The organism is Providencia sp. PROV130, assembly GCF_028482225.1.
Lineage (GTDB): Bacteria > Pseudomonadota > Gammaproteobacteria > Enterobacterales > Enterobacteriaceae > Providencia > Providencia rettgeri.
Genome location: NZ_JAMPQC010000018.1, coordinates 1 through 57,671, shown reverse-complemented (window position 1 = coordinate 57,671; position 57,671 = coordinate 1). Strand labels below are relative to the sequence as shown.

The 57,671-nt window shown below is 40.1% G+C and carries 51 protein-coding genes; 38 read left to right on the top strand and 13 right to left on the bottom strand.

Features of this window, described 5'->3' with window-relative positions; all coding sequences use genetic code 11:
- Nucleotides 1-8: 8 nt before the first annotated feature.
- Nucleotides 9-2,078, bottom strand: a complete 2,070-nt coding sequence (gene glyS, locus PSF28_RS12840) for a glycine--tRNA ligase subunit beta (RefSeq protein WP_210837215.1) — start codon at nt 2,076-2,078, stop codon at nt 9-11.
- 9 nt (nt 2,079-2,087) lie between these two features.
- Nucleotides 2,088-2,996 carry a glycine--tRNA ligase subunit alpha gene (gene glyQ / locus PSF28_RS12835; RefSeq protein WP_004262647.1) on the bottom strand — a complete coding sequence of 303 codons (909 nt, stop codon included), beginning with the start codon at nt 2,994-2,996 and terminating at the stop codon, nt 2,088-2,090.
- Nucleotides 2,997-3,198: 202 nt separating this feature from the next.
- Between glyQ and PSF28_RS12830 the strand changes: the two genes are divergently transcribed.
- Together PSF28_RS12830 and PSF28_RS12825 are read left to right on the top strand one after the other, a co-directional pair.
- On the top strand, nt 3,199-3,762 hold the full coding sequence (locus PSF28_RS12830) for a DNA-3-methyladenine glycosylase I (RefSeq protein ID WP_272685163.1): 564 nt from the start codon (nt 3,199-3,201) through the stop codon (nt 3,760-3,762).
- A gap of 205 nt (nt 3,763-3,967) precedes the next feature.
- Complete coding sequence (locus PSF28_RS12825) at nt 3,968-5,224, top strand: valine--pyruvate transaminase (protein WP_115166400.1); 1,257 nt, start codon at nt 3,968-3,970, stop codon at nt 5,222-5,224.
- A gap of 332 nt (nt 5,225-5,556) precedes the next feature.
- Here the strand turns inward: PSF28_RS12825 and PSF28_RS12820 are convergent, their stop codons facing one another.
- Nucleotides 5,557-7,215, bottom strand: a complete 1,659-nt coding sequence (locus PSF28_RS12820; RefSeq protein WP_210837211.1) for a putative transporter — start codon at nt 7,213-7,215, stop codon at nt 5,557-5,559.
- Nucleotides 7,216-7,605: 390 nt separating this feature from the next.
- On the opposite strand from PSF28_RS12820, the gene PSF28_RS12815 reads away from it, so the two are divergent.
- A complete protein-coding gene (locus PSF28_RS12815) occupies nt 7,606-7,920 on the top strand; it encodes a YceK/YidQ family lipoprotein (protein WP_210837960.1) in 315 nt (104 codons plus the stop codon).
- Nucleotides 7,921-8,213: 293 nt separating this feature from the next.
- Here the strand turns inward: PSF28_RS12815 and PSF28_RS12810 are convergent, their stop codons facing one another.
- Nucleotides 8,214-9,551: a DUF3748 domain-containing protein gene (locus PSF28_RS12810; protein WP_272685162.1), complete on the bottom strand. Its 1,338-nt coding sequence runs from the start codon at nt 9,549-9,551 to the stop codon at nt 8,214-8,216.
- 122 nt (nt 9,552-9,673) lie between these two features.
- Between PSF28_RS12810 and PSF28_RS12805 the strand changes: the two genes are divergently transcribed.
- Entirely contained in the window at nt 9,674-10,288 is a 615-nt protein-coding gene (locus PSF28_RS12805; protein ID WP_004266070.1) for a trimeric intracellular cation channel family protein, read from the top strand.
- A 17-nt stretch (nt 10,289-10,305) separates the two neighbouring features.
- Here PSF28_RS12805 and ligB read toward each other — a convergent pair whose 3' ends face one another.
- Nucleotides 10,306-12,030 (bottom strand): NAD-dependent DNA ligase LigB, encoded by a 1,725-nt coding sequence (gene ligB, locus PSF28_RS12800; RefSeq protein ID WP_272685161.1) that lies wholly within the window; start codon nt 12,028-12,030, stop codon nt 10,306-10,308.
- A 336-nt stretch (nt 12,031-12,366) separates the two neighbouring features.
- Here ligB and gmk point away from each other — a divergent pair, with 336 nt between their 5' ends.
- From gmk to recG, 5 genes are read left to right on the top strand one after another with little or no spacing between them, the layout of a single operon-like run.
- A complete protein-coding gene (gene gmk / locus PSF28_RS12795) occupies nt 12,367-12,990 on the top strand; it encodes a guanylate kinase (RefSeq protein WP_210837955.1) in 624 nt (207 codons plus the stop codon).
- A gap of 56 nt (nt 12,991-13,046) precedes the next feature.
- Nucleotides 13,047-13,322, top strand: coding sequence for a DNA-directed RNA polymerase subunit omega (rpoZ, locus tag PSF28_RS12790; RefSeq protein WP_004262665.1), 276 nt, complete (start codon nt 13,047-13,049; stop codon nt 13,320-13,322).
- Between the two features lie 19 nt (nt 13,323-13,341).
- Nucleotides 13,342-15,459 carry a bifunctional GTP diphosphokinase/guanosine-3',5'-bis pyrophosphate 3'-pyrophosphohydrolase gene (spoT, locus tag PSF28_RS12785; protein WP_210837953.1) on the top strand — a complete coding sequence of 706 codons (2,118 nt, stop codon included), beginning with the start codon at nt 13,342-13,344 and terminating at the stop codon, nt 15,457-15,459.
- Between the two features lie 22 nt (nt 15,460-15,481).
- Nucleotides 15,482-16,195: a tRNA (guanosine(18)-2'-O)-methyltransferase TrmH gene (gene trmH / locus PSF28_RS12780; protein WP_210837951.1), complete on the top strand. Its 714-nt coding sequence runs from the start codon at nt 15,482-15,484 to the stop codon at nt 16,193-16,195.
- A 15-nt stretch (nt 16,196-16,210) separates the two neighbouring features.
- Nucleotides 16,211-18,292: an ATP-dependent DNA helicase RecG gene (gene recG / locus PSF28_RS12775; protein ID WP_272685160.1), complete on the top strand. Its 2,082-nt coding sequence runs from the start codon at nt 16,211-16,213 to the stop codon at nt 18,290-18,292.
- 97 nt (nt 18,293-18,389) lie between these two features.
- Here the strand turns inward: recG and gltS are convergent, their stop codons facing one another.
- Complete coding sequence (gltS, locus tag PSF28_RS12770; RefSeq protein WP_210837946.1) at nt 18,390-19,604, bottom strand: sodium/glutamate symporter; 1,215 nt, start codon at nt 19,602-19,604, stop codon at nt 18,390-18,392.
- Between the two features lie 235 nt (nt 19,605-19,839).
- Here gltS and PSF28_RS12765 point away from each other — a divergent pair, with 235 nt between their 5' ends.
- A complete protein-coding gene (locus PSF28_RS12765) occupies nt 19,840-21,228 on the top strand; it encodes a uracil-xanthine permease family protein (RefSeq protein ID WP_004266089.1) in 1,389 nt (462 codons plus the stop codon).
- 126 nt (nt 21,229-21,354) lie between these two features.
- Nucleotides 21,355-23,109 carry an AsmA family protein gene (locus PSF28_RS12760; protein WP_210837944.1) on the top strand — a complete coding sequence of 585 codons (1,755 nt, stop codon included), beginning with the start codon at nt 21,355-21,357 and terminating at the stop codon, nt 23,107-23,109.
- A gap of 79 nt (nt 23,110-23,188) precedes the next feature.
- Here PSF28_RS12760 and fabY read toward each other — a convergent pair whose 3' ends face one another.
- The 4 genes from fabY to PSF28_RS12740 form a co-directional block, all read right to left on the bottom strand.
- Nucleotides 23,189-24,103: a fatty acid biosynthesis protein FabY gene (fabY, locus tag PSF28_RS12755; RefSeq protein ID WP_210837942.1), complete on the bottom strand. Its 915-nt coding sequence runs from the start codon at nt 24,101-24,103 to the stop codon at nt 23,189-23,191.
- A gap of 23 nt (nt 24,104-24,126) precedes the next feature.
- Nucleotides 24,127-24,564 carry a D-aminoacyl-tRNA deacylase gene (dtd, locus tag PSF28_RS12750; RefSeq protein WP_004266092.1) on the bottom strand — a complete coding sequence of 146 codons (438 nt, stop codon included), beginning with the start codon at nt 24,562-24,564 and terminating at the stop codon, nt 24,127-24,129.
- A gap of 61 nt (nt 24,565-24,625) precedes the next feature.
- The gene (gene yihX, locus PSF28_RS12745; protein ID WP_210837940.1) at nt 24,626-25,240 is read right to left on the bottom strand and encodes a glucose-1-phosphatase; all 615 of its coding nucleotides are present in this window, start codon (nt 25,238-25,240) and stop codon (nt 24,626-24,628) included.
- Between the two features lie 177 nt (nt 25,241-25,417).
- On the bottom strand, nt 25,418-26,332 hold the full coding sequence (locus PSF28_RS12740; RefSeq protein WP_210837939.1) for a LysR family transcriptional regulator: 915 nt from the start codon (nt 26,330-26,332) through the stop codon (nt 25,418-25,420).
- A 265-nt stretch (nt 26,333-26,597) separates the two neighbouring features.
- Here PSF28_RS12740 and PSF28_RS12735 point away from each other — a divergent pair, with 265 nt between their 5' ends.
- The 3 genes from PSF28_RS12735 to abgT all read left to right on the top strand — a co-directional run bounded on the left by PSF28_RS12735 (nt 26,598) and on the right by abgT (nt 30,966).
- On the top strand, nt 26,598-27,920 hold the full coding sequence (locus tag PSF28_RS12735) for a M20 family metallo-hydrolase (protein ID WP_210837937.1): 1,323 nt from the start codon (nt 26,598-26,600) through the stop codon (nt 27,918-27,920).
- Entirely contained in the window at nt 27,913-29,361 is a 1,449-nt protein-coding gene (locus PSF28_RS12730) for a M20 family metallopeptidase (protein WP_272685159.1), read from the top strand. The genes PSF28_RS12735 and PSF28_RS12730 overlap by 8 nt, the downstream gene beginning before the upstream one ends.
- A gap of 78 nt (nt 29,362-29,439) precedes the next feature.
- On the top strand, nt 29,440-30,966 hold the full coding sequence (gene abgT / locus PSF28_RS12725) for a p-aminobenzoyl-glutamate transporter (protein ID WP_272666045.1): 1,527 nt from the start codon (nt 29,440-29,442) through the stop codon (nt 30,964-30,966).
- A gap of 48 nt (nt 30,967-31,014) precedes the next feature.
- Here the strand turns inward: abgT and typA are convergent, their stop codons facing one another.
- Nucleotides 31,015-32,838: a ribosome-dependent GTPase TypA gene (gene typA / locus PSF28_RS12720; RefSeq protein ID WP_210837931.1), complete on the bottom strand. Its 1,824-nt coding sequence runs from the start codon at nt 32,836-32,838 to the stop codon at nt 31,015-31,017.
- Nucleotides 32,839-33,271: 433 nt separating this feature from the next.
- Between typA and PSF28_RS12715 the strand changes: the two genes are divergently transcribed.
- Both PSF28_RS12715 and PSF28_RS12710 read left to right on the top strand, forming a co-directional pair.
- Nucleotides 33,272-34,084 (top strand): PadR family transcriptional regulator, encoded by an 813-nt coding sequence (locus PSF28_RS12715; protein ID WP_247605373.1) that lies wholly within the window; start codon nt 33,272-33,274, stop codon nt 34,082-34,084.
- A gap of 146 nt (nt 34,085-34,230) precedes the next feature.
- Nucleotides 34,231-34,629 carry a hypothetical protein gene (locus tag PSF28_RS12710; RefSeq protein WP_272685158.1) on the top strand — a complete coding sequence of 133 codons (399 nt, stop codon included), beginning with the start codon at nt 34,231-34,233 and terminating at the stop codon, nt 34,627-34,629.
- 25 nt (nt 34,630-34,654) lie between these two features.
- Here the strand turns inward: PSF28_RS12710 and PSF28_RS12705 are convergent, their stop codons facing one another.
- Nucleotides 34,655-34,936 (bottom strand): colicin Z C-terminal domain-related protein, encoded by a 282-nt coding sequence (locus PSF28_RS12705; protein WP_210839999.1) that lies wholly within the window; start codon nt 34,934-34,936, stop codon nt 34,655-34,657.
- 441 nt (nt 34,937-35,377) lie between these two features.
- On the opposite strand from PSF28_RS12705, the gene glnA reads away from it, so the two are divergent.
- The 21 genes from glnA to PSF28_RS12600 all read left to right on the top strand — a co-directional run bounded on the left by glnA (nt 35,378) and on the right by PSF28_RS12600 (nt 55,337).
- Nucleotides 35,378-36,787: a glutamate--ammonia ligase gene (gene glnA, locus PSF28_RS12700; RefSeq protein ID WP_210839998.1), complete on the top strand. Its 1,410-nt coding sequence runs from the start codon at nt 35,378-35,380 to the stop codon at nt 36,785-36,787.
- A gap of 156 nt (nt 36,788-36,943) precedes the next feature.
- Nucleotides 36,944-37,993 (top strand): nitrogen regulation protein NR(II), encoded by a 1,050-nt coding sequence (gene glnL, locus PSF28_RS12695; RefSeq protein WP_115166389.1) that lies wholly within the window; start codon nt 36,944-36,946, stop codon nt 37,991-37,993.
- Between the two features lie 9 nt (nt 37,994-38,002).
- On the top strand, nt 38,003-39,475 hold the full coding sequence (gene glnG, locus PSF28_RS12690; protein ID WP_210839997.1) for a nitrogen regulation protein NR(I): 1,473 nt from the start codon (nt 38,003-38,005) through the stop codon (nt 39,473-39,475).
- Between the two features lie 552 nt (nt 39,476-40,027).
- Nucleotides 40,028-40,558: a fimbrial protein gene (locus PSF28_RS12685; RefSeq protein WP_210839996.1), complete on the top strand. Its 531-nt coding sequence runs from the start codon at nt 40,028-40,030 to the stop codon at nt 40,556-40,558.
- Nucleotides 40,559-40,615: 57 nt separating this feature from the next.
- Complete coding sequence (locus PSF28_RS12680) at nt 40,616-41,284, top strand: fimbrial biogenesis chaperone (RefSeq protein WP_210839995.1); 669 nt, start codon at nt 40,616-40,618, stop codon at nt 41,282-41,284.
- A 25-nt stretch (nt 41,285-41,309) separates the two neighbouring features.
- A complete protein-coding gene (locus PSF28_RS12675; protein WP_272685157.1) occupies nt 41,310-43,832 on the top strand; it encodes a fimbria/pilus outer membrane usher protein in 2,523 nt (840 codons plus the stop codon).
- 14 nt (nt 43,833-43,846) lie between these two features.
- The gene (locus tag PSF28_RS12670) at nt 43,847-44,833 is read left to right on the top strand and encodes a fimbrial protein (RefSeq protein ID WP_272685156.1); all 987 of its coding nucleotides are present in this window, start codon (nt 43,847-43,849) and stop codon (nt 44,831-44,833) included.
- A gap of 9 nt (nt 44,834-44,842) precedes the next feature.
- Nucleotides 44,843-45,358 carry a fimbrial protein gene (locus PSF28_RS12665; protein WP_272685155.1) on the top strand — a complete coding sequence of 172 codons (516 nt, stop codon included), beginning with the start codon at nt 44,843-44,845 and terminating at the stop codon, nt 45,356-45,358.
- Between the two features lie 15 nt (nt 45,359-45,373).
- On the top strand, nt 45,374-45,871 hold the full coding sequence (locus PSF28_RS12660; protein WP_272685154.1) for a fimbrial protein: 498 nt from the start codon (nt 45,374-45,376) through the stop codon (nt 45,869-45,871).
- A gap of 224 nt (nt 45,872-46,095) precedes the next feature.
- Nucleotides 46,096-46,374 carry a helix-turn-helix domain-containing protein gene (locus tag PSF28_RS12655; RefSeq protein ID WP_272666063.1) on the top strand — a complete coding sequence of 93 codons (279 nt, stop codon included), beginning with the start codon at nt 46,096-46,098 and terminating at the stop codon, nt 46,372-46,374.
- 31 nt (nt 46,375-46,405) lie between these two features.
- Nucleotides 46,406-46,726 carry a helix-turn-helix domain-containing protein gene (locus PSF28_RS12650; RefSeq protein WP_272685153.1) on the top strand — a complete coding sequence of 107 codons (321 nt, stop codon included), beginning with the start codon at nt 46,406-46,408 and terminating at the stop codon, nt 46,724-46,726.
- Nucleotides 46,727-47,408: 682 nt separating this feature from the next.
- Nucleotides 47,409-47,933 carry a fimbrial protein gene (locus PSF28_RS12645; protein WP_109912401.1) on the top strand — a complete coding sequence of 175 codons (525 nt, stop codon included), beginning with the start codon at nt 47,409-47,411 and terminating at the stop codon, nt 47,931-47,933.
- A 59-nt stretch (nt 47,934-47,992) separates the two neighbouring features.
- Nucleotides 47,993-48,661, top strand: a complete 669-nt coding sequence (locus PSF28_RS12640; RefSeq protein WP_272666068.1) for a fimbrial biogenesis chaperone — start codon at nt 47,993-47,995, stop codon at nt 48,659-48,661.
- A gap of 26 nt (nt 48,662-48,687) precedes the next feature.
- On the top strand, nt 48,688-51,198 hold the full coding sequence (locus PSF28_RS12635) for a fimbria/pilus outer membrane usher protein (protein WP_272685152.1): 2,511 nt from the start codon (nt 48,688-48,690) through the stop codon (nt 51,196-51,198).
- A gap of 13 nt (nt 51,199-51,211) precedes the next feature.
- Nucleotides 51,212-52,183, top strand: coding sequence for a fimbrial protein (locus tag PSF28_RS12630; protein ID WP_272685151.1), 972 nt, complete (start codon nt 51,212-51,214; stop codon nt 52,181-52,183).
- A gap of 9 nt (nt 52,184-52,192) precedes the next feature.
- A complete protein-coding gene (locus PSF28_RS12625; RefSeq protein WP_210840378.1) occupies nt 52,193-52,708 on the top strand; it encodes a fimbrial protein in 516 nt (171 codons plus the stop codon).
- Nucleotides 52,709-52,721: 13 nt separating this feature from the next.
- Complete coding sequence (locus tag PSF28_RS12620) at nt 52,722-53,219, top strand: fimbrial protein (protein ID WP_272685150.1); 498 nt, start codon at nt 52,722-52,724, stop codon at nt 53,217-53,219.
- Between the two features lie 44 nt (nt 53,220-53,263).
- The gene (locus tag PSF28_RS12615) at nt 53,264-53,542 is read left to right on the top strand and encodes a helix-turn-helix domain-containing protein (protein ID WP_272685149.1); all 279 of its coding nucleotides are present in this window, start codon (nt 53,264-53,266) and stop codon (nt 53,540-53,542) included.
- 19 nt (nt 53,543-53,561) lie between these two features.
- Entirely contained in the window at nt 53,562-54,539 is a 978-nt protein-coding gene (locus tag PSF28_RS12610) for a fimbrial protein (protein WP_272685148.1), read from the top strand.
- 190 nt (nt 54,540-54,729) lie between these two features.
- Nucleotides 54,730-54,951, top strand: coding sequence for a helix-turn-helix domain-containing protein (locus PSF28_RS12605; protein ID WP_272684102.1), 222 nt, complete (start codon nt 54,730-54,732; stop codon nt 54,949-54,951).
- A 98-nt stretch (nt 54,952-55,049) separates the two neighbouring features.
- Entirely contained in the window at nt 55,050-55,337 is a 288-nt protein-coding gene (locus PSF28_RS12600; protein ID WP_272666080.1) for a helix-turn-helix domain-containing protein, read from the top strand.
- Between the two features lie 75 nt (nt 55,338-55,412).
- Here PSF28_RS12600 and PSF28_RS12595 read toward each other — a convergent pair whose 3' ends face one another.
- Nucleotides 55,413-56,297, bottom strand: a complete 885-nt coding sequence (locus tag PSF28_RS12595) for a LysR family transcriptional regulator (protein WP_210840457.1) — start codon at nt 56,295-56,297, stop codon at nt 55,413-55,415.
- 183 nt (nt 56,298-56,480) lie between these two features.
- On the opposite strand from PSF28_RS12595, the gene ampC reads away from it, so the two are divergent.
- Nucleotides 56,481-57,623, top strand: coding sequence for a class C beta-lactamase (gene ampC / locus PSF28_RS12590; RefSeq protein WP_272685147.1), 1,143 nt, complete (start codon nt 56,481-56,483; stop codon nt 57,621-57,623).
- Nucleotides 57,624-57,671: the final 48 nt, after the last annotated feature.

The window sequence follows — 57,671 nt, the reverse complement described above, 5'->3', positions numbered from 1 at the left end:
TTTCAAGCCTATTGCAGCAAAGAAATATCCGCTACTTTCAAAAACAACTCACGTAACTGGCTTAATAGCGTCAAACGGTTAATACGCACCGCTTGGTCTTCATCCATTACCATAACATTTGCAAAGAATTCATCCACGATATCGCGTAAAGAAGCTAATTCAACTAAAGCCTCTTGATAATTCCTTTCTGCAAACATTGGCGCAAGCTTATCTTGTAGTACCACAACATGAGTCGCTAATTTGACTTCTTCAGGTGTTTTTAAAACAGATGCTAAAACGTTGTCAGCCAGTTTTTCTTCTGATTTACTCAGAATATTGGAAACACGTTTATTTGCCGCTGCAAGTGCCTGTGCTTCTTCTAATGAACGGAAGTGAGTAACTGCTTTCACTCGTGCATCAAAGTCAGCAGGTTGTGTTGGACGACGAGCTAATACCGCTTGAATAGTATCAATGCTATAGCCTAATTCTTGATACCAAGAACGGAAACGACCAAGCATAAACTCTACAACGTCATTAACTACATTTTCATTGGTTAATTTATTGCCATATAAACGAGCAGCTTCTGCTGTCATTTCAACGAGATCAAGCTGGTAGCCTTTTTCAACGATGATGCGTAGGACACCTAATGCAGCACGACGCAGAGCGAATGGATCTTTATCACCTTTAGGATGTTGGCCGATACCAAAAATACCAGCAAGTGTATCCATTTTTTCAGCCAATGCTAATGCAGCTGACACGTCTGTTGATGGAAGTGCATCTCCTGAAAAACGTGGCTGATACTGCTCTTTTAAAGCTAATGCAACGTCTTCTGACTCACCGTCATGGCGTGCATAGTGCATTCCCATAACACCTTGAGTGTCTGTAAACTCAAACACCATGTTAGTCATTAAGTCACATTTGGCTAATAAGCCAGCTCGTGTTGCATGGTTGACATCTGCACCAATTTTGCTCGCAATCCAGCCCGCTAGCGCTTCTAAACGATCCGTTTTATCACGCAGCGTACCTAATTGTTTTTGGAACAATACAGTTTCTAAACGTGGTAAGTTATCTTCCAAACGTTGTTTACGGTCAGTTTTAAAGAAAAATTCGGCATCAGCTAAACGCGGACGTACAACTTTTTCGTTACCTGAAATGATTTGCTGAGGATCAGAAGACTCAATATTTGCCACAAAGATAAAGTTAGGCATTAACTTGCCAGCCTTATCATAAACTGGGAAATATTTTTGGTCCCCTTTCATAGTATAAACGAGCGCTTCTGAAGGGACATCTAAGAATTTCTCTTCAAATTTAGCCGTTAAAACGACTGGCCATTCAACCAATGAAGTCACTTCTTCAAGTAAGCTATCCGTTAAGTCAGCTTGGCCACCAAGAGCCTGAGCCGCTTTTTCCGCATCCGCTTTAATAACCGCTTTACGTTCTGCGTAATCCGCCATGACTTTACCGCGTTCACGTAAAATGGCTGGATATTGTTCAGCGTTATCAATAGTAAATTCAGCTTCACCCATAAAGCGGTGGCCACGAATTGTGCGCCCGCTCTTAATACCTAAAATTTCACCCTCGATAACATCACTACCTAACAGTAATGTGACCGTATGAACAGGGCGAACGAATTGAGTGTCTTTATCTGCCCAACGCATTAATTTAGGGATTGGTAGTTTTGCTAGCGCACGGCTAGTCATATCAACCAATAATTCGCTGACAGCCTGTCCTTTCATTTGAGCACGATACAGTAACCATTCGCCTTTATCTGTGGCCAAACGTTCAGCTTGGTCAACGGTAATACCACAACCACGAGCCCAGCCTTCAGCCGCTTTAGTTGGTTTACCATCCGGACCAAATGCTTGAGAGATAGCAGGACCGCGTTTTTCAACTTCACGGTCTGGCTGTGAAGCTGCTAAATCAGCTACTTTAAGTGCTAAACGACGAGGGGCAGCAAACCACGTTACTGCACCATGGGTAATATCAGCGCCATCAAGTTCAGCCGTAAAATTTGCAGCAAATGATTCAGCTAATGAACGAAGAGCCTTCGGCGGTAACTCTTCGGTGCCGATTTCCACAAGGAAAGTCTGTTGAGTCATGACAGCCTCTTAGTTCTTATGACACATAGGGAATCCAAGCGCTTCACGAGAAGCATAATACGCTTCTGCAACCCCTTTAGTTAGGGTACGAATACGTAAAATATAGCGTTGGCGTTCAGTAACAGAAATGGCTTTACGTGCATCTAGTAGGTTGAAAGTGTGAGCCGCTTTCAAGATACGTTCGTATGCAGGTAGTGGAAGTGGTGTTTCCAAAGCCAGCAAGTGTTGAGCTTCTTTTTCATACTCTTCAAAACATTTGAAAAGAAAATCAACATTTGCGTATTCGAAGTTATAGGTTGACTGCTCTACTTCGTTTTGATGATAAATATCACCATAAGTGGTTTTACCCAGTGGGCCATCACACCAGACAAGGTCATACACGCTGTCCACGCCTTGAATATACATCGCTAAGCGTTCTAGGCCGTATGTAATTTCACCTGTCACAGGTTTACATTCAAGACCACCAACCTGCTGGAAGTAAGTAAACTGAGTCACTTCCATCCCGTTAAGCCACACTTCCCAGCCTAATCCCCAAGCGCCCAATGTTGGGTTTTCCCAGTTATCTTCAACAAAACGAATGTCGTGAACGGTTGGGTCAACACCTAATTCTTTTAAAGAACCCAGGTATAATTCTTGGATGTTGTCTGGTGATGGTTTGATGATCACCTGAAACTGATAATAATGTTGTAGACGGTTTGGGTTCTCACCATAGCGACCATCAGTTGGCCGACGAGATGGTTGAACATAAGCCGCAGCAATAGGCTCAGGGCCTAATGCACGCAAACACGTCATTGGGTGAGAAGTTCCTGCGCCGACTTCCATGTCCAATGGTTGAACAATGGTACAGCCTTGACGCGCCCAGTAGTCCTGTAATGTCAGGATAAGACCTTGGAAGGTTTTGGTATCAAACTTTTGCATGTTAGATCCGCACGCGATACGTAAAATTTAATGAAAGTACGCCAGTATACCCTTTGACCGCAAGATATACAGCATTGAATATGTCTGTATTTATTCTAAAAATAAAAAAAAATACTTTCATCCCTTTTAAACTGGTTATTTATACAGTATAAATGGTTTGTTTTTTGAAACAAGGTTATCGAGACTGTAAAAAGGATGAAAAATGGATACTCCTCTGACACGCTGCCATTGGGTCAATCAAGATCCTGAATATATCGCTTATCACGACCATGAATGGGGTAAACCCACTTATGACAACTTAGCATTATTTGAAATGATCTGTCTTGAAGGCCAACAAGCCGGGCTCTCTTGGTACACTATTTTAAAAAAACGCCAAGGATATCGTTATTTATTTCATCATTTCGATCCCGAAAAAATTGCATTAATGGATGAAGACGATATTGAGCGACTTATGCAAGATACTCGGATCATCCGTAACCGATTAAAAATTAATGGGATTATTGCGAATGCAAAAGCCTATTTAACCATGAAAGAAAATGGTGAAGATTTTTCCAGTTTTATTTGGCAATTTGTAAATGGTCGACCCATTGTCAATGGTTGGGAAAAACCATCGCAAGTCCCTGCGGAAACTGAAATTTCTAAGCTTCTTTCCAAGGCGCTCAAAAAACGTGGGTTTAAATTTGTCGGTTCGATCACTTGTTATGCCTTTATGCAGGCAACTGGCATGATAAATGACCATTTAGTGAATTGTTGCCAATTTAAATAAATTAGTTTTTATCGGTGTAACTCATCGAGTAAAAAGAAAAATAAACTACCAAAGCATTAACATTACGATATTTTAGACCATTAAATAGATTTAATTTGATATTTTAACTTAAAAAAAGATAGAAATGAGTGGTTGAACTCTGAGATGCAGCGGAGTATGTTTTAAATTCCATTAACAATCTAATAAACATATGTGAATAAATGCGATGATATTTTCTAAATTTGGTAATAAATTTGCTCAAAATTCAGGTATTTCATTATTAATGAAAGACTTGAATGAAGGCATAAGAACCCCTGGCTCCATTATGTTAGGGGGAGGAAATCCTGCTCATATCCCTGAAATGGATAAGTATTTTCAAGATCTATTAGCTGAGATGTGTGCTAATGGCCAATTGACGGACACTTTATGTAATTATGATGGCCCTCAAGGTAAAGATGCCATGTTGAAAGCGCTTGCAGCAACGCTAAAAGCAAAACTAGGTTGGAATATTAGCGCGAAAAATATTGCCCTATCTAACGGCAGCCAGAGTGCTTTTTTCTATCTATTTAACTTGCTAGCCGGTCGCTTTGAAGATGGTATCACCCGTAAAGTGCTATTTCCTCTTGCCCCTGAATATGTCGGTTATGCAGACTCAGGTCTTGATGATGGCTTATTCGTTGCTAATAAGCCACAAATTGAATTTTTACCTAATGGTCAATTTAAATACCGAGTCGACTTCAACACATTAGAGGTTACTGATGATATTGGTGTGATTTGTGTGTCTCGCCCAACAAATCCGACTGGTAATGTCATTACTGATGAAGAAGTTGAGCATTTAGACCAACTCGCTAAACAACATAATATCCCACTACTAATAGATAATGCTTATGGTGTTCCTTTCCCTGGCATTATCTTCAGCGAAGCTACGCCATTTTGGAACGAAAATGTTATTCTTTGTATGAGTTTATCTAAACTTGGTTTACCTGGAACTCGATGCGGCATTATCATCGCTAATGAAGAAATCATTGAAGCTGTTAGTAATATGAATGGCATCATCAGCCTTGCTCCTGGTGGTATAGGCCCTGCGCTTGCCTTAGAAATGCTTAAAAAAGATGACCTTATCTCGTTATCTAAAAATGTAATTGGTCCTTTTTATAAGCAGCGTGTAGAAGAAGCCATCGAAATTATTCGCCGCTATATCCCAGAAGATAAGTGTTTAATTCATAAGCCAGAAGGTGCCATTTTCCTCTGGTTATGGTTTAAAGACCTACCAATTAATTGCTTAGAATTATACCAACGCTTAAAAAAACGTGGTGTATTGATGGTTCCCGGCCATTACTTCTTCCCTGGTATTGAACAAGATTGGCCACATGCGCATCAATGTATGCGTATGAACTATGTCCCAGAACCAGAAAAAATCGAACAAGGGATCAAAATATTAGCTGAGGAGCTTGAAAAAGCTTATCAAGAAGTAACCTGTTAGGTTGTGAAACAACAAAGGGCTTTTTAGCCCTGCTATTGCAACATTTAGGTAAAAAAAAGCCCTTTCATGTAGAAAGGGCTAAAAATTAGCGAGAACTCCGTAATTGAAATCAAATTAACTTTTCAATACGAATATCATTCAAAACTATTAGAACATCTTTTCTATTTGGTCATAGCTTGAACAAAAGCACTTTTTGCCCCTATATATCGTGATACCTTTCATTGCTCGCTTATACCTCAATTATCAAAAATCACCTATCACATTGAAATATTTATATTTTTTAATGCCATGACAAAATTTTAGTTATTCATCAGATGAGCTGTCATCTTTAACTAAACAGCCCAAAATAAAATAGCCAGCAATTGAGGTGAAATAATTCTTAAAAACATCGCTAATGGATAAACTGTTGCATAAGATAATGCAGGAGCACCGCTGGTCGCATGTATATTATTTGCGAATGCTAACGCAGGAGGGTCTGTCATGGAACCCGCAAGCACCCCACAAAGGCTCAAATAGTTCATTTTGCCAAAAATTCGAGCTACCACACCTGTAATAAACAACGGAATAAATGTAATCAATAACCCATAGCCAATCCACGTCAACCCATCGCCTTTAATTAAAGTATCAATGAAGCCACCACCCGAATTGAGCCCTACCACTGCGAGGAACATGACAATTCCTAGCTCCCTTAACGCAAGGTTAGCGCTCGGCGGCATAAACCAATATAAGCGCCCAATAGTCCCTATACGACCTAGAATTAATGCAACAACTAGCGGGCCTCCTGCTAGTCCAAGTTTTAACGCTGCTGGGAAACCAGGAACAAAAACTGGTATTGAGCCCAGCACAACCCCTAGCCCGATTCCAAGGAACACAGGTAACATTTGAACTTGCTGTAATTTTTGTTTTGCATTACCTAGTAAAGCGGTAACTGCTTCAATTGATTCGGGGCGACCAACAATATTTAAAATATCACCAAATTGTAAAACTGAATTGTTATTAGCGACTAGATCAATACCCGTACGGTTTAATCGTGTCACAACAACGTCATATTTTTGTTTTAAATTTAAGTCCTTAAGCCTTTTACTTAGTACGGCATCATTCGTCACGACCACACGAACGGAATGTAAAATAGAGCTTGATGTAGACAGAGATGCATCAACTTCTTCGCCTAATATTAAGCGAACTTTATTTAAATCATCTTTTAAGCCAACAACGTGCAATAAGTCACCTAAATGAATTTCTGTTGTGGGTTGAGGAACAACGAGCATATCTCCGCGTTTTAATCTTGAACAAACAATTGCTTCGCTACCAAGCAGTGGGATATCTTGCATCATTAAACCATCAAGATTGGCGTTACGAATGGCAATATTCATCGTCTGCAGGGAGTCGCGCTGTTGAAAAGAGGAACTATTAAATGCAGAAGCTTCTTTCTCTACTGAAATTCTAAAGATGATGCGTACTAACCACATCACCAGTAAGATGCCACAAATCCCCATAGGGTAAGCCATGGCGTAGCCCATTCCCATTTGGCCTATTAGATTAGGGTCAGAACCTAGGTCAGTTAAAATTTGCTGACCGGCACCTAAAGATGGCGTATTCGTTACCGCCCCTGAAAAAATACCTAGGATAATTGGTAATGGAATATTCGCGACTTTATATATGATTGCTGTTACCACCGCACCTAAGACAACAACCATCAACGCAAAGCCATTTAGTTTGAGACCAGAAACACGAAGAGAAGAGAAAAAACCAGGCCCAACCTGAATACCAATCGTGTATACAAATAGTATCAAGCCAAACTCTTGAATAAAATGCAGCATGTCTTTATTCAGTTGTAAGCCGTAACTTTGGGCAAAATGCCCAACGATGATCCCCCCAAATAGGACACCACCAATCCCCAGCCCAACACTACGGATCTTCCAATTACCAATCCATAGCCCTAAAGCAGCAGCTAACGCCAACAAACTTACAGTAAGAGCTAATTCACTCATAGACCGCATCCTTTTGACGACAAGTTACCCATTAAACACACCCAAATAGGTGATAAAACATACTACTGAATCGATTATGCCAAATAGCATAAGGGTAATATGTGTCATAGAGCACAGTTCAGAATGAATAAATGATCTATTTTTTTAGAATTTTCAAACTGATAACAAATATAAAATAGTATGTCTTTATTTCTTAACGTTATTTATCATTCATCGAATAGAAACAGAAGACAAATATTTTTAGTTAATAGCTACAAGTAAACTATTAACTAAAAAAATACATACGGTTAAATAAAATAATAATATGACGCCATTATTGTGAATTTTTTGTTTTTCGTTATTATAAGTCAATATTAGGAATAACAAGCTAAATACAGGTTAACAACGTCTATGCCGAGTTTAATTTCAATACGATTATGTTTCCTTATCGCACCGCTTATTTTGAGTGGTTGCTCAAGTATTATGACTCATGCAGGCCCATCAGAAGGTTATTACCCTGGTTCGAAAAATAGTATTAAAATGATTAAAGATGATGAAACCGGCTGGGTTGTTAAGCCTTTGCTTGCTATTGATTTACCCTTTTCTGTTGTTATGGATACTCTTTTAATTCCTTTAGATTACGCGAAATCGGGTAATGATGATAAAGCTGATTCACCAAAGAAACGTATAGAAGAACTTGAAAAGAAAGATAAAGCCAAAAATTAATTTAGGTTAAATCAAACGTTTGTAATTAAAATTTTACTGTGTAATAAATGTATTTACCAATACATTATTTCCAATCTAAGATCTAAGTAATCATTTATATAATACTTCTTTAATTATTATCTTATTTTGATAAGAACTATTTTTAGCTAAATGTTTTATTTATAAGTGTCTTTGTACTCAACATATGAATAATTAGCAATTAAGTGTTCTAAACACCAATTAGAGTAAAATAAAAACAATTACAAATAAAAAAGTTAATCAGGACTTGTTTATTCGTAATTGTAGTAATCTAACTATTTCATTTGCTGATTTAAACCAGTTTCTACTGTATAAATTTGCCTAAATCCATCAATATCACGCATAAATGCGATCAACTCATCATTAGGTGAAAATACAACTGCATCAGCAACAGGAGCAAGTTCAGTCCGTTGTGTTAATTTTTGTATGGCTCCGGTCACGGCATGGCAATACATGACACTATTGTCACGAATAAAGCAGATGTGCTGACCTTTACTATCCCAGCTAAAAGCAGACTGAACCGGTGAAGAACCATGCGTTATTTGCCTTTGTATTCCAGTTAGCGTATCAACTAACCATAACTGAGCATTACCGCCATCATCATTCATCAAACAAGCGATCGATTTACCATCTGGCGAAGTTCTAAGCCAATGCCTAGGGGTTTTTGATAAACCCGGAAATTTTCTATTGTGCGTATAGGTTAAGCGCCTTTGCTTTATACCTTTTGGTGGGGAAGGCATACTCGACTCTGTTCCTTGGATAGGAAATTCCCCCGCAACCATGAAATCCTCCGGCTGTGAAGGCAGATCGACAATGTAGATCTCAGGAATAATTTCTCCATCTGTAGAATGAGTATCGCCAATAAACACCAGCGCTCTTTCCTGCCACTTTCCATTCTCTTTTTGATAGCCTTTTTGACCTACCCAACCCTCTTCATATGCACGGCTAATTTCATCGCTGCTTGGTTTAGGTTGTTGCGTTGTTCGCGTCACAACACAACAAAAGTAATCGCCATTATATTCTCGAAAATGTTTTTTAGGGTTCACATTAACGGGCCCAATAGGTACTGCAATTGCGACATTTCGTTGGTCTAATTGCACATCTAATTCATGCATTACGTGGTCGTTATAGGTAAAACTCAGCCACTTTCCGTCTGGACTATAAACATGGACATGAGTGCCTCCACGTAATGCACCCACTAAATAAGGAGGGGTAATACACATTGCATCAATTGGGTGAGCTATATTTAATTGCTCTTCTTTAACATACACCCCTCTTCGATGGTGAAAGTCATATTGCCACTGTTCATCTGGGTGCTCAGGACCATGGATAAAAGCATATTGAATTGGTAGTTGAGGACTTACCGTTACCACTCCAACGTGAGCTCCATGGCTTGCGTGATAAATTTCAACGGTCTGTAATGTTTTTACATGAATTTTTTCTATAGATAAACCGGTAAAAGAGCTACCGCTTGGTCGTATATCATAAGCTAACCACTGGCTATCTGGAGTCCAAATATTAATGTTCGTTAGTTGATGGCTTCGCTCATCGTATGTTAAACGTGTTTCTTTATAGGGCAATTTATTATTCAATCTGTTATCCTTTGACATCATTTAATATCGCTATCGGATTACTTTAACTAATCTAGTTTAGTCAATACTAGAAAATCTCAGTCGAGAAGTTTCACAAGTAATATTACCCTTTAGCAATAACCTTAGTCTTGAACAAAACTACCATGTTATTAAGTGTACTTTATATTATTGGTATCACCGCAGAAGCCATGACTGGAGCACTTGCAGCAGGCAGGCGAAAAATGGATGTCTTTGGCGTCATCATTATTGCGTCTGCAACGGCAATTGGTGGTGGTTCCGTCCGTGATATTTTACTTGGCCATTACCCTTTAGGCTGGGTGGAACACCCTGAGTATATCCTGACTGTTGCAGGCGCCGCTATTGTGACAATTTGGATAGCGCCTATGATGAAACATTTACGCCGGTTATTCCTCATATTAGATGCTATCGGGCTCATTGTATTTTCTATACTCGGCGCCCAAATTGCCCTCGATATGAACTATAGCCCGATCATCGCTGCCATCGCAGCAGTAATTACGGGTGTTTTTGGTGGCGTGTTAAGAGACATGCTGTGCAACACAATCCCTTTAGTTTTCCAAAAAGAGGTCTATGCAGGCGTCTCTTTCGCTGCCGCTTGGATCTACATTGGCCTATTACAAACCCCTCTACCTAAAGATATCGTGGTAATTATCACACTGGTTGTTGGCTTAAGTGCAAGGCTAATAGCCATTCGTTATCGTCTTGGTTTACCTATCTTTAATTACGAAAATCAAGATTAGCTTAACTGTCTCAGCCATCAATAGTTTACTATTGATGGCTGAGTAGCTTGCATATCGGACAAGATACGTAAAATAGATTGAATTTCCGGTTCCGCTAACCATTTAGCTAATTTTTTCTTTTGTAGCTCAGTCAAATTTATACTGTTAACCCATGAAGAATCATACAACATATCTATGTCACTCACTTTCTTTACATGCAATTTAGGTAGTGGAATTGCTAGGCCTTTTAACCAAAGCGAAATAGGTTGAGCCTTTGCCATTTTCAGTTGCTTTACTAACATTTGATGCTTTTTGCCTTTAGGTAAATCACTTTGCCATTGTTCTGACAACCAAGTTGTTAGTTGAGTAAGATTATGGCCCTCAGCCCACTGGCGCCATGTTGCTTGATTTATACCTCGAATACTGAGTTGTTTACCTAGCCATGTTAACCTTGCGACAAATTGCTGCGAGCAAACTTTCGTATAAGTCAGGCAACTGAGTGCATGAAATTGCTTGAATGTTGATACATTTGGATATTCGCGCTTCTCTCGCCGCCAAACAACTTCTTCAATCTTTGGGCTTCCAAGCCCTGAAAGAGAGACAAGTATTTTATCTCCAACCAGTAAATCTCGTTTTTCCCATGATGATAATGAGCCAGCATTTACCTTTGAAATAGTTTTCGAATCAATATTGATGGGGATTATCTCGGTAACGACACTAACTTTTCCTGTTCTGCCTATATTGAATTTGAGTTTAGTAACCTCTGATAACACACTACGTAATGGATACTTCCAAGCAATTGCCCAACTATTTTGTTTTGATTGCCAAGCTGATGCCGCTGGCGCTGGAAAATTTTTAAGTACTACGCCATCAGTTGCAAATGGCAATTGGCCTTGATAATAGTATTCCCTCAGTTGTTTAGCTTGGGTTTCATTCTCAATTTTATGGCTATATTGCTCAGCTAGCGGAAAACCTATCTCAGAAAGTAATGTTAACTGTGTTTTTGGATTAGCATCTCCCGCTGGCCATGCCCAAATAAAAATACCAATATTTTCTTCGGGAGCGGTTGGGGTATTTTTGCGCATTAACCACCCCGCAATCTTATTACGAGCATTTACTCCCCCACTTTTAGCTTGAATATGCCCATTCATACGCCAAAATAGTTCACCTTGAAGGACTAACATACTTGAATATTTAATTTGTTTAGGTATAGCAGGAATAAAGTCTGCTTTTGCTCGCCACTCTATTCCTTCAATACTATTTCCTCTACTAATCATAGAGATAAGCTTGCCATTTTTATAAACCAATGTTACCGCTACACCATCAACTTTAGGTTGCAACCAAATATTTTTACGTGTTGCTACCCAACTATAAACCTCTGACTCATTGAGCTTCTTCAACCCTGTATGAGGAATAGGATGCATAGTCAATTTGGATTTTTCAGGTAGTTGTACATCTGGTAATACTTCAGGGAGTTGCTGACATCGCTGTAAAGAACGCCACAAATTAAAGAGCTGATCATAAGCTTCGTCACTAATCGAACTGCTACCAGCCAAACGGTAAGTTTGGTTCCACTGCTGTAATTGTGTACCTAGCCGATAACTCTCCTGCCTTATTATTTTACTATTTTGTCCTTCACACTGTTCATTAATAGCACCTTGCTGCGATGCTTGGGCAATATTAATACACGCCATTACCCCAATAATTAACCCACCTAACCTATAAGCTGATGCTAACCAATAACCATACAAAATATAAATCATAACTATTCCTTGTTATAACTATTCCCAGTTATTACTAATCCATTGGGATGCCATTCCTTTAAAGTATTTTGCCCTCATTCACTAAGCATGGAACAACTTCCCTCACTCTGCCTCTGTAAAAAGAATTATTTGTAAAAAGCTTCGCAAAACAAATGTTGCTTTCATCAGTAATAAGTTAATTTCTCGAGCCTGTTCACAATTTAGTTACTCATCAAATTCATTTAATTAAAATTCATGATTTATTGATATCGCTGCATGTTGATGCAAGTCCGTGTATACTATGTCGGGTTTATCTCCATCTTTTATGTTTAATCCTCGACTATTCAAGAAATCATCATGATACAAGGCACGTTATATATTGTTTCTGCCCCTAGTGGTGCAGGGAAATCAAGTCTGATTCAGGCTTTATTAAAAACACAACCACTGTATGACACTCAAGTTTCCGTTTCTCATACAACTCGAGCTGCACGTCCAGGGGAAGTTCACGGCGAGCACTATTTTTTTGTATCTGAAACTGATTTTTTACAAATGGTCGACAAAGGTGAATTCCTAGAACATGCATGCGTTTTTGGGAATTATTATGGGACGTCCAAACCCATCATTAAAGATGTATTAAACAGCGGTGTGGATGTTTTTCTTGATATCGATTGGCAGGGAGCGCAGCAAATTAGGGCTACAATGCCTGAAGCACGCAGCATTTTTATTCTCCCACCATCAAAAGATGAACTTTATCGTCGCCTAAGAGGGCGCGGACAAGACAGCGATGACGTTATTGAAAAACGGATGTCACAAGCAGTAGGTGAAATTGAACATTTCAACGAGTATGATTACCTTATTGTTAATGATGATTTCAATACCGCGCTGAGCGATTTACAATCTATCATCCGTACTGAGCGTTTAAAGTTAGAGCGTCAAGTTCAGCGACATGATGCTTTAATCAGCAAATTACTAGCAGACTGAGCATAGTTTCAGTATCATATCAGGTCATTTTTTTATTTCTTTGGAGTAGCACACTTATGGCACGCGTAACTGTTCAAGACGCAGTAGAGAAAATTGGTAACCGTTTTGACCTCGTATTGGTTGCGGCACGTAGAGCTCGTCAGTTACAAACGGGTGGAAAAGACCCTTTAGTTCCTGAAGAAAATGATAAATATACTGTTATCGCATTACGTGAAGTAGAAGAAGGTTTAATCAACGGTCACATTTTAGATGTGCGTGAACGCCAAGAACAGCAAGAGCAAGAAGCGGCTGAAATGCAAGCAGTTTCTGCAATCGCTGAAGGTCGTCGCTAATCACTAAGGTGGGTCTGCCTTGTATCTGTTTGAAAGCCTTAATTTAGTCATTCAAAAGTATCTTCCTAAAGAACAAGTTGAATTACTAAGAAAAGCCTATGTTGTTGCACGGGATGCCCATGAAGGACAGACCCGTTCGAGTGGTGAGCCCTATATTACTCACCCAGTTGCTGTTGCTTGTATTCTTGCTGAGATGCGCTTGGACCATGAAACACTAATGGCAGCGCTACTTCATGATGTGATTGAAGATACTCCAGCGACATTTCAAGACATAGAAGAATTGTTTGGTACCACCGTCGCCGGTCTCGTTGAAGGTGTATCCAAACTAGACAAGCTCAACTTTCGCGACAAAAAAGAAGCTCAAGCAGAAAACTTCCGCAAAATGATCATGGCAATGGTAAAAGATATCCGTGTCATTTTGATAAAACTGGCAGACCGCACTCACAACATGCGCACGTTAGGGTCACTTAGGCCCGATAAGCGTCGACGCATTGCACGTGAAACCCTTGAAATATATAGCCCGTTAGCCCACAGGCTAGGTATACACCACATTAAAACAGAGCTTGAAGAGCTTGGTTTTGAAGCGTTATATCCCAACCGTTATCGTGTTATTAAGGAAGTCGTCAAGGCTGCTCGCGGTAACCGAAAAGAGATGATCCAAAAAATTCTCTCAGAAATTGACGGTAGGCTAACTGAGGCTGGTGTTCCTTGTCGCGTGAGTGGCAGAGAAAAACATCTTTATTCCATCTATCGCAAAATGCACCAAAAAGAGCAACGTTTCCATTCTATTATGGATATCTATGCTTTTAGGGTAATTGTGAAAGATGTAGATACTTGCTACCGCGTTTTAGGTCAGATGCATAGTTTGTATAAACCGCGCCCGGGGCGTATCAAAGACTATATTGCCATCCCTAAAGCCAACGGCTATCAATCATTACATACCTCCCTGATAGGGCCGCATGGTGTTCCTGTCGAAGTGCAAATTCGTACAGAAGACATGGACCAAATGGCTGAGATGGGGGTTGCTGCACATTGGGCCTATAAAGAGCAAGGTGAACAAGGTACTACTGCACAAGTTAGGGCTCAACGTTGGATGCAAAGCCTACTTGAATTACAACAAAGTGCAGGTAGCTCATTTGAATTTATTGAAAGCGTTAAATCGGATCTATTTCCAGATGAAATCTACGTTTTCACCCCTGAAGGCCGCATTGTGGAGTTACCTACTGGTGCCACACCTGTTGACTTTGCCTACGCGGTGCACACAGATATTGGTCATGCTTGCGTGGGCGCACGCGTTGATCGCCAGCCTTACCCGCTTTCGCAATCCCTGACTAGCGGCCAAACTGTCGAAATTATTACCGCACCTGGCGCACGTCCAAATGCGGCATGGCTCAATTTTGTTGTCAGCTCAAAAGCACGAGCTAAAATTCGCCAGTTATTGAAAAACTTAAAACGTGAAGACTCTATTAATTTAGGTCGTCGTTTACTCAACCATGCCCTAGGGGCAGGAAATAAACTCACTGATATCCCTCAAGCCAATATTGATGCAGAATTAGCCCGTATGAAGCTGCATTCTATCGATGATTTGCTTGCTGAAATTGGGTTGGGTAATGCCATGAGTGTGGTTGTTGCACGTAATTTACAAAACAACCCACAAAATACACCGGAAGAACAGGCCGTTGTCGAAAGCCGCAATAAACTATCCATTAAAGGAGCTGATGGCGTTCTTATTACTTTCGCAAAATGTTGCCGTCCGATTCCTGGTGACCCAATTGTTGCGCATATTAGTCCTGGAAAAGGTCTGGTTATCCATCATGAGTCTTGCCGCAACATCCGTGGTTATCAAAAAGAACCCGACAAATTTATGGCTGTTGAATGGGATAACGACACCGATGCCGACTTTATCGCTGAAATTAAAGTCGATATGATTAACCATCAAGGCGCTTTAGCGAATTTAACTGCCGCTATTAATGACGCTAATTCAAGTATTCAAAGTATGAATACAGAAGAGAAAGATGGCCGTGTATATTGTGCCTTTATCCGCCTTACGACTAAAAACCGGATTCAATTGGCAAATGTAATGCGGAAAATCCGTATTATGCCTGACGTTCTACGTGTCAGCCGAAACCGTAATTAATGACCATACCTAATTAATAACTATGAATGAACGCCGCTATCGCCGCATTTGCCAAATGATGGCGATGCGGCAGCCCGACCTAACTCTCTGTCTCGAAGAAATCCATAAACCGCATAATGTTTCTGCCATTGTACGCAGTGCCGATGCCGTAGGGATCCATCAAATTCATGCTATTTGGCCTGACCAACAGGTCAAACTGTCCGTTTCTTCTGCTGCGGGGAGTAATAGCTGGGTTAAAATTATTTCACACACATCCACCGAAGAAGCAATTTCCCAAATAAAATCACAAAACATGCAGGTTTTAGCAACTAACTTGTCGGAACATGCCGTTGATTTTCGTGAAATTGATTATACTTTGCCAACTTGTATTATGATGGGACAAGAGAAAACCGGGATTTCACAACAAGCCCTCGCATTGGCTGATAAACACATTATCATTCCAATGGCTGGCATGGTGCAATCTTTGAATGTTTCCGTCGCTTCTGCATTGATTTTATATGAAGCACAACGGCAACGGCAGCAAGCGGGTATGTACGAGCGCGAACATTGCCTACTCTCTCCAGATGAACAGCAAACTTGGTTATTTGAAGGCGGTTATCCTGTACTGGCTGAAGTTGCTAAACGTAAGGGACTTCCTCGCCCATTTATCAATACCCAAGGGCAAATTGAAGCTGATGACACATGGTGGGCGCAAATGCAATTAACCGAAAAAATGAAAAGACGGCAGTTTGGTTAAATAAAAGGAAATACTATGAATAATGGGTTACTTGATACCATTTCACTGACTTCATTGCACGGAATTGGAGCAAGCCAGTCAGAAAAAATGCGTAAAATCGGTTTGAACACCGTTCAAGACCTTCTTCTCCATTTTCCTTTGCGCTATGAAGACCACACCCGTCTATATCAAATAAAAGATCTCCTACCCGGCACGACTGCAACGATTACTGGTGAAATACTGCAAACTAAAGTCGTATTTGGCCGCAAAAGAATGATGACCTGCTTAATTTCCGATGGCACAGGCAACCTCACTTTACGTTTTTTTAATTTTTCAGCGGCAATGAAAAATAACTTAGCGGAAGGAAAACAGGTCACTGCCTATGGGGAGGTTCGCAGAGGAAATACAGGGCCAGAAATCATTCACCCTGAATATAAAGTTTCGCAAGATACTAGCAATATCAGCTTGCAAGAGAACTTAACACCCGTTTATCCAACCACTGAAGGTGTTCGCCAAGTGACTTTACGTAAAGTCATGGAGCAAGCGCTAGGATTACTCGATAGCGGGAACATAAAGGAGTTATTACCGGAAGAACTTAGCCGGGGCATGATAAACTTACCAGATGCCATTCGCTTATTACACAACCCTCCCCCGAATGTTGCTTTGAGTGAACTTGAAAAAGGACACCACCCAGCTCAAAAACGGTTAATCCTCGAAGAGCTACTCGCTCACCATCTCAGCATGCTAGCCATCCGTGCAGGCAACGAACGCCTATATGCTGAACCTTTAGTGACAAGTGGTCAGTTAAAATCTCAGTTACTCGCGCAATTACCGTTTTCACCAACAAATGCACAAAACCGTGTTGTTGGCGAAATTGAAGCAGACCTCGCTAAAGATGCCCCTATGATGCGCTTGATTCAAGGGGATGTGGGGTCAGGGAAAACTCTCGTTGCAGCCTTAGCAGCCGTTTGTGCTATCGAGAATGGCAAACAAGTGGCTTTGATGGCCCCTACCGAAATTCTTGCAGAGCAACATGCCAATACGTTCAAACAATGGTTAGAACCTTTAGGTATTAAAGTCGGTTGGCTCGCAGGTAAACAAAAGGGTAAGGCACGTCAGGCACAGCAAGATGCTATCGCAAATGGAGACGTTGCGATGATAGTGGGAACACACGCTATTTTCCAAGAGCAAGTGAGCTTTAAAGCTCTGGGGCTCGTTATCATTGATGAGCAACATCGCTTTGGCGTTCATCAGCGGCTCGCTCTGCGTGAAAAAGGTGAACAACAAGGGTATCACCCTCATCAATTGATTATGACCGCTACACCAATCCCACGTACATTGGCGATGACAGCTTATGCAGACTTAGATACCTCAGTCATCGATGAACTTCCTCCAGGTCGAACACCTGTCACCACTGTCGCCATTCCGGACACTCGCCGTAACGATATTATTGAACGCGTTCGCCAAGCCTGTATTGAAGAAGGCCGCCAAGCCTATTGGGTCTGTACACTCATTGAAGACTCTGAATTATTAGAAGCACAAGCAGCTCAAGTGACCAGCGAAGAACTCGCACTGGCATTACCTGAATTAAAAGTTGGCCTAGTCCATGGGCGAATGAAACCTGCTGAAAAGCAAAGTATTATGGCTGCATTCAAGAATAATGAAATTCAGCTACTGGTTGCAACGACAGTCATTGAAGTCGGCGTTGATGTGCCTAATGCAAGTTTAATGATTATAGATAACCCTGAGCGCCTTGGTTTAGCTCAGTTGCACCAACTAAGAGGGCGAGTCGGCCGTGGAGCTATCGCATCTCACTGCGTATTACTGTACAAAACCCCGCTAACCCATACTGCAAAACAAAGACTACAAGTGTTGCGAGACAGCAATGACGGCTTTGTTATCGCACAAAAAGATCTCGAAATTCGTGGACCTGGGGAATTATTGGGTACGAGGCAAACAGGAAATGCAGAATTTAAAGTTGCTGATTTATTACGTGACCAATATATGTTGCCAGAAGTGCAACGCCTTGCACGTCATATTCAACAAAATTATCCTGAGAATGCACAACAACTTATTGAGCGCTGGTTACCTGAGCGAGAACAATACAGCCACGCTTAAATCTTATATCTTCTTTTTATTTATTCCTTAAAACGAAAATTGCCGTGAATATTTTCACGGCAATACCTGCTTTACTTGATTTATTATTGAATAAAAACTACCCAGCAATCGTTGGGAATACTGGCAACATTAAATACAATTTAATGACTATCGCATTAACAATATCAATGAAGAATGCCCCAACCATTGGTACCACGAGGAACGCAAGGTGAGATGGACCCAACCTATCCGTTACTGCTTGCATATTCGCAATCGCTGTTGGTGTAGCTCCAAGACCAAAGCCACAATGACCTGCGGCTAAAATAGCAGCATCATAGTTTTTGCCCATCACACGGAAAGTGACAAAAATAGCGTATCCCGCCATCACACAGGCTTGTACTGCAAGAATAACAATCATTGGGATTGCTAATGACGCCAATTCCCATAACTTCAAGCTCATCAAAGCCATCGCTAAGAATAACGATAGGCTGACGTTCCCCATCACAGAAACGGCACGGTCAAACACGCGATAGAAGCCAAGAATCGAAAGACTGTTACTTAAAATCACCCCAACAAATAATACACACACAAATTTAGGTAACGCGAACACCGTGTCAGCGAGCAGACCTGCAATAAAGCTGCCCACTAATAGGCAAATAGCGATCAGTGCAATAGTTTCAATTAAAACCATTGAAGTGATCATGCGCCCAGATTGCGGCTTTTCAAATGCAGTTGGAACGTCTTTATCATCTTCAGCCGTTCCAGGCGTTGGAATATTTCGCGTTAAGAAACGTGCAACAGGTCCACCGATTAAACCACCAAGAACTAGCCCAAATGTAGCACAAGCCATTGCAACTTCTGTTGCACTTTGGAAACCATAATTTTCAGTGAAAATTTTCCCCCATGCCGCGCCAGTCCCATGACCACCGGATAAGGTAATTGAGCCAGCTAACAGCCCCATAAGCGGGTCTAATCCCAATAATTCAGCAAGAGCAATCCCTACTGTATTTTGGACAAGTAATAAACCGACAACCACAAAAATGAAGATAAACAATGCCTTACCACCAGCCTTTAAGCTGGCAAGGTTGGCATTAAGACCAATTGTGGCAAAAAATGCCAGCATCATAGGTTCTTGCAGTGATAAGTCAAAAGAAAGGCTCCAGTCAAATAATTGTTTAAGCAATAAAAGACTAAAAGCAACTAACAACCCACCCGCAACGGGTTCAGGGATGGTATATTTTTCAAGAAAAGGGACTGATTTGACCAGTTTACGCCCAAGCAATAATACTAAGGTAGCTGCTACCAGTGTACCGTAGACATCGAGATGATACATTCACGTACCTCGTCTGTTGTTAAAATTATCAAAAACTAGTAAGACGTTAATTTCTTCCTTAAAACGCCAAAAGCAGGTTATAGGATTAGAAAAAAAAACTGTTATAAATACAAGTTAAAAGATATAAAAATGTGACAGCCTTATTTAACATTGATCAATATTTTTTACGCGCAAACGATTGCTTTTTAAAATCCTCGCATTACAATGCGTTTTTTGTTGGCGAGAAATGAAGGCAATGAATACTGCGACGTCTGAAAAACAAACTACTGAAGCGACCACACAAACGCAAAGCGAACTCATCTACAAATTAGAAGACCGCCCACCGCTGCCGCAAGCCTTGTTTGCTGCCGGGCAACATCTTCTAGCGATGTTTGTCGCAGTTATTACCCCTGCAATGCTTATTTGCCAAGCTTTAGGGCTACCAGCCCACGACACTCAGCGCATCATCAGTATGTCTTTATTTGCCTCCGGTATTGCCTCTTTAATTCAAATTCGCGCGTGGGGCCCTATTGGCTCAGGCCTGCTTTCGATTCAAGGAACCAGTTTTAACTTTGTTGCACCTTTAATTATGGGAGGCGTTGCACTCAAGCAAGGTGGCGCTGATATCCCATCCATGATGGCAGCTTTGTTTGGTACTTTACTCGTCGCCGCATTAACCGAAGTGATTCTTTCACGTTTTTTACATCTAGCCCGTCGTGTCATTACACCACTGGTTTCTGGTGTGGTCGTGATGATTATTGGATTGTCCTTAATTCAAGTGGGATTAACGTCCATTGGTGGTGGCTATGGTGCTATTAGTGACAATACTTTTGGTTCCCCTGATTACTTGATTTTAGCGGGGATTGTATTAGCCGTTATTATCCTCTTGAATCGCCAGAAAAACCCTTACTTGCGCGTTGCTTCTCTCGTCATCGCGATGGCGGTTGGCTACCTTGCCGCTTGGTGGATGGATATGTTGCCAAATGCGCAACCCGTGGAAGCCAATCAGCCAATTATTACTGTCCCTGAGCCTTTTTATTATGGCTTATCATTCGACTGGAACCTGTTGATCCCATTAATTCTTATTTTTATGGTGACTTCTTTAGAAACGATAGGTGATATTACCGCCACTTCTGACGTATCAGAACAACCTGTTCGTGGCCCTTTATACATGAAACGAATTAAAGGTGGCGTACTCGCCAATGGTTTGAATTCAATGGTTTCTGCGGTATTTAATACTTTCCCTAACTCTTGCTTTGGGCAGAACAACGGTGTTATCCAATTAACTGGGGTGGCAAGCCGCTATGTCGGCTACATTGTCGCTTTAATGTTGGTGTTATTAGGGTTGTTCCCTGCCGTTGCGGGCTTCGTTCAACAAATTCCCGAACCTGTGCTGGGCGGAGCAACCATTGTGATGTTTGGTACCATCGCCGCTTCAGGTGTAAGGATAGTCTCTCGCGAGCCACTCAATCGCCGTGCAATTATGATTATCGCCCTTTCTCTCGCAGTGGGTATGGGCGTTTCACAACAACCTTTGATTTTACAATTCGCACCTGACTGGCTAAAAACATTATTTTCTTCGGGGATTGCTGCGGGTGGTTTAACTGCAATTGTTCTGAATTTAGTCTTCCCTCTCGAAAAATAATCTTTCATTCTAGCCGCCAGTGTTGAACATTCTGGCGGTTTTTCTGTATGCTATCCTTAAATTGTCGCTATATTAGACGGTTTCTTTCTGTGTCTATTCGTCCACAAACCAAAGGAGCAGTAAACTGTGAAATGGTTAATCAAATTTACTACCTATGCACTTTTGTTACTGCTGCTATTGTTTATTTTTACTTATATCGGGCTACAAACCCGTTGGGGTGCATCCTACTCCAGTCAATTTTTAAGTAAATTTACCGGCTACGATATTGATGTAGGAATTATGGGACATGAGTTTTCTAACCCCGGTGAATTCATTTTCCAAGATGTTAAATTAACGTCTAAAAACAGCGATCTCTCTTTAGATTCACAACAAGTCGTAATTGATGTTAATTGGCAAAACCTATTTAGCGGTACGGCTATCAAACGTTTAGTTATCACTCAAGGAACATTATCGACAACCGTCTTACCAAATACGGTACTGTTCCCTATTTCTGCAAATATTTTGCAATTTGAAAATAGCCAAATTACGCTTAAAAAAGACAACGATACTGTGCAAGTCACTGGCTTCACGGGAGGAATTACCCCTTGGAAACCAGCCGAAAAATCCCCTTTTGGTTACGGTGATTTTCGATTTACCTCTAACCAATTAAAATTCAATGGCCTTTCCTTCAAGAATATTGCCATTACCGGTAAATTACAGCAGCAAGGAACAGAAGTAAGCCAAGCAAGTGCCTACTTAAATAATGGCTATATTGCGGGTGCTGGGAAGGTACTTAGCGATGGCTCTATCATGGTTGACTCCCTCACCATGAATAAAGTCGGCTGGGAAAATAATGTTGATTTCGATTCACTGTTTGATGCAATAACGAGTGAAAAATCACTGCAGATCAAACAGGTAGAATTAACTAACGTTGATATTCAAGGAAAGGATTGGGCACTTTCTGGCCTAAGTACCGAAATTGACCAACTCAACTTCGTGAGAGGAAGCTGGACTAGTCCCAAAAGCAATATTAGCTTTAATGTCGACCAATTCGTCGTGAAAGACCAGCAACTGAGCACCTTGATTGGTGAGCTGAATATTAACGGCGACAACCTTAATATCAATAAGTTATCAGGTTACTATAATAAAGGTGTCTTTAACCTCAGTGGGTCTTGGCAACGTAATGATCAAATACTGACCATTGACGAAGGTAAACTAGCCGGTATCTTATACACCTTGCCTGAAAATTGGTTATCCTTCTTCGCAAAACCAGCCCCAGCGTGGTTATCTGGTTTAAACATCAAAAAATTCTCTCTTTCTCAATCACTTTTGATGAATATCCAGCCACAGTTTCCATTCGAGTTGACCGCACTAAGCGGCAATATTGAAAATGTTGATTTGATTAAACAAAAACAGTGGGGGGTTTGGAGTGGCAAAGCAACATTCACTGCAGATAGCGGCACAATCAACCAAGTTCTCGTACGACGGCCATTTATTGAAGTGCGCCAAAGTGGTAAATCCTCAGCGGCGGCGAGCTTAACGGTCAGTACTGATAAAGGCATCAGTAAAATTGGCTTGCTGGTAAAACAAGAGCCGAAAAAAGTTCCATTCTTACTGAGAGCATCAGGTTCTAATATTGACCTCGTCAATTTAAATCAATGGGGTTGGGCAGGCTTCCCCGCTCAAGTCATCGGTGACTTTGATGCAACGTTACAAGGTGATTTACTCGCCCCATCAGTGGAAAAAAGTTTGAATGGGGAATTGATGGCCATACCATTGCAAGGTAAGCGCCTATTCCGTACTGTTGTGAACGGGGTTGTCACCTCTTCAGTCGAGTCCGAAACCGATTTACAGCCTACTGAGCCTTCTTTGGCAGAACCGCTCCCCGCACTTAGCAATTAATAAAAACGGTCAATTCATAGAAACACAAAAGGCAGATCAATCGAATCTGCCTTTCTTTTTTAATATTCAATGGGTAACTTTACTTGGCTGTTTCTACAGGTAACACCATATAAACACCGCTGAATACAGCACCTACTTTACCATCAGGGTTACTAACCTCGACGTTCAGTTTTACTCGCGCCTTGCTACCTCGCGCTAAGCGATCAAGGTCACCGCTCATATTGGCTAAGTCCGCGGTTGCTGTCGGCCTACCGCTTACTGGCTTACCATAACGAATACTGGCATCGACTAACACAATATCACCACCAAGCTGGTGTTCTTGCATTAATAACCAAATCAGCCCCCATCCTGTTAGGGTAGCTAATGAAAATTGGCTGCCCGCAAATATCGTTTCATGAGGGTTTTGGTTGCCCGCTTCTGGCATGGTGGTAATAAAACGAGTCCCTGTGTATTGGTCGATTCGAACCCCCATTTTCTCACTCAATGGAATATACTTATACCAGGCTTGTTGTAACTCACCACACCAGTCTGGACGATGCAGAATTTGGTCCAATGTCTCAATGGGTTTGATCATCAAGTAATGGCGCACTGGCGTTTTTAGCTGCCCTGCTACTTGCCCGCGAGTTTCAAACCCCATTTTATTGAAAAATGGAACTGCTTCTTCACGAACGCTTGATACAATGCGTTTTACCCCTTCTTGCCGCGCAACAGACTCCAGCGCCATGATAATCAATTTACCGAGCCCTTTCCCCTGCATTGCCGGGTTAACGGCTAAGAAACGAATAGCGCCTTCGTTGTCAGCATTAATATACAAACGACCAATGGCAAGAATACGGTTTTTATCATCCACAACCATTTGATGGTGTGCAGTTAAATCATAACCATCTTTTTCTGAACCTAGGGGTTGATTAAACGGTTTTCGCAACATTTCCCAGCGAAAATGGTAATAAGTTGCAAATTCAATATCGTCTTTCGGTGTACGTAAATGGTACATCGCTTCCCCCTTTAAAAATGGGCTCACACTTGTAGCCAGAAGGTGACAGGGCCATCATTGGTTAAATTCACTTGCATGTCAGCGGCAAATTCACCCGTTTGTGTTTCAACCCCTTGTTGGCGACTTTGTTCAACAAAGTATTGATACAAGGTATCTGCTCTTTCAGGCTCTGCTCCCCCTGAAAAACTAGGCCGCATACCTTTTTTGGTATCAGCTGCTAAAGTAAATTGAGAGACCACCAGCAAGCTACCACCCGCTTGTTGAACATTGAGGTTCATTTTCCCTTGTTCATCACTAAAAATACGGTAGCCTAATACTTTTTCACACAAACGTTTAGCTTTCTGCTCATCATCATCTTTTTCAACACCAAGCAAAACCAGCAGCCCAGCATTTATTTGCCCTACTATTTTCTGATCAACAACCACACTCGCATGAGTGACTCTCTGGATTAATGCAATCATGATGACTCTTTACAAAAAGATGGAGCAACGTTAGCCGTTGCCCCACTATAAAATCAGGATGTTATTCAACTTCTGCACTAAAATCGTAAGTGCGGAAATATTCAGGGATGGTATCTTTATTCACAACATGAATACTACGAATACCAAGGGCTTCTGCGGCTTTTACATTTTCTTCGACATCATCAAAGAAAATAGCATCTGCGGCATCAAACTCTTCGGATTGCAGTACATATTTGTAAATTTCAGGATCAGGCTTACGCATGCCTAAGTCTTGGGACAGATATAAGAAGTCGGAGGAAGCTGCAATTTCTGGGTAGTGTGCTGGCCAATAGTCGAGATGTAGACGATTAGTATTCGATAAAACGACCACTCGGTGCCCTTGTTCACGTAGGCGTTCCATAATATCAATGACTTCCGGTCGTAACGAAATAAAAATAGCGTGCCAGCCTTCAGCAAAGTCTTCAAAGCTCAGTGTAATGTCCATTTCTTCACAAAGCAGCTCAGCAAACTCGATGTCTGAAATTTTTCCACACTCATGTAATTGAAAGATATTACCAAAAGTAAAACGTGATTTGATTTCTTCACTTGGTGTACCACTGAGTTCAGACCATTTATCAAATACACGATTAAAGTCGATATCAATAATCACATTACCCATATCGAAGATATACAGCATAAATTTTCCTCATTGTTATTCACTAAATTTACTTTAATCATTATTCGGGCAACTGAACAGCCCTAATTAGTGATAATTCACGTTATTTTGTCAATTAATCGATTGAGCAAATGACAAAGGAAACAGCCATAATCAACAATTCCATGATAAAAGGTAATCATATTATGATTTATCATGCTAAATAGCATTCTCATTATTACGACAATAAATACGAAATAACCGAGCCAAATGTTCTCCTGCAGGTGTTAATGTCGCGTCTCTGCGTTGTACTAATGCAAACGTGGCATAAGGCAGTTTTTCTTTTAAATCCAATGCGATATATCGTTGTTCGAATAAAGGCTCATCAATCGTATCCACAGAAACTATGGTAAGAAAATCACTTTGGGCAACCAAACTTAAACAGCCAATTAGCGTCTCACAAGTTACGCTAAACACCATGGGCCGTTCCATCATCGAAAAAACATCAGCAAGTTGCTTATAGTAGGTTCCTCTCGGCGTTGGCATTGTCCAATCGCAATCAGCGAGTTCACTCAATGACTTGGCATGGCACAAAGGATGGTCTTTGCGCATAATGACCTTGTACTCTTTTTGCATTAATTGTTCAAAACTGAACTCTGCATCTAAGCTGCCTGGGTAATAAGTGTTGATCGTGAAGTCGAGTTCCCCTTGCCGCAACTGTGTCAACATGGTTAATAATTGACCTTCCATAATGCGTAATTTGATATTTGGGTAGTCACGATGAAACTGCGTTACGACTTTTGGCATCAATGAACGAGCTATGCTCCCCGCCACCCCAATACTTACTGTTCCGCCAATCAAACCAATGCGTTGTAAAATTTCTTCTTGCCCTGCACGGAGTTCTTCAAGAATTAAACTGGCTCGACGTAAAAAGCCTTCGCCACACTCTGTTAAATAAATCCCCTGATTGCTTCGAATAAATAATTTTGCCCCCAAAATACTTTCTAATTCGCGAATCGATTTAGTTAATGCAGGTTGTGATAACTGTAAAAAGCGGCTTGCAGCACGAATACTACCATGCCGGCTAACCTCAACAAATGCTCTGAGCTGATTCAATTTTATTGGTGGAGCCATGCCCATACCCCGATAACTTTTAGTTATATAGCTAAAGATAATCGTATCTTTTTTATCCTAATTTGATTGTGTAGAGTCAGATAACCAAGAAACAAATAATTAACATTTGGAACATTAAAAGAATTTTTAAATATAAAAATAAAATTAACGTTCAAATAAGGTTGTTTTGAAATATTAAACAAAATTTTATTTCAATAAACATAACTTTCTCATCATTCAAAATAACAGAATTTATTTTTCTTGCGATAACTAAAAGAGATAAAAAATGGATACTGATTTAGATAACACTATCAATGAGATGGCCAAACAGTTGCAGGCATGGCGACGTGATTTTCACCAATATGCGGAATCTGGCTGGTTTGAATTCCGTACCGCAACCTTGGTAGCAGAAGAACTCAGCCAGCTCGGTTATCAATTACAACTCGGGCAAGAAGTGATCAAGGCTGACGCTCGAATGGGTCTTCCTGCACAATCAAAATTAGCAGAACAGGAAGAGAGAGCAATTAAACAAGGAGCTCTTACTCAGTGGCTTCCTCATTTCTCTGGCGGGTTTACAGGTATCGTCGCTACGCTAGATACCGGTCGCCCGGGCCCAACGCTGGCATTCCGTGTCGATATGGACGCCCTTGATTTAAATGAAGAACATACGTGCCAACACCGCCCGCATAATGAAGGTTTTGCATCTTGTAACCAACACATGATGCACGCCTGTGGCCATGATGGTCATACCGCTATTGGGTTAGGTCTCGCACATGTTCTCAAACAATATGAATCACGTCTTTCTGGTCGTATCAAAGTGATTTTCCAACCTGCTGAAGAAGGCACCCGTGGAGCCAAATCTATGATGGAGGCAGGGGTTGTTGATGATGTTGATTTCTTTGTGGCTATTCATATTGGAACGGGGGTCCCTAAAGGTGAAGTTGTTTGTGGTAGTAAAAACTTTTTAGCCACCACTAAATTTGATGTGGTTTACCAAGGAGTTGCTGCACATTCGGGGGCAAAACCAGAAGATGGGAAGAATGCCTTACTTGCCGCGACACATGCTACTTTAGGTTTGTATGGAATACCTCGCCATAGCGAAGGTAGTTCTAGAGTCAATGTCGGGGTTTTAAAAGCCGGTATTGGTCGTAATGTTATCCCTGATCATGCGCTATTAAAGGTTGAGACCCGAGGCGAAACGAATGAGATCAATGAGTTTGTCTACAAGAAAGCGTTAGATATCGTTAAAGGTGCAGCTCAAATGCAAGACGTGTCTGTAGATATCCAATTAATGGGAGCTGCACAAAGTAGCCATCCCAGCCCGCAATGGGTTGATTTTATTTGTCACTTAGCAAAAGAGTACCTGCCTGAATTCACCTCAGTCGTCAAAGACCGTGCACAAGCCGCTGGTTCTGAGGATGCGACCTACTTTATGGAGCGAGTTAAAACGCTTGGCGGCCAAGCAACTTACATGATTTTTGGTACTGAACTCAGTGCCGGACACCATAATGAACGCTTTGATTTTAATGAAGATGTCATGACAACTGCGGTCAAAACACTGTCCACAATTGCCTTTCATTTACCTGAATTCGGAGAGCAAAATGGATAATCAGTTTACCGCCTTTATTAGTGATTATATTGAAAAGCACCGTCAACAATTCACCAAACTCAGTGATGATATTTGGGATCACCCAGAAACGCGATTTGAAGAAACCTATTCCGCCAACCTACTCGCTGATTCCTTAGAGCAAGAAGGTTTTCACGTCGAAAGAGGTGTTGGCAATATTGAAACTGCTTTTATTGCCAGCTACGGTTCCGGCTCTCCAGTGATTGCGTTACTTGGTGAATTTGATGCCCTTGCCGGGTTAAGCCAGCATTCGGCTTGTTGTGAGCCTAACCCACTTATTGAAAATGGAAATGGCCACGGATGTGGGCATAACTTATTAGGTACGGCCGCGTTATCGGCAGCCTTTGCGGTTAAAGCATGGTTAGAAAGCAATAAATTATCAGGAACTGTACGTTTCTATGGCTGCCCTGGGGAAGAAGGGGGTTCTGGTAAGACATTTATGGTTAGGGAAGGTTTATTCGATGATATTGATGCAGCGATAACATGGCACCCTGAATCTTTCAGTGGTGTATTCAATGTACAATCCCTCGCCAATATTCAAACCGCATTTCGCTTCAAAGGGATTGCATCGCACGCGGCTAATTCACCTCACTTAGGGCGTAGTGCTTTAGATGCGGTTACATTAATGAATGTCGGTGTGCAGTTTTTACGAGAGCATATTATTCAAGAGGCCCGAGTTCACTACGCAGTGACCAACACAGGTGGCGCTTCGCCCAATGTCGTCCAAGCAGATGCTGAAGCACTTTACCTTGTGCGAGCACCACAACTCGACCAAGCGCAAGACATCTACCAACGCGTCATTAAGATAGCAGAAGGCGCAGCGCTTATGACAGGAACGCAACTAGAAATCCGTCTCGATAAAGCCTGCTCAAATTATGTCCCAAATCGGACATTAGAACATGCCATGTTCAACCATATTACGACATTTGGTATTCCTGAATATTCCAAGGAAGAGCGCGAATTTGCTCAGCAAATCCATAACACGCTAACCAAAGACGATATCCGCAATGCAAAACTGAATGCAGCACGTAGCGGCGGTGAAGAAGGAGAACGCTGGAGCGAGAGACAAGGTAATAAATCCCTCACCGATGAAGTTCTACCCTACGTTGAGTCGAAAGAATTGATGTATGGATCGACAGACGTAGGTGATGTCAGCTGGGTTGCCCCTACTGTTCAATGTTTTAGCCCATGCTTTGCCTTTGGAACCGCACTGCATACTTGGCAATTAGTCGCACAGGGGCGTACTTCAATTGCGCACAAAGGGATGTTACTTGCAGGCAAAATCATGGCCTCTAGTGCCCTTGAGTTGTTCTTGAAGCCCGATTTATTAGCACAAGCAAAAGCTGAGTTTACACAGCAAAGACAAATTACCCCTTATCAGTGTCCTATTCCCAAAGATATTAAGCCTTCAAAATTAAAATAAGTAGTTACTTAATACTGGCGGGGGTTACCCGCCCATAAGTCATAACAATAACAATGAAGATAGACACAAGGATATCCTATGAGCGACTCAACAACTGTGCACAAAAGCCCCGGGGCAATTTTTCGCTGGATAGAACGCGTGGGAAACAAAATCCCAAATCCATTTATTTTATTTGTTTATTTAATCGCCGTTCTGATGATTGCGACGGCAGTATTATCTTGGTTTGATTTATCCGTTAAAAACCCCGCCAATGATGAGATGGTCAGCGTCAAAAACTTATTAAGCGTGGAAGGATTGCAATGGATTTTACCTAATATCGTTAGAAATTTTAGTAGCTTTGCCCCACTTGGTGCCATTCTTGCGTTAGTTATCGGTGCAGGTTTAGCCGAAAAAGTCGGTTTACTCCAAGCCTTAATGTACAAAATGGCCTCAGGAATAAATAAGCGTTACGCCAGCTATATGGTGCTGTTTATCGCATTTTTCAGCCATATTTCTTCAGATGCTGCACTGGTTGTTATGCCACCATTAGGTGCTCTGATTTTTATTGCTGTAGGCCGCCATCCTGTTGCTGGCCTACTCGCGGCAATCGCAGGGGTCGCATCTGGTTTCACCGCCAATTTATTGATTGTTACTACTGATGTGCTGTTATCGGGGATCAGTACAGAAGCCGCCGCAATGATTGACCCAAATCTACATGTCAGCGTTATCGATAACTGGTACTTTATGGCAACATCCGTGATCGTGTTGACCATTGCAGGTGCGCTACTGACAGACAAATTTATAGAACCCCGCTTACCCGTATGGGAAGGCACGTCACATGACCGACTCGAAGAATTGACACCAATTCAAAACCGTGGGTTATTGATGAGTGGCTTGTCTGCATTAATCTTTATCGGTTTAGTTGCGCTCATGGTTGCCCCAGAAGGTGCACCACTGCGTGATCCGGTGACGGATACCGTAATCCCTTCGCCGTTTATCAAGGGTATCGTTCCTGTCATTATTATTTTCTTTTTCGTCGTTTCCATTACCTATGGTGTATCAACCAAACAAATCAAAAAGCCAAATGATATCCCAGACTTATTAGTTGACCCAATGAAGAGCATGGCAGGCTTCATTGTGATGGTTTTCCCATTGTCTCAGTTTGTGGCGTTCTTTAACTGGAGTAACATGGGAAAATTTATGGCAATTGGCTTAACCGATTTGCTTGAAAACCTTGGAATGACAGGAGTTCCTGCCTTTATCGGTTTAATGTTCTTATCGGCATTTTTGTGTATGTTTATCGCCAGTGGCTCGGCAATTTGGTCGATTCTTGCCCCCATATTTGTACCGATGTTTGTGTTACTGGGTTTTCACCCTGCCTTTGCACAAATCGTCTTTCGTATCGCAGACTCGGCCGTATTACCCTTAGCGCCTATGTCTCCTTTCCTACCTCTATTCTTAGGCTTTTTACAGCGCTATTACAAAAATGCTCAACTAGGAACTTATTACACCCTAATATTGCCATATCCCATTGTATTTTTTATTGTTTGGATGCTATTGCTTGTTGGTTGGTACTTTGCTGGGCTGCCGATTGGTCCAGGGGTTTACCCACAACTTAACCCATAAAAAAAGGCGCCTTATAGGCGCCTTTTCACTGTCTAATTTATCTAAAAATTAGTCTTCTTTAGAACGGCTTGCACGGCGGCGATCGTTCTCAGTCAGGTGACGTTTACGCAGACGGATAGACTGCGGAGTCACTTCAACTAACTCGTCATCATCAATGAACTCAAGTGCTTGTTCCAGAGTCATTTTAATTGGTGGTGACAGAGTTGTCGCTTCATCAGTACCTGACGCACGCATGTTAGTCAGTTTTTTACCTGTTAAGCAGTTAACTGTTAAGTCATTAGAACGTGAGTGAATACCGATAATTTGGCCTTCATACACTTCAGCACCGTGACCCAAGAACAGCTTACCACGGTCTTGCAGGCTGTACAGTGCGTAAGCAACCGCTTTACCTTGTCCGTTAGAGATCAGAACACCGTTTTGACGGCCACCGATTTCGCCTGGGCGAACATCATCGTAATGGCTAAACGTTGAGTACAGTAAACCCGTACCTGATGTCATTGTCATGAACTCAGTACGGAAGCCAATCAGACCACGGCTTGGAATGACGTAATCAAGACGTACACGGCCTTTACCGTCTGGCATCATGTCACGCAGATCACCTTTACGCTCACCTAACGCTTTCATGATGTCGCCTTGGTGCTGTTCTTCAACGTCTAACGTCACTTGCTCGAATGGCTCTTGTTTACGACCATCGATTTCACGAATGATAACTTTTGGACGAGATACCGCTAATTCGAAACCTTCACGACGCATGTTTTCAATCAGAACAGATAAGTGAAGCTCACCACGACCAGAAACGCGGAATGCGTCTGGATCTTGAGTTTCTTCAACACGCAGTGCAACGTTGTGGACCAGTTCTTTATTCAAGCGGTCAAGGATTTGACGTGAAGTGACGAATTTACCTTCTTTACCGCAGAATGGTGAGGTGTTAACACAGTAGAACATGCTAACAGTTGGCTCATCAACGGCTAACGCAGGCAGTGCTTCAACGCTACCGACTTGGCAAATGGTGTCAGAGATATTCAGTTCACCCAAACCGGTCAGAGCAACAATGTCCCCCGCTTCCGCTTGTTGTGAGTCAATACGCTCTAAACCTAAGTGAGTCAGAACCTTACCAATTTTACCGTTACGAGTTTTACCTTCGCTATCGATAACCGTTACTTGTTGGTTAGGCTTAACAACACCGCGCTTGATACGACCGATACCGATAACACCTAAATAGCTGTTGTAATCCAATTGCGAAACTTGCATTTGGAATGGACCGTCAACGTCAACGGCTGGAGGCGCAACGTGTTCCACGATAGCTTCGTACAGTGGAGTCATGTCTTCAGCCATATTTTCGTGGTCAAGACCAGCAATACCGTTTAATGCAGATGCATAAACGATAGGGAAATCGAGTTGCTCATCCGTTGCACCTAAGTTCACGAATAAGTCGAATACTTGGTCAACAACCCAATCAGGACGTGCGCCTGGGCGGTCAACTTTATTGATAACAACAATAGGGCGTAAACCGTGGTCGAACGCTTTTTGCGTTACGAAGCGAGTTTGTGGCATTGGGCCATCCATCGCATCAACAACCAGCAGTACACAGTCAACCATAGACATAACGCGCTCAACCTCACCACCGAAATCGGCGTGACCTGGGGTGTCTACGATATTGATATGATAACCATTCCATTGGATAGCGGTATTTTTAGCAAGGATAGTAATACCACGCTCTTTCTCCAAGTCATTGGAGTCCATAACACGCTCATCAACAGTTTCACGTTCACCGAACGTGCCTGATTGCTGCAATAATTTACCAACCAGTGTGGTCTTGCCATGGTCAACGTGAGCGATGATGGCGATGTTTCTTAAATTTTGAATTGACAAGGATTTTTACCGTTTAATTGACAGGAAAGGAATATGCTTACTGAGCTGTTATTCACACCCAAAGCATACTTTCTACGTTAATTTGCTGTTATTTTACACGTTTTTCCGCACAAGTGGAATAAATGTGAAACCCATCACTGTATAAAAAGTTTTTAGCGAAAAAACATTCAGTTGCGTAACAGTGCCAGATTCCCTCACAAAATAATGAGCATCATCTCTGCGAAACCACGAAGTGACAGAATAATACGCTAAAAACTTAATATTAGCAGCCCAAAAAAAGAACAAAAAATAGACTTTCTTTCTTAACTGCCAGTTTAAATATCTTTTTACGTTATTTAGATATATCTAAATTGACTAATTAGATATATCTAAATATAGTAAAACCAGAAAACAAATTCGATATATCTAAAGTTACAAACTAAGGAGTAACTATATGCTAATTAAATCTTGTCGTCATGTATATTATGCACGCCATGATGAAAATCAACATGGCCATCGCGGTGGATGTTGCCACAATGAAGGCCGTCATAGTCACGAACATTGCAGCCACGGAGATGACTACTATGGTGATGACCGCCATGGGTACAGTGAACACTGCCACGGTGAAGGCCGTCATGGTCGTGGGCACGGTGAACGCTGCCACGGTGAAGGCCGTCATGGACATGGACACGGTGAACGCTGCCACGGCGAAGGCCGTCATGGCCGTGGACATGGTGATGACCGCCAAAGAGGCCGTGGAAGAGGCAAAGGCCTACGTCGTTTATTTGATCATGGCGATCTTCATATTATGGTACTTTCGTTAGTCGCTAAAAAACCAAGCTATGGCTACGAAATTATCAAAGATATTCAAGAAGCCTCAAATGGCTTGTATGTGCCTAGCCCAGGTGTTATTTATCCCACTCTAACACTGTTAGAAGAACAAGGCTTCTTAGAGTCTCAGATTGTTGAGCGCAATCGCAAAAGTTTTACGATTACGTCTGAAGGCTCTGCCCATCTAGCTCAAAATAAAGAAATTGAAGCAGTTATTGCTCGCAAACTGGCAAAAGCGCGTGATATGCAACAAGGCAGTAATTTAGCCGAAGACATTGAAATGGCAGTCAGTCGTTTTAAAGCTTTATTACGTCACAAAATGGTTTTAAAACAACTAAACGAAGAGCAGACGCGCCAAATTGCCTCCATCATCAATGATGCAGTGAAACAAATAGAAGAAGTGAATACATTACTCACCAATAGTGATGATGAATAATGTAAGAGGCCCATATTCTTTGTTATATGGGCCTTCTTTATATATACGAATCCTACTCCTCTCGCACATTAGAATAAACAACATGAAATTTTCTGTTTATGATATATACTATAAAAAATTTAGCCTTTGAAATGATAATAACATTTATGAACAATTCAAAAAAAATTTTTTTTGTTTCATCTATCGCAATTATAACGGGACTATCGCTCATTAGTTGCAAAATTAAAAGCGATAACATTTTATCTTACTCTACAAATAATTCATCTTTTCAATTAGATAAAGAGTGTATCGAATCATATCAGGATGAATCAAAAAATAATGAACATACTGTTTTTATAACGCTTAGTAATACAAATAATTGCCGACCTAAATTATATGATTTTCTAACAAAAAATAAAAATGAAAAAATGAATGTTTATTTTAACAACGTTCTTATTCAAAAAGACATTCATTTAGGAAACATCCATTCATTAGATGATGGTTTTTATCAAAATCTAAATAATCAATCTAATTTAGATTTATTTAAATCTTTAATGAATAATTAAAGTTAGCATGAAGCAACTTTTATATTTAGTACCTGACCTCTATCGTCAGCCCGACTGAATGGCTCTTAAACCTAATTCGGTCTTGTCCTGCCCCATTATTTCCATTAATTTTATATGAGCCAGGCCCCATAGTGTGAATGGTTCTATCACCTGAATTGGTTACATATTGTATTTCAGCATCAAATGTTGATTGCAGACTTGATACTGCATTAAATGAAACAGTATAAGCGCTATTCCCTACGTGCGTATGGAGATTAACCCACGGTCCCCATACTAGTGGTGGAGCCCAACCTTGAGATCTTGCCATATATTTATTCCCCCATTAACTATGTCGTCACTTTTTCACATGAGTATTATGTAAAGTGCAAAAAATATATTTAGATTCAACACTAAATGTTGCTCAAATATATCTTTATTAATACTGACATAAGCAAAGAACATAAAATATTACATTTATTATGAATGCATGACATAAATGATCCGCGTTTAAGTTAGCACCAAAATAGTGCAACCACCCAACAAGAAGCACCAAAACAGTGCAATTCATGCCTATTTTTAACTCAATCGATTGACATTCCTTCGTAACAATCAGTATTTGCTATAATTAAAAAGTTGGCACGCTTTTCGCTTATCTATTTATAGAGCGCGTACTAACCACTTTTATATGACTAGCACGCCAGACAAACAACAGACACACCCTCAAAAATAGCTTGTGATTTGTTGATTAGACCCGACCAGGAGAGCCGAGATGTCCGCTGAACATGTTTTATCGTTAATTAAAGAGCACAATGTTAGATTTATTGATCTGCGTTTTACCGACACTAAAGGTAAAGAGCAACACATCACTATCCCTGCTCATCAAGTTGACGAAGACTTCTTTGAAGAAGGCCAGATGTTTGATGGTTCATCTATTGGTGGCTGGAAAGGCATCAATGAGTCAGACATGGTATTAATGCCTGACGCTTCTACCGCGATGTTAGACCCGTTCTTTGCCGATATCACGTTGATTATACGCTGCGATATTTTAGAACCGGGCACAATGCAAGGTTATGACAGAGACCCACGTTCAATTTCAAAACGTGCAGAAGATTTCCTGCGCTCTAGCGGGATTGCCGATATCGTCCTGTTTGGACCAGAACCTGAATTTTTCGTTTTTGATGACATTCGTTTTGGCAACAACATGCATGGTAGCTACTACCATATCGATGATATCGAAGCTGCATGGAATACAGGAACCAAATACGAAGGTGGTAATAAAGGCCATCGCCCCGGTGTAAAAGGCGGTTATTTTCCAGTTCCACCGGTTGATTCATCGCAAGACTTGCGTTCAGCCATGTGTACCACAATGGAAGAGATGGGCTTAGTTGTTGAAGCTCACCACCATGAAGTAGCGACCGCAGGCCAAAACGAAGTGGCTACCCGCTTTAATACCATGACCAAAAAAGCGGATGAAACCCAGATTTATAAATATGTCGTTCACAATGTTGCCCATGCATACGGCAAAACAGCGACCTTTATGCCAAAACCTTTAGTGGGTGATAATGGTTCTGGTATGCACTGCCATATGTCTTTATCTAAAGGCGGTGTTAACCTGTTCGCTGGTGACAAATACGGCGGTTTATCAGAAATGGCGCTGTACTACATCGGCGGTATTATTAAGCATGCTCGTGCGCTGAACGCATTCACTAACCCAACCACTAACTCATACAAACGTTTAGTTCCGGGCTTTGAAGCGCCAGTCATGTTGGCATACTCTGCACGTAACCGCTCTGCTTCGATTCGTATTCCAGTGGTTGCGAGTACGAAAGCACGCCGTATTGAAGTTCGCTTCCCAGACCCTGCAGCTAACCCATATTTGGCATTCGCAGCCCAGTTAATGGCGGGTCTTGATGGCATCATCAATAAAATCCACCCTGGCGATGCGATGGACAAAAACTTATACGACTTACCACCGGAAGAAGCAAAAGAAATCCCAACAGTTTCAGGTTCTTTAGATGAAGCGTTAGCCGAATTAGATAAAGACCGTGAATTCTTAACCCGTGGTGGTGTATTCACTAATGATGCTATCGATGCGTATATCGAATTAACCCGTGCCGACATCCAACGTGTTCGTATGGCACCACACCCTCTCGAATTTGAAATGTACTACAGTGTGTAACACGCCGTTCCACTGTTAGTCTTTGTTGCCGTGAAGCACTTGCCCCATCTTTCGATGGGGCCTTTTATCTCTAAGGCACTTACGCAACAAAAATCAAATATCGGTTGTTTGGTCTATCAGGTATAATGCACCAAAATAGTGCAGGAGCAACATTACATGAAAACCGAACACTTGCCAGCACCGGAACATATTCTCGACTCTCTCATTAATAGCGTGCTAATTTTGGATTACGACTTGGTTATCCATTACGCCAACCATGCTGCACTCCAGATCTTAACCCAAAGCCAGCGCAAGCTATACGGGACACCTCTGCCACTGTTATTTAGCTACTGTTCACTCAATGATGAACTGATGCTCAATAGCCTAAAAGAAGGCCATAGCTTTACCGAAAATGAAGTCACTTTAGTGTTTAACAACCATTCTCATGTGATGTCGTGCAGCGCCCAGCCTTTTTCAGAACAATTTATTTTAGTTGAGCTTTCACAATTAGATAGCCAGCGACGTTTGAGTCAAGAACTCGCACAAAATGCCCAGCAGCTCGCTGCCCGTGAACTGATCCGTGGGCTTGCTCATGAAATTAAAAACCCACTCGGTGGTTTGCGAGGCGCTGCACAACTGCTCTCTAAAGCGCTACCTGACCCACAATTAAATGAATATACTCAAGTGATTATCGAACAGGCCGACCGCCTGCGAGCATTGGTTGATAGGCTACTTGGGCCACAATATCCGGGGCCAAAAACACAACAAAGTATTCATCATATTATGGAAAACGTAACGCGGTTAGTGTCATTAGAAAAACCTGATAATGTAACACTAATTCGTGATTATGACCCAAGCTTGCCTGAATTAGAGTATTACCCAGACCAAATCGAGCAAGTGCTTCTAAATATCACCCGAAACGCCTTACAAGCCCTCGCCGAAACGGGAGGTTATATCACTTTGCGTACACGAACAGCTTTTCAAGTCACACTGCAAGGTGAACGTTATAGATTAGCTGCACGTATTGATATTGAAGATAACGGCCCCGGTATTCCATTGGCAATTCAGGATACGTTGTTCTATCCCATGGTCAGCGGACGACCTGATGGTACAGGGCTTGGCCTATCGATTGCTCGCAGTTTAGTTGACCAACACGCAGGAAAAATCGAATTTACCAGTTGGCCGGGTCACACTGAGTTTTCCATTTATCTACCAATTAAGAAATAGGAGATAACCATGACGCAGGGAAAAATTTGGGTGGTTGATGATGATAGCTCCATCCGTTGGGTACTTGAGCGCGCATTAAATAACGCTAACTTTGCTTGTACCTGCTTTGATAGTGCGAATGCCGTGCTCAGCGCATTAGAAAACTCACTCCCTGATGTGTTGTTATCGGATATCCGTATGCCAGGCAAAAATGGTATTGAGCTACTAAATGCCATTAAACAATCGCACCCCCTTTTACCGATTATTATCATGACCGCACACTCTGACCTTGATGCTGCCGTGAATGCCTACCAATCAGGTGCTTTTGATTACTTACCAAAACCTTTCGATATTGATGAAACCGTTGCCTTGGTTGAACGCGCTCTAAATCATAGCCGTGAACAAAACCATGCAGGCCGTGAAGCTAAACCAGCCCCCCCCGTTGTTTCTTCGACAATGATCGGTGAAGCACCAGCAATGCAAGAGGTTTATCGCATTATTGGCCGTTTATCACGTTCATCAATTAGTGTGCTTATTAATGGTGAATCAGGCACCGGGAAAGAGCTGGTTGCCCATGCGTTACATCAGCACAGCCCTCGCGCCGATGCCCCTTTTATTGCACTAAATATGGCCGCCATTCCCAAAGACTTAATTGAATCTGAGCTATTTGGTCACGAAAAAGGCGCTTTCACCGGCGCGAACCAAGTACGCCAAGGCCGATTCGAACAAGCTAACCATGGCTCGTTATTTTTAGATGAAATCGGCGATATGCCCCTTGATGTCCAAACTCGCTTGTTACGTGTTCTGGCGGAAGGCCAATTCTATCGTATTGGCGGTTATACCCCAGTCAATGTGGATGTGCGGATTATTGCCGCAACCCACCAAGACCTCGAAAAACGGGTTAAAGAAGGTTTATTTCGCGAAGACTTATTTCATCGGTTAAATGTTATTCGAGTGCAATTACCGCCATTACGTGAACGCATTGAGGATATCCCACGTCTCGCCGACTACTTTTTACAAAATACGGCAAAAGAACTTGGTGTCGAGGCTAAGGTTCTCCACCCTGATAGCAAAAAAATTCTTCAACGCTATTATTGGTCAGGTAACGTTCGACAATTAGAAAATGTCTGCCGTTGGCTAACGGTGATGGCGGCAAGCCAAGAAATTTTACCGCAAGATTTACCTGATGATTTGCTTGAAGAGCGTCCACAACAAAATACAGTGGTAAAATCATCGCAAGCCGATGCCATGCCAACACAATCATTGTCATCACGCAATCCGAGTTCTGCGGCTCAGTGGTTTGAATTACTGGAAGAGTGGACCGATAACGCGTTAATAGAGGGCAAAGAAGACCTCTTTGCACAGACTATTCCCTTACTCGAACGTACAATGTTAAATTGCGCGTTGAAATACACCAATGGCCACAAACAAGAAGCCGCCCGTTTATTAGGATGGGGAAGAAACACGTTAACTCGAAAATTAAAAGAGCTAGGAATTGAATAACCCCCCAAACTTACTATCCTATTAAGATAGGCATGACTTAATTTATTATTTCATGCTTATCTTAATATTCAATAACGCCATACCAATCCACATCAAAAAAAGATATTAAAACGTTAAATAAATCACCATTAATGATGATTGGTTTCGGATGATACCTTTACTATAATACATTTTAGACTGTTTTTTGTTTTAAAATGAAATATTTAAAATGCAGCAATAATATTAAACTCCATCAAAACACATTATGAGTTAAACAATAACAAAAAGAACCAATTTAAAACTAATTTAACTATTTAATCTTTATTTTTATTTGCAATAAAAACTCCATACTTAAAAAGTAAACACTTCTTAAAATATCCATAAAAAACTCCCAACTTATAATGTGAATACCAAATATAATATATAAAAATAGCATCAAACAAGGACGTTAAACCTAAATTACTCTCATATTGTTTATTTTTGAAATAAAAGCCAAAATACTCACCAGTTGAGTTATTGGATATTTTTAATAGCTCAATCTCATCATATAAATATCCTCTTGGAGAGTAACAAATGAAAAAGAATGTCTTTGCCTATTTAATTGCGGCATCGTCTGTTTTTGTAATTAATAATGCATTAGCTGCTGATGGAACTATCGATTTTACCGGTGAAATTACCGACCAAGCGTGTGAGCTTGCAACTGGTTCCGATGCATTTACCGTAAACTTAGGGAAAATCTCTAAAACGGCATTACCTGGTACGGGTAGCACGGCAGCAGCGACCAAATTTACTATCAAATTAGAAAACTGCCCGCAAACCGTGACTAGCGCAACGGTTAAATTTGATGCCACTAGTTATGCAGGTGACAGTAGTGTACTCCAGTTAACCGACCCTACTGCATCGACAACAGCACAGAACGTTGGTATTCAAATTCAGGACGCCACAGGAACAACCGTTCCGCTATATACAGAATCTAGCGCGTATGCATTAAAAGAAAAGACAGTAAATAATTTAGATTTTACTGCTCGTTATATTGCAATGTCTGATAGCGTTGGCGTTGGTCAAGCTAACTCAACTGCAACCTTCACTATCAATTATAACTAATTGGCTTTTAGGGTTTAAATGGATTTAAACCTTATTCCTCTATTCAATGGTATTAATATGAAACGCTTAGTTTATTTTTTTATTTCTTCATTTTTATTAATTAATTTAGCCCATGCAGGCGTTATTATTGGCGGCACCCGTGTTATTTATCATGAGGGAAATAAGGATGTCAGTATTAGTGTCGAAAACCCTGATAAAATTCCTTACTTAATTCAATCATGGATTGATGGTATTGATGAAAATAAGCAATCTACATTTACCATTACACCACCATTATTTAGATTAAACGCAGATAAAACCAATGCGTTAAGAATATTTTTAACCGAGAATACCTTACCAACAGATAAAGAATCATTATTTTGGCTTAATATAAAAACGATCCCAGCAACAGAGCGAACAGAAAATTCATTACAAATTGCCTTTAAAACACAAATGAAATTAATTTATCGCCCTTCTGCAATTAAAAATGTTAATTTTATTGAAGAGCAAAAGAAATTAACTTGGTCAAAAACAGGCAATAGGATTACGGTAAAAAACCCGACGCCATATTTTATGAATTTCCAAAGTATTACCTTTAACGGTAAAAAGGCGAATGACGTCTCTTATGCGGCACCGTTTTCCAGCACTTCTTTTGAAATTAACGATGCCGCCACTCATGGCACGGTGAAATGGGAAGTCATTAATGACTACGGCTCCGCATCTGAACTGGCTGAAGCGAAAATATAGCCCAATATTGATTTAGGTTGTTAAAATGAGAATAAATAAAATATGCTTTAGCCTACTTATTTATTTAGGCTATACGGTACCTTTATACGCTGAAAATGCCATCGATAATAATACAACACAGGGAAATATTTATTTTGACCCTGATTTCTTAGAATTACCCAATAAAGATGCTGTCGATTTAAGCCAATTTGAAAATAACCAACAATTGGCGGGTAACTATTACGTTGATATTTATGTCAATACCAACTTAATCGGGGCAAAAAGTTTAAAGTTTGATAAAGATACTGAGAATAAACTGGTTCCTTGCTTAACTTTGGATGATTTAAAAAGCTTCGATATTAAAATTGCAGATTATCCTGAGCTACAAAATAGCCAAACAGGCTGCGTCAATTTAGCAATCATTCCTGATGCGACAAGCCAGTTTGAATTTGATTCACAGCGGTTATACCTCAGTATTCCGCAAATCGCGCTGGCGAAAAACCCGAGGGGTTATGTTGACCTTGCGGATATCGATAACGGTATTACCGCCCTATTACTGAATTACAGCTATAGTGGTTCTAAAAATACCAATCGTAGCGGTGGAGAAGACACCACCTCGAACTACGTCAATTTACGCCCCGGCTTAAATATTGGGGCATGGCGTCTGCGCAACTATACCACGTGGTCCAACAGCACAGGGCAGCCCAATAAATGGGATACGATTTATACTTACGCCTCCCGTGGGATCAACCGTATAAAAAGCCAGCTAACCTTGGGAGACAGCGTTTCTCCATCAGAGGTGTTTGACAGTGTGCCATTTCGTGGGGCACAGCTCGCCACCGATGATGATATGTACCCTGAAAGTCTGCGTGGCTATGCGCCCGTTGTGCGTGGGATAGCCCGCAGCAACGCACAGGTCACCATTCGCCAAAACGGTTACACCATCTACCAAGCCGATGTGGCAGCTGGCCCCTTTGAAATCAATGACCTCTACCCAACGGGCAGCAGCGGTGACTTGCATGTGACGATAAAAGAGTCGAACGGCAGCGAACAGGTGCAAATTGTACCCTTTGCCTCTCTCCCCGTGCTACAACGTGAAGGTTACTTATCTTATAGCACCACTGCTGGGGAATATCGTTCATATGATAGCCATGTAGATAAAACCAAATTTGGCCAGTTCACTTTAGTATACGGTTTACCCTATGGCATCACCATGTTCGGAGGGAGTCAGTTCAGTGAAAAATACCAATCTTATTCGATAGGTGCTGGGCAAAACTTGGGGCGCTTCGGGGCGCTATCTATTGATATTACCCAATCTCACGCCAAAATGCGTGATGACAGCAAAGAGCGTGGGCAGTCTTACCGTTTCCGCTATAACAAAAACCTCAATGATATCGGCACCAATATTGCTTTGGCGGGTTACCGCTATTCAACTCAAGGGTATTACAGTTTATCCGAGGTGTTTGATACCTTCCGTGATACCACCTACAGCCCTGAAATCGAGCGCCGCCGTAATCGCGGTGAAATCACTCTCAGCCAAAACCTAGGGGATACTTACGGTTCTATTTCAATGGGTTATGTTAATGAAGATTATTGGAATAGTGACCGCAAAACACAGTCAGCAACCCTTGGCTATAACAATAGCTGGCAAGAGATCAGTTACGGGCTGAACTACACCTATAACAAGAATACCAGCAGCTATTCACAGAATGCTGGAGCGAAAAAATACAGTGATGAAGACCACTTATTTACCTTTTCGGTCAATATCCCGTTCAGTTTGTTTGAAGATACCGCCTACATTAACTTTGCCAGTAACCACAGTAGCCGTGACTCTAGCTCAAGTAACATCGGTGTTTCTGCCTCCCATCTAAACAACCGGTTAAATTGGAGCATGCAACAAAGTTTAGCCGATCAGGGGCAAGGCAGCTCTGGTAATGCGAACTCTACCTATAAAGGTAAATATGGCGAAATTTCCGGGGGCGCGAGCTATAGCAAGGATAGCTATAACCTGTACTACGGAACTAACGGCAGCCTTGTCGCCCACGCAGGTGGGTTAGTGTTAGGGCAACAATTAGGTGAGACTGCCGCGCTGGTAGAAGTCCCTGATGCAGGGAATGTTCCCATATTAAACCAAGCGGGTGTAGTAACCAATAGCCAAGGTTACGCGTTAGTGCCGTACGTCACCGCTTACCGAAAAAATACCATCGATATTGATACCTCGGCGTTACCTGACAACACGGAAATGGAACTCACTAGCCAGTCGGTCTCCCCAAGCCGTGGAGCGCTAGTGAAATCCAGTTTCACTGCCAATGTCGGTTATCGCGCCATTATGGTATTGAATTTTGCAGATGGGAAGCCCGTACCATTTGGTGCACAAGCCATATTTAAAGATAACCCACAATTAAATAATCTAGTGGGTAATGATGGCGAAGTTTATTTATACGGTTTAACTGAGAGTGGGAACTTTATTATTCAATATAACGAGAAACAACAGTGTCAGGTTAATTATAACTTAGCCGGTGTTTCGGATTATATGGGGTTATATAAAACTACTGCGGTATGCCGATAAGAGGGAAATCGATAATGAAAAAATTAATAGTCAGCTCTGTATTAGCGGTGGGATGTTTATATACTGGGTATGTCAATGCAATCTGTGTACAAAATCCTGCATTAAATAATATTATAACAACCGTGACTCCACGCACATTTAATCTATTTTATGATGATAACAGTGTCCGTGACTTGTCTGTTTTTGAACACAGATATGCGAGTGGAAGTCCTTACGCAATAACAACTAATCCTGGAACATGTGGATATATGAATTGGCAATACGCTTATGCAAATAGTTGGAAACCTGATGCTAACTATATTGCCAATACAAATATCCCCGGAATTGGCGTAAAAATAAAGCACGACAGATTTTATCTTAACAATGGCAATGAACCATTTTATATTCCTCATAATAATACTCATCGTCGTATGCGAGTTGATACTCCCATGTGGACAGTCACATTTATAAAAACGGGGCGGGTAACACAATCAGGAGCATTATCATCTGGTATTATTGGTCATGCTCGCGTATATAACCCCTACCCAAAAACAACCTTTACCTTGGCGAGTTTATATTTTCCCACTGACCAAATTAAAGTCAACATCCTTCAATGTTCACTGAAAAATAACCAATCCGTTTATAATATTGAATTAGGTGACTGGCGAGATACTCAATTTCCGAATATTGGAGATGCTAGTGACGTTATCGACGTTCCAATTACATTAACCTGTAATCCAGGAACAAATATTAAAACTACAGTTACCAGTTCCTCCGGCTATATTGATCCAAATACGGGAAAACTCGCTTTATCCGGTGCAAATAAAGCAACTGGCGTAGCAATTCAACTCTTAGATAAAAACAATACCCCCATAAAGCTAAATACAAAAAATATTTCACAAAGTAATGTTCCTGAAGGTGACTATATTTTTGGATGGAAAGCTCGTTATATTAAAACGGCAGAAAAAATCACTCCCGGAAGTGCGAATGCCTCAGCCACTGTTAATATTCGTTATGAATAGGATTAAATAATGAAAAATTTAATGCACTCCTTATTGATAATAAATAGTTTGATCGCTAGCTTTTATACATATGCTGAAGATAACGTCATATTAAATTTTACCGGAAATATCAAAGCCGCTACATGTAATATCTCTGGCGGCAACAATATTGATATTGACTTAAAACATTTACCTATTGATATATTTAATGGCGTGCAGACAGTATCCGACTGGAGAAATTTTGATATTCATTTAAATAACTGTTCGTCATTTATCAACCAAATCAAACTGACATTTGCAGGTACTGCGGACACGGCTGATACGACTAGCTTATATAAAAACCTAGGTACTGCTCAAAATATAGCTGTGCAATTACAAAGTGGTGATGGTGCCACACCGTTAGGCAATCAAAAAATATTACAAGTGCCCTTAAATGGGCAATCTGATATCGCTATTCCACTGCGTACGCGGGCTGTTAGCATGGCAGGTAATGTCGTAGCTGGCTCTATTTCTGCCAATATTACCGCCACCATCACCTATTTATAAACAGGAGCATATAACATGAAGAAAATAGTGCTGTTATTCTGTCTTGCTTCCAGCCCCGCATTGGCAGCAGACCAGCAAATTAATATCAATGTACATGGTTATGTCGCAGTTATGCCCTGCGAATTAGAAACCATCAATCATGTTATTGACCTGAAAAAAGTGAATGTTTGGAATATTCGGGATACACAAACTTCACCGTGGGTTGATTTCTCAATTAAATTGAAAAATTGCCCTATGGGTACCAAGGAAGCCATTATGGAGATTAAAGGCACTCCTGATTCAACCACAACGGATTATTTTATCAATACCGGCAGTGCTAAAAACGTCGCATTAAACTTAGCTCACCATGCAAATAAAGCCACGATAAAAAATGGTGAAAAAATTACGGTGCCCGTTAATGAACAAACCCACAAAGTTGATATTCCGCTATCAGCGAGAATGGCAGGCTATGGCTCAGGTATGACAAGTGGTTCATTTAATAGCCACCTTGATTTTACATTTGTTTATCACTAATAAAGTTAGGTATTGATATTCTAAAACACATCATCGTAATTGGATTAATTTAAATTTTAAGGTGACGAAAAATATTTAATATGCATTATTTTCAATATAAAACAACCTAGTTTGAATGCTTATGATTTAAATCAAGATAAGAGAAAGGATACCTGATAGATATATCGTGAGTGTAAAAATATCACTTTACACTTGTTAAGAATAAAAATTAAAGAGGTTGAATAATGAGCAATTATTACCCTGTCTCTGCGGTTATTGGTCATAAAATAAAATCATTGCGTAAAGATAAAGGACTATCTCTTATTGCCCTTGCTAAAAATATCGGCATTAGTGAACAACAGCAATTACGCTATGAACGAGGCAGTAACCGAATATCGATAGATAGACTGAAGCAGTACTCCAATTATTTTGATATCAATATTAGTTATTTTTTTTCATTTAATGAATATGAAAAAATAAAAATTAAAAATGGTAATGAAATTAAACAATCATTCTCTTTGTAGTATTTTTACTTAATCATTATTGGTTGTCAGTATGAAAAAAAATACCTCTAAAATTGTCGGAGCACGGATCCGCACACTCAGAAAAGACCAAAACATGAGTATTCAGCAACTCAGTACATTGCTCGGGATCAGCCAACAGCATCAATCCCGCCATGAACTCGGGGAAATACGAATTCATGTTGATACACTTTATTCTATTTCACAAATATTAGAACTTGATATTCAAGAGTTAGTTGTTGATTTTACTATCCCAACACCGATTAACACAATGAATAATAAACAAAATAAAAAAAAGATATTGCAGGCAGAAAGCTTATTATCACCTGAACAGAATTTCAATTTATACAAGTAGCATTAATACAAGAATAATGTCGTTTATAGGAATTTTATAACAATGAACACTGTAGCTTAAACGTATCTATAAATAAGAAGTTTCTTATGTAGCCTTAGCATAATTAATGAAGATTAAGGCTACTCAATTGAATTTAACCGAAAATATTCAAATGGCAATTTAATATTTTCTGAAGGCCGAGATTAATGACTTAACTGTTTTCATTCATTTTCTGAATGACAATACCCTTTCTTTATTCAAAAAATGAAATAAATAGCACTTTTAGACCTGCGAAATTCGATAGTTATACTATTATTTCGTTTTACGATAGTACAAATCAAACATTCTTCAAATGTGGTCTGACGTGTCAGAGTCTTATAATCCCAAATAATCACCATATGAGAGACAAATTAAACTTATCTCCCACTTTATAATTATTCTTAGTTTTATATCGTTATTTCACTTTAGTAAAAATCCAACCTAAAAACATATTTAACTTAAGATGAAATAGAACTTCAATTATTCTCCCATACTGTGTTAACTTAATTAAAAAAATTAAATACATTAAAATTTAATTATATTTTACCAAATTTTACAAAACTTGTTTATTTTAAAAAATAGTCTCAAAATACTCTCCAATTGAGTAATTGGTAATTCCACCTACTCAATGAAAAATAAATAATTATCTTTTGGAGAAAAACAAATGAAAAAGAACTTACTTGCATCATTAATTGCTGCAACCTCAATCTTTGCTGTTAATAATGCATTAGCTGCAGATGGCACTATCGACTTTACCGGTGAAATCATTGATCAAGCATGTGAATTAGCTGCGGGCTCTGACGCATTAAAAGTAAACTTAGGCCAAGTATCTAAAAAGGCATTACCAACTGCAGGAAGTACTGCTGCTGCAACTAAATTTACTATTAAATTAATTAACTGCCCAGCTACAGTGACAACGGCTTCAGTTAAATTCGATGCTGACTCTTATATTGGTGACGATGAAGTTATTAAATTAAAAGAAGAAACCGGAGTTGCAACAGGTGTAGGTATTCAAATTACTGACGATACTAATAAAGTCGTTCCACTATTTACCGCATCTAAAGCATACCCATTGAAAGAAAATGTAGAAAATAATTTAGATTTCAGAGCGCGTTATATTGCCAAAACTGACTCTGTAACACCAGGTCCAGCGAACGGTACGGCAACTTTCACAATCAATTATAACTAAGTAACAAATAAGGTTTAAACGGAATTGAACCTTATCTAATAACATTCAATGGTGGTATTATGAGATCTATTATCTATATTTTTATTTCGTTATTTCTGCTAATAAATACTGCAAATGCAGGCGTTATTATTGGTGGAACTCGTGTTATTTATAATGAGGGAAACAAAGATGTTAGTATCAGTGTAGAAAACCCAGATAAGATCCCTTATTTAATTCAATCCTGGATAGATAATATAGATGAAAAAAAACAGTCAGATTTCACTATAACACCACCATTATTTAGGCTTAATGCTGAAAAAACAAATGCACTTAGAATATTTTTAACCGAAAATAAACTACCGAATGATAGAGAGTCATTATTCTGGTTAAATATAAAAACTATCCCAGCAACAGAAAGAACAGAAAATTCATTACAAATTGCCTTTAAAACACAGATGAAACTCATTTATCGTCCCAAAGCTTTAAAGGATGTCAATTTTATTGAAGAGCAAAAAAAATTAGTATGGTCTAAATCTGGGAATAAAATTACAGTTAATAACCCAACACCTTATTTTATGAATTTTCAGAGCATCAGCTTTAACGGAACAAAAGCTAATGATGTTTCTTATGCTGCACCTTTCTCAAACGCAACTTTCGAGATTAATAACTCAAATACCAATGGAACAATTAAATGGGAAGTTATTAATGATTATGGCGCCGCGCCAGAAGCACTCGAAAAGAAAATATAAAACTATAAAATAAGTTGGGCTTTATCATGAAAATAAATAAAATATCTCTAGGCCTACTATTATATTTAGGCTATACCGCATCGTTATATGCTGAAGAAAAAACAGAAAACAATGTCTACTTTGATCCCGATTTCTTAGAGTTGCCGAATAAAGACTCAGTTGATTTATCACAATTTGAGAATAACGAACAATTAGCTGGTAACTACTATGTTGATATTTATGTCAATACTAATTTAATTGGTGCTAAAAATCTTAAATTCGAAAAAAATAGCCAGAACCAATTAATTCCGTGTTTATCACTTGCTGATATTAAAGAATTTGGTATCAAAACAGCGGAATACCCTGAATTGCAAACAGCAGGAAGTCACTGTGTCAATCTTGCCGCGATCCCTGATGCCACCAGTAACTTTGAGTTTGATTCTCAACGTTTATATTTAAGTATTCCTCAAATCGCATTAGACAGAAACCCAAGGGGTTACGTTGACCTAGCTAATATCGATAATGGGATCAATGCACTGTTATTAAATTACAGCTATAACGGGTCGAAAAATTATGATCGTAAAAAAAATGGCTCAGATAATACATCCCATTATGTGAATTTAAGACCCGGTTTAAATATTGGAGCTTGGCGGTTACGGAATTACACCACATGGTCAAGCAATACTGACCAATCTGGTAAATGGGACACCATTTATACCTATGCATCACGTGGCATAAATAGTATCAAAAGTCAGTTAACCTTGGGGGATAGTGTCTCACCTTCGATGGTTTTTGATAGCGTGCCATTTCGCGGAGCTCAGCTTGCGACAGATGATGATATGTCCCCTGAAAGTTTGCGCGGCTATGCACCCGTTGTACGCGGGATAGCGCGTAGCAATGCACAAGTAACGATCCGCCAAAATGGCTACATTATCTACCAAACTGAAGTGGCTGCTGGTCCTTTTGAAATCACAGACTTATACCCAACAGGGGGAAGTGGAGATTTGCATGTCACCATCAAAGAATCCAATGGGAGCGAGCAATATCAAATCGTTCCTTTTGCTTCATTACCCGTATTACAGCGTGAGGGGTATTTTTCTTATAGCGTAACAGGCGGGGAATACCGCGCTTATGACAGTAGCATTGATAAAACAAAATTTGGCCAATTTACCTTAATCTATGGTTTACCTTATGGTATTACCGCTTATGGTGGTAGCCAAGTCAGTGAGCACTACCAATCTTACTCTATCGGTACAGGTCAAAACCTTGGGCGGTTTGGTGCATTATCTATTGATGTTACTCATGCAAATTCAACGCTACATAATGATGTTACGGAAAAAGGTCAGTCATACCGTTTTCGCTATAACAAAAATATCAACGACATTGGTACTAATATTGCTTTGGCAGGTTACCGTTATTCCACTAAAGGGTTCTACAGTTTAGCGGAAGTCTTTGATGGCTATAGAAATACGAATTATGCCCCTGAGATTGAGCGCCGCCGTAATCGCGGTGAGATCACTCTCAGTCAAAATTTAGGAGATAGCTTTGGTTCAATTTCAGTCGGTTATATCAATGAGGACTACTGGAATAGTGACCGTAAAACACAATCAGCCACCGTGGGTTACAACAATAGTTGGCAAGGCATCAGTTATAGCTTGAATTATACCTATAACAAAAATACCAATAGTTACTCCTATAGCTCCGGTAGTCGTACGAAAAGTGAAGATGATCATCAACTTGCTTTCTCTGTCAGTGTACCGTTTAGCGTGTTTGATAATACTTTCTATTACAACTTTAACAGTAACAGCAGCAGTGATGGCCCAAGCACAGGCAGTATCGGGCTTTCCGCCTCTCAGCTCAATAACCGCCTAAATTGGAGTATGCAACAAGGCTTTACCACTCGAGACCAAGGCACTAGCGGTAATATGAATGCCTCTTATAAAGGGCAATATGGTGAAGTTTCAGGCGGAACTGGCTATAGCAAAGACAGCTATAACCTTTATTACGGTGTTAATGGCAGCTTAGTAGCTCACTCTGGTGGCCTAGTTCTTGGCCAGCAATTAGGCGAAACCGCTGCTATTGTGGAAATCCCTGACGCGGGTGATGTTCCCGTTCTAAACCAAGCTGGGGTGGTAACAAACAACCAAGGTTATGCGCTCGTACCTTATGTCACTGCTTATCGCAAAAATGTGATTGATATCGATACCTCAGGACTACCTGAAAATACAGAAATGGAGTTAACCAGCCAAAGTGTTGCTCCAAGTCGCGGTGCTCTGGTGAAAGCCAACTTTGCAGCGAATGTCGGGTATCGTGCCATCATGATATTAACTTTTACTGATGGTAAACCCGTACCTTTTGGTGCTCAGGCCATATTTAATGACAACCCACAGTTAAATAATATGGTGGGCAATGATGGTGAAATTTATTTATCTGGTTTAGCTGAAAACGGCAGCTTTATTATTCAATATAACGATAAACAACAATGCCGAGTAAATTATAACTTAGCGGGCATATCGAATTATATGGGTTTATATAAAACAGCAGCGGTTTGCCGATAATAAGGAGTAAATAATGAAAAACTTTATTTATAAATCAATATTGCCTGTGAGTTGTATATATTTATACTCAGGATATGCTAATGCTGCTTGTACCTTAAACCCAAATTTAAATAATAAACTAGCTAATATACCGACCGCAGTTTATAACGTTCAATATGATGATAATACACCTAGAGACTTAGGTTCTCTCAGTGCTAATTTTTCATCTACATCTCAGTGGGTAGCTAGTGATTCGAGCTCTTGTGCTACTTCATACTTAACGGGTAGCTTTATAAATAGCTGGTCACCAAATGCCAATAAAGTTGCCCTATCTAATATTTCTGGTATTGGTATTTCTGTTACAACTGCAGGCATTGGAGCATTTAATGCAACCTGGGATAAAAACAACGCAAATTATAATATATTAACAACGCATTGGAGCATCACAGTAAAAAAACTCGGTTCGGTAACACAAGGTGGCACATTAAGAGCCGGAAATGTTGCAAGGCTAACCGCAACTTACCGTGCGCCAACAAATGTGACTTGGACTTTAACAACCTTAAATATGCCGACCAATGCTATTCGTATCAATGTACTTAGCTGTTCATTAAAGAATAATCAGTCAACCTACAATATTGATATGCAAGATTGGTATGATACACAGTTTCCCAATATAGGCTCGACCAGTACACCGGTTGATATTCCAATTACATTAACTTGTGCAGCTGGCACCAATATTAAAGCAACAGTGACAAGTTCTAAATATGAAGATACGGCGACCGGAAAATTAGGACTAACAGGAACTAATAGTGCTACTGGTGTCGCAATACAATTATTGGATAAAAATAATAATCCAATCAAATTGAACACCAAAAATAGCCTGCAAAATAATGTCCCAGCCGGTGATTATATGTTTAATTGGAAGGCTCGCTATATCAAAACGGCAGATAATATTACGCCAGGTACAGCAAATGCGTCTGCAACTGTTAATATCCGCTATGAGTAGGAATAAAAAATGAAAATAATACCTAAAAATTTACTTTTACTTAGTAGCTTAATATTCAGTGGGAACTTATTCGCTGCTAGCACGGTTACGTTGAATTTCACCGGTAATATTAGAGCTGCAACTTGTAATATTACTGGTGGTAATAATATTGATATTGACCTGAAAAGTATTTCAGCTGATGTATTTCGCAATGCGAGCTCTGGCTCTAACTGGAATACATTTAATATTAGTCTCAATAATTGTTCATCTTTTATTAATCAAGTAAAACTGACATTTACAGGGACGGCGGATACCGCGGATGTAGCAAGTTTATACAAAAATCAAGGCACAGCTAAAAACCTAGCCGTACAACTACAAAATGGTAATGGAACAACTGCATTAGGTAACCAAAAAGTATTACAAGTTCCGACAAATGGGCAAGCAAATATTAATATTCCATTACGCACCCGTGCCTTTAGCTCATTAGGTAATGCCACTCCGGGAACTATTTCCGCCAACATTACGGCAACAATTACCTATTTATAAAAGAGAGAATAATATGAGACATTTTATCCTATTACTATCAATCATGAGCAGCTCTTTAACTGCATTTGGGCTAACTGCAAATATTAAAGTACATGGCGTCGTTATTGCTGCCCCTTGTGAAGTCGAAAAAAATAATTATTTAATTGATTTGAAAAAAATTAATATTTGGAATATCAAAGATACGCAAAAGTCACCGTGGATTGATTTTTCCGTGAAATTAAAAAATTGCCCTGCCGGTACCACCAAAGCTGCAATGAAAATATCAGGTACGCCAGACTCAATAGTCACGGAACATTTTATTAATAACGGTACGGCGAAAAATGTGGCATTAAACCTAGCCAATACTACCAATAAAACAACAATAAAAAATGGCGATACAATTACCGCAAATGTTAATACGCAAACACGAAATGTTGAAATTCCGTTATCAGCAAGAGTATCCGGTTATGGTAATGGGATGGTTGCAGGCTCTTTTAAAAGCCACTTAGAATTTACATTTACTTATCAATAGTTAAATTTATTTTTATTACATTAGTTTTAATAAGGGAAAACAGTATGCCTAATTACTATCCTATATCAAGAATAATTGGCAATAAAATTACCTATTACCGAAAAATGAAAGGAATGACATTAGAGAGTTTATCTAAAATAATAGGCGTTAGTGAACAACAACAATCTCGTTACGAAAGAGGTATTAATCGAATAAATATCGATAGACTTTACCAATATGCAAAAATATTTAATATTAATATTGCTGATTTTTTTAATTTCGATATCAAACAGACTCATGAAATTGAACAAAAAAAGGAATGTTTTTTAAGTAAGGAAATATGAAAACTAAGGATAACTAAAAATGAAAAATAGAAAAGCAATCTTTATAATAAGCTCAATTTTTGCCTATTCTACCTATGTACAAGCGGCCTGTATTCAAAACCCGAACTTACGAAATGTTGTGGTTAATGTACCAGCAAAAACATATTCGTTGCAATATGACGATACCGGTGCTCGAGACCTCGATACTATTCGAGTCAATTTTAAGGGCTCACAAGTCGACACCTTTTCAGGACTTAATGGCCAATGTGGCAATGCCTTTTTGCATGCAGATTATGTCAATGGCTGGGTACCCAATGGTAATAAAATTGCAGCCAGTAATATACCGGGCATCAGCATTCAAGTAAAAGCAACAGAAATTGGTTTCTTAAATACACGTTACGGACCACCTACGGGACCTAGCCCTAACTCATGGATTATATATAACCCATATTGGACTATTACTATCAAAAAAACAGGACAAGTCACACAAGGGGGAAATTTAAAGGCAGGGCATGTGGGAAGACTAACACAGAGTAACCCTGCGCCACATAACAGTACGTGGAATTTAACATCGCTAAACATTCCAGCGAATGCGATAAAAATAAACGTATTAAAGTGCTCAACAAAAGCGACAAGTTACAATGTTAACTTAGGGACTTGGTACGATACTCAGTTTAAAGCTGTTGGTACGACTAGCAACAGTGTCAATATACCCATTACATTAAGCTGTGCTGCAGGCACTAATCTAAAAGTGACAGTGACAAGTAGTGCTGGGTATGTTGATACTAATACAGGGAAAATTAAATTGTCTGGACAAGGGCAAGCGACCGGAGTCGCCATTCAATTATTAGATAGAAACAGCACCCCAATAAAGCTTAATTCAAAGTTTACTTTGCAAAATAACGTTGCAGGTGGCGACTATATTTTTAATTGGAAAGCTCGATATATTAAAACTGCTAATAATATAACCGCAGGAACTGCAAACTCGACCGCGTCGGTTAACATAAGATATGAATAAATAGCATTCAACATTAATCATAAAAAGATGTTAATTTATTTATAATTTGATTTTTATTGCTAATATTAAAGAATATGAAAGAATAATTGATAAATAGCAAATTTACTATTTTATTAAAATGGTTAAGATAGAGAGGCTATCTTGGAATTTTGTTTAGTTAGAAATGAAAAGTCTAATTATAGGAGTACATATGTCTTATTCAAGATCTCATCTCATAGGAAAGAAAATACTTTATTATCGAAAAATGAAGGGTATTTCAATTAATGAAATATCAAAAGTTATTGGCATCAGTCCACAACAACAATCACGATATGAAAGGGGAATAAATAGACTTACTTTAGATAGACTGTTTCAATATGCAACATATTTTGAGATTGATATTCAATCATTTTTTCAGTCTCTTGATATTTAATAAATTAAGTAACAATACATAACACTAGAAAAACAAATCACATTAATAATATTTAATTATATTCACATTGCAATATTAAATAAGTTAGAGAGAACATTATGAAACGAAAAATATCTAAATCTGTCGGTTTAAAAATAAGGTCATTAAGAGAAAGTCACGGAATGAGTGGTAAAGAATTAAGCATGTTATTAGGTATTAGCCAACAGCACCAATCACGCTATGAAAATGGTGAGGTCAATATTCATGTCGATACCATTTACCAGTTGGCACAAATATTTAATGTTTCACCAACCTATTTCTTTACTACAGCCGTCATAGAAATTAATAGTACAGAGCTCCCTATTAGCAAAAAGAATTATTTCTCTGCTGAAGCTCTGGTATTCTAACTTCTAAATATGAGCATTATAATATGCCAATAAATTAAATATCGGTGCTATTTCTATTTATAGTATAGCACCGTCTTATTGTTCTTTTTTAGATTCATCCACCAACCAATTATGAAATATCGCCATCGCCGGTGTCATAGCTCTCGATTTTAAACGACTTAACCAATATCCACCTAAAGTCACAGAGATATTAAAAGGTTGAACTAATGTTCCAGCACTTAATTCATGGTTGAACATGCAACTTGGCACCAACGCTACACCGTCGGTTAATAGCGCGGCTTCAACCATCAAACGCGATGAATCAAATACAGGCCCTTTGACACGCCATGGTTCCACTTCTGCGGCTAAAAACCATTTCTCCCATTCATCTTTACGATATGAACGCATTAACTGGTGAGATTTTAAATCTAATGGATGTTTCAGCTGATTCGCAACTTTCTCTGAACAAAGCACAGTATGCGCAGTTGAAAACAGTGGTGTATTTTCTACCAGAGGCCAGAGCCCCTCACCAAAACGAATAGCAAAATCAACCCCTTCAGCGGCTAAATTCACCACGTTGTTATGGGTCATAATGCGTAAATCAATATAAGGATATCGTTCAGAGAATTGCGTTAGTCTTGGTAATAACCAACCCACCGCAAATGTACCGACCACTGAAATACTTAAAGCTTCCCGATAATGACCATCCTCAAATTGTAGTAATAGTGACTCAATTTGATCGAAAGAGCGGCTCAATACAGGTAACAACGCAAAGCCTTCTTCGGTTAATGCGAGTCCTCGAGGTAAGCGAATAAACAGTTCTAGCCCCAATTGATCCTCTAACAGCCTAACTTGTTGACTGACAGCGGCCTGAGTAACATTTAATTCTATTCCCGCTCGTGTAAAGCTTAAATGCCGTGCGGAAGCTTCAAATGCCCTAAGTGCATTGAGGGGTAGCCGATGACGATAATTTTCTGCCATAAGATTTTCTTTTACCTCATCGAATTTTATATCGATTTAAATAATGCTTGGAAGCATGCATACTATTTTTCAGCCACGGACTACCCGCTAAAAACTGTATATTAAAGTACTTTAAATTCACAATGAAGTGCTTTTCAGTTCCTGTTAGCAATAATTTAAACTTGTACTTATTGGAATAACTCTATGAAAAATCTTTTTCGTCAGGGACGAATTTTTGTCGCCCTTAGTTTGGCTTTAACCACCCCATTCGCCAATGCGATCACCCAAAAAGATGTGGATAGCATTATTAAACCGCTGATGGAACAAAAACAGATCCCAGGCATGTCTGTGGCAATTTCTATTGATGGAAAACACTATATTTATCATTATGGTGTGCAGTCTAAACAAAGTTCAGTTCCTGTCAGTGACGAGACTTTATTTGAGATTGGCTCCCTATCTAAAACGTTTACTGCTACACTCGCAGCCTATGCACAAAACCAAGGAAAACTCGATTTTTCGCAAAAGGTAAGCCACTATCTTCCTGAATTAAAAGGGTCTGCTTTCGACCAAGTGACAATAATGAACTTGGCTACACACACTTCCGGTTTATCGTTATTTGTACCCGATGCTATTACCAATTCAGTAGAATTAACCCGTTATTACCAACAATGGAAACCAGAAAAAGCCATTGGGCAATATCGTTCTTATTCTAATCTCGGTATTGGATTATTAGGTATCGTTACAGCTAAACAGCTCAAAATGCCATTTGAACAAGCGATGGAAAAATTAATGTTGCCCGCACTTGGGCTAAAACATACCTATATTCATGTGCCTAAAAACCAACAGAAAAATTATGCTCAAGGTTATAATAAGAACGATCAACCCGTTCGTGTGACACCACAAATTTTAGATGCTGAATCTTATGGTTTAAAATCGAATGCTAAAGATCTAATTCGCTTCTTAGATATTAATATACAAACAAAGAAAGTCGCTAAACCATGGCAGGAAGCCGTAGAGAACACGCATACTGCGTTCTACATGACCGATTCATTTATGCAAGATATGATGTGGGAAAGCTATTCATGGCCAGTATCTCTTGCTCAATTACAGCAAGGTAACCGAGATGAAATGGCATTACAGCCACAAAAGGTTGAAGCTATCCAACCCGTAATGCCACCAGAAAACCGTGCTTTTTATAATAAAACAGGTTCAACCAATGGTTTTGCAACCTATGCGGCATTTATTCCTGAAGACCGAATCGCGGTGGTGATTTTGTCCAACAAATGGTATCCAATCCCTGACCGCATTACCGCGACTTATCAATTAATTGAAAAAATTAATGAATAAATTAGATTTCTAACTAAGATTCGATGTTCTATATAGTTCGTGTTGCCA

Coding starts and splice junctions, on each gene's coding strand:
- PSF28_RS12615 (WP_272685149.1), top strand. CDS start 53,264: ATGCCTAATTACTATCCTATATCAAGAATAATTGGCAATAAAATTACC.
- PSF28_RS12705 (WP_210839999.1), bottom strand. CDS start 34,936: ATGGCAAGATCTCAAGGTTGGGCTCCACCACTAGTATGGGGACCGTGG.
- recG (WP_272685160.1), top strand. CDS start 16,211: ATGAATAATGGGTTACTTGATACCATTTCACTGACTTCATTGCACGGA.
- gltS (WP_210837946.1), bottom strand. CDS start 19,604: ATGTATCATCTCGATGTCTACGGTACACTGGTAGCAGCTACCTTAGTA.
- PSF28_RS12620 (WP_272685150.1), top strand. CDS start 52,722: ATGAGACATTTTATCCTATTACTATCAATCATGAGCAGCTCTTTAACT.
- ampC (WP_272685147.1), top strand. CDS start 56,481: ATGAAAAATCTTTTTCGTCAGGGACGAATTTTTGTCGCCCTTAGTTTG.
- PSF28_RS12600 (WP_272666080.1), top strand. CDS start 55,050: ATGAAACGAAAAATATCTAAATCTGTCGGTTTAAAAATAAGGTCATTA.
- PSF28_RS12765 (WP_004266089.1), top strand. CDS start 19,840: ATGAATACTGCGACGTCTGAAAAACAAACTACTGAAGCGACCACACAA.
- PSF28_RS12730 (WP_272685159.1), top strand. CDS start 27,913: ATGGATAATCAGTTTACCGCCTTTATTAGTGATTATATTGAAAAGCAC.
- PSF28_RS12805 (WP_004266070.1), top strand. CDS start 9,674: ATGTTATTAAGTGTACTTTATATTATTGGTATCACCGCAGAAGCCATG.
- PSF28_RS12820 (WP_210837211.1), bottom strand. CDS start 7,215: ATGAGTGAATTAGCTCTTACTGTAAGTTTGTTGGCGTTAGCTGCTGCT.
- glnA (WP_210839998.1), top strand. CDS start 35,378: ATGTCCGCTGAACATGTTTTATCGTTAATTAAAGAGCACAATGTTAGA.
- PSF28_RS12665 (WP_272685155.1), top strand. CDS start 44,843: ATGAAAAATTTAATGCACTCCTTATTGATAATAAATAGTTTGATCGCT.
- dtd (WP_004266092.1), bottom strand. CDS start 24,564: ATGATTGCATTAATCCAGAGAGTCACTCATGCGAGTGTGGTTGTTGAT.
- glyQ (WP_004262647.1), bottom strand. CDS start 2,996: ATGCAAAAGTTTGATACCAAAACCTTCCAAGGTCTTATCCTGACATTA.
- PSF28_RS12635 (WP_272685152.1), top strand. CDS start 48,688: ATGAAAATAAATAAAATATCTCTAGGCCTACTATTATATTTAGGCTAT.
- PSF28_RS12640 (WP_272666068.1), top strand. CDS start 47,993: ATGAGATCTATTATCTATATTTTTATTTCGTTATTTCTGCTAATAAAT.
- PSF28_RS12605 (WP_272684102.1), top strand. CDS start 54,730: ATGTCTTATTCAAGATCTCATCTCATAGGAAAGAAAATACTTTATTAT.
- rpoZ (WP_004262665.1), top strand. CDS start 13,047: ATGGCACGCGTAACTGTTCAAGACGCAGTAGAGAAAATTGGTAACCGT.
- PSF28_RS12630 (WP_272685151.1), top strand. CDS start 51,212: ATGAAAAACTTTATTTATAAATCAATATTGCCTGTGAGTTGTATATAT.
- PSF28_RS12710 (WP_272685158.1), top strand. CDS start 34,231: ATGAACAATTCAAAAAAAATTTTTTTTGTTTCATCTATCGCAATTATA.
- glyS (WP_210837215.1), bottom strand. CDS start 2,078: ATGACTCAACAGACTTTCCTTGTGGAAATCGGCACCGAAGAGTTACCG.
- PSF28_RS12650 (WP_272685153.1), top strand. CDS start 46,406: ATGAAAAAAAATACCTCTAAAATTGTCGGAGCACGGATCCGCACACTC.
- trmH (WP_210837951.1), top strand. CDS start 15,482: ATGAATGAACGCCGCTATCGCCGCATTTGCCAAATGATGGCGATGCGG.
- fabY (WP_210837942.1), bottom strand. CDS start 24,103: ATGTACCATTTACGTACACCGAAAGACGATATTGAATTTGCAACTTAT.
- PSF28_RS12825 (WP_115166400.1), top strand. CDS start 3,968: ATGATATTTTCTAAATTTGGTAATAAATTTGCTCAAAATTCAGGTATT.
- PSF28_RS12740 (WP_210837939.1), bottom strand. CDS start 26,332: ATGGCTCCACCAATAAAATTGAATCAGCTCAGAGCATTTGTTGAGGTT.
- PSF28_RS12715 (WP_247605373.1), top strand. CDS start 33,272: ATGCTAATTAAATCTTGTCGTCATGTATATTATGCACGCCATGATGAA.
- PSF28_RS12610 (WP_272685148.1), top strand. CDS start 53,562: ATGAAAAATAGAAAAGCAATCTTTATAATAAGCTCAATTTTTGCCTAT.
- glnG (WP_210839997.1), top strand. CDS start 38,003: ATGACGCAGGGAAAAATTTGGGTGGTTGATGATGATAGCTCCATCCGT.
- PSF28_RS12645 (WP_109912401.1), top strand. CDS start 47,409: ATGAAAAAGAACTTACTTGCATCATTAATTGCTGCAACCTCAATCTTT.
- PSF28_RS12735 (WP_210837937.1), top strand. CDS start 26,598: ATGGATACTGATTTAGATAACACTATCAATGAGATGGCCAAACAGTTG.
- PSF28_RS12655 (WP_272666063.1), top strand. CDS start 46,096: ATGAGCAATTATTACCCTGTCTCTGCGGTTATTGGTCATAAAATAAAA.
- PSF28_RS12625 (WP_210840378.1), top strand. CDS start 52,193: ATGAAAATAATACCTAAAAATTTACTTTTACTTAGTAGCTTAATATTC.
- glnL (WP_115166389.1), top strand. CDS start 36,944: ATGAAAACCGAACACTTGCCAGCACCGGAACATATTCTCGACTCTCTC.
- PSF28_RS12680 (WP_210839995.1), top strand. CDS start 40,616: ATGAAACGCTTAGTTTATTTTTTTATTTCTTCATTTTTATTAATTAAT.
- abgT (WP_272666045.1), top strand. CDS start 29,440: ATGAGCGACTCAACAACTGTGCACAAAAGCCCCGGGGCAATTTTTCGC.
- PSF28_RS12810 (WP_272685162.1), bottom strand. CDS start 9,551: ATGATGTCAAAGGATAACAGATTGAATAATAAATTGCCCTATAAAGAA.
- PSF28_RS12660 (WP_272685154.1), top strand. CDS start 45,374: ATGAAGAAAATAGTGCTGTTATTCTGTCTTGCTTCCAGCCCCGCATTG.
- PSF28_RS12595 (WP_210840457.1), bottom strand. CDS start 56,297: ATGGCAGAAAATTATCGTCATCGGCTACCCCTCAATGCACTTAGGGCA.
- yihX (WP_210837940.1), bottom strand. CDS start 25,240: ATGCTGTATATCTTCGATATGGGTAATGTGATTATTGATATCGACTTT.
- PSF28_RS12675 (WP_272685157.1), top strand. CDS start 41,310: ATGAGAATAAATAAAATATGCTTTAGCCTACTTATTTATTTAGGCTAT.
- ligB (WP_272685161.1), bottom strand. CDS start 12,030: ATGATTTATATTTTGTATGGTTATTGGTTAGCATCAGCTTATAGGTTA.
- PSF28_RS12685 (WP_210839996.1), top strand. CDS start 40,028: ATGAAAAAGAATGTCTTTGCCTATTTAATTGCGGCATCGTCTGTTTTT.
- gmk (WP_210837955.1), top strand. CDS start 12,367: ATGATACAAGGCACGTTATATATTGTTTCTGCCCCTAGTGGTGCAGGG.
- PSF28_RS12670 (WP_272685156.1), top strand. CDS start 43,847: ATGAAAAAATTAATAGTCAGCTCTGTATTAGCGGTGGGATGTTTATAT.
- PSF28_RS12830 (WP_272685163.1), top strand. CDS start 3,199: ATGGATACTCCTCTGACACGCTGCCATTGGGTCAATCAAGATCCTGAA.
- PSF28_RS12815 (WP_210837960.1), top strand. CDS start 7,606: ATGCCGAGTTTAATTTCAATACGATTATGTTTCCTTATCGCACCGCTT.